The following is a 56,619-nucleotide window of genomic DNA, read 5'->3' as shown; positions in this document are numbered from 1 at the left end:
GAGCGCCACCCTACTGCCCAGCTGTATTGTCGGCACCGTCGCCGGCGACCCCACCAATCTGGGGGGGACGCTGAATTTTGGCTCAGCCAGCATATTGAATAGCCAAATCGCCGTGACTGGGCAGGTCGGCAGTGGTGCCATCTCGATCCAATGTAGCAAAAGTACCCAATTCACCGTGTTACTCAGTGCCGGACAAAGCGGCAACGTCAACAGCCGTTATCTGACCGGAGGGCCTGCCAGCCAGCATGTGAATTACAACCTGTATACCGACGCTGCCCATAGCCAGATTTGGAATAACACGGTGGGGGTTTCGCAAGTGGCCACCGGGCAAGCTGTCACCCTCATTGTCTATGGGCTGATCCCCATACAGAGCACCCCTGCGGTCGGCATTTACACCGATACCATCCAAGTCACCGTCAATTGGTAGGGAGGAAGAGATATGGCACACCACTGCTTCAACCCTACTCTGATGAAATTCCTCGCGCTCACTCTATTCAGCCTATCAATGGCAAGCAGTTATGGCGAGGTTTTGAGCAAAAACTTCTCGGTAAAAGCCACGATACTACCGGGCTGCATTCTGGGGAGCGGAAATGCCGATAGTAGCAGTTTTGGCACCCTAAACTTTGGCAATATCTCTTCGCTATCCGCCCCGGTGAGTGTGGTCTCCAGCCAGAATGCCGGTTCGATAATCATTCAGTGCAGCGGCACCCCCAGCATCACCCTGGCACTCGACAGCGGCGTCAATACCACTGGCAGCATCTCAACCGGCCGGCGGCTGCTAAATAGCCTCACCGGCGAATACCTTTTTTATCAGATATTTCAGGATAGCGCCCACAGCATCATCTGGGGCAATGGCAGCAACGGCGGCGTGACAAAAGTGGTTACCGTGAACAGCAACAGCTCACCACTCGAAATCATGTTATATGCGCAACTGTTTGCCAGCAGCACACTGCCAACGGCGGGAACCTATAGCGATACCGTTTTAGTCACCGCCACTTATTAGTTTGTTATTTCTTAACTTTTTATTCCTGGCACGATGCCGACAAGGAGTTCACCATGACCCAATTAACATTGCTCTCATCAATGGTCGTACTTGCCACTGCTTTAGCCAGCAACCCGCTGTATGCCGCCTCTTCAGTGCTGATCTGGCCAGTTGATCCGGTGATCGCCAGCAGTGAAAAAGCCACGGCGTTATGGCTGGAGAACAAAGATAGCCAACCCGTCTATTTACAGATCCGCGTCTTAAGCTGGCAGCAAAAGGCGGGCAAGGACGATTACCACAGCCAATCGGCCATTATCGCCAGCCCACCGGTGGCGACGATTTTACCCGGAAAGCGCCAACTGATTCGCCTGATTAAAAACACCCAGGTCCCGGCGGGTCAAGAGCAAGCCTTCCGCATACTGGTAGATGAGATCCCCCGCAAAGATCCCAATGAGGACGCCCCCAGCCCGTCGCTAAATATGGGGCTGAAATTTCAAATGCGCTACTCCATCCCACTATTTATCTATGGCGACGGCTTGAAACCTGAAGATGCCAGCAACCCTGTGACATTTTTCCCGCTCAATCTCAGCCACGCATTCGTCAAACAGCAAGGTGAACAGTGGCTAGCGATTCGCAATCAGGGGCAAACCCATGCTCGAATTTCTCAAGTCAGCATACAAAATAAGAGCATCAATAATGGGTTGATGGGCTATGTGCTACCGGGCAATGAGATGCGTTTTCCTGCGCCGGGATCCGCCACTGCGGGCCAGTTAACCGCATTGGTGAATAGCAATACCAAACCTATTGTTATTCCACATCAATAGCGGCCCTGAGCAGAGGGCCGCCATTGCTTTATGCACCACTAATGCATTGAAAAATAGGAATAACTGTATATACCTTAGGGTTTGGGATGACTATCAGATTTAGGCTATCGCCATTTTTGACATTGATGTATGGCTCAATGATATTCCCCGCATTAATACCACCAACGGTAAGGGGGATGATTTGCCGCCGCCGCCATCTGCCGCAGTGATGCCTGACACCACGCTATATCTTGAGCTAGTGGTGAATGGCCGCAACTTCGGTGAAGCCGTGCCTGTCGTGTATCGCGACGGGCGCTACTATCTGACGCCTGAACAATTGAAAGCCGTGGGCTTCCCCCTTGCCGAATCAAACACCGCTGAAGTGGCTATTGATGGCATGGATAAAGTGAAGGTCAAATATCAGGGTGATAAGCAGCAGCTACTGATTGATATTCCCAGCGGATGGCTACCTCAACAGCAGGTAAAGGCTAAACTCATCGATGACTATAATTTAGCGAGAAGTAGCCTCGGCTTGCTATTTAACTACGATCTCTACGCCAGTCAGGGAAGCAGCCAGGGTCAAGCCAGCACTCTCTCGGCCTGGACGGAGCAACGCCTATTTAATCAGTTTGGCGTGCTCAGTAATACCGGGGTTTACCGCTCGACTTTGACGGATACCGATGACATCACCGTCGATAAAGGCTATGTCCGCTACGACACCCAGTGGCGCTTTAATGATGAGAGCCATTTGCTCAGCTACACCGCCGGAGATTTGATCACCGGCGCCCTCGCCTGGAGCAGTGCTGTGCGCATTGGCGGGCTGCAACTATCGCGCAATTTCGCTATCCGCCCAGATCTGGTGACTTACCCACTGCCGCAGTTCGCCGGCCAAGCGGCCATTCCCAGCACCGTCGACCTCTATATAGATAACTTTAGGACGCAATCTGCCACCGTTAACCCCGGCCCTTTTGTTATCGATAATGGGCCAAGAATCAATGGTGCCGGCCAGGCCACGATTGTCACCACCGATGCCTTAGGCCGACAAGTCAGCACCTCAATTCCATTCTATGTCGCCAGCGAGCTATTAAAACCCGGCTTATGGGATTTCAGTATTTCCAGTGGCATATTGCGGCAAAATTACGGTATTCGCTCGAACGACTATGCTGATCCGGTCGCCAGCGCCGTAGTCCGTTATGGTGCCACCACCTGGATGACGTTGGAGGGCAGAACAGATATCGCGAAACAGCTCAATGTCGCGGGCGGTGGCATCGGCTTAGGTGTCGGGAATTATGGTGTGCTCAACGGCTCCTACAGCATCAGTCAGGCGGGTAATGATGTGTTTGGCAGTGGTATCGCGCCGACTGAATTTAATACTGATAATGCACCATCCACCACGACAAACCGTTACGGTGGACAGGGTAATCAGCAGTCAGTCGGCTACAGCTATAGCAATTCAACTTTCAGTTTGAATGCCCAGCGCATTATACGCAGCGCCAATTATGGTGACCTGGCAAATTATAAAAGTGAATACCGGCTCAGTCGTCGTACCGATCAAATCACCGGCAGCCTAGGACTGGGGGCCTATGGCTCGATCGGCACTGGCTATTTTGATGTCCGTGACGCCTTAGGTGAGCGAACACGGTTAGTTAACCTGAGCTATAGCACCACTCTATTCGGCAATACCAGTTTCTATCTCTCGGTAAACCGTGAACTGGGCAGCCAAGGCTATAATGCACAGATGGTCTTTAGCTTGCCACTCGGTGAGTGGGGAGCCGGTAGCATCAGTAGTGTCCGTGATACCAATAACAGCTGGAGCCAAAGGGTCAACTACAGTCGTGCTACCCCCACAGACGGCGGGGTTGGCTGGAATATGGCCTATGCCAATGGTTCGGGTGCAAACAGCAGCTATCAACAAGCGGACTTGATCTGGCGAGCTCGCGCGATGGAGAGCCGAATTGGGGTGTATGGCGGTGAAGGTGATTATCGAGCCTGGGGTGAGGTTAGCGGTTCGCTGGTCATGATGAACCATGGCATCTATGCCAGTAATACCATTAATGACGCATTCGCCCTGGTATCAACCCATGGCTTTGGGCAAATTCCGGTGAGTTATGAAAACCAGCGCATCGGGATAACCAATGACAAAGGCTACTTATTAATTCCGAATGTCACCTCTTATTATCAGGCCAAATTCCAGATTGACCCAATGAGCCTACCCGCAGACGTCTCTATGCCAGAAGTTGAACGTCGTTTGGCGATTAGCGAACGTAGTGGCTATTTAATCGACTTCCCCATGCAACAAATCACTGCCGCGACACTGCATATTACCGATGCATCGGGTGCAGATTTACCGAAAGGCAGCCCGGTATATACCACGGATGTTAAACCCGTCAGTTATGTCGGCTGGGAGGGAATTACCTATATCGAGCAGGTTAATTCACAAAACAGATTGAAAATAACTCGCGCTGATAACGGAGCGAATTGCTATGTGCAATTCACCTTGAAAGCCAATACGGGAATACAGGATATCGGCACAGTGACGTGTAAATAAGCGCAAACAAGGAGACAAAATGATCAATAGCAATATCAGAACTGACCACTCCCACCGAGTATCGATCATTATCACATTGCTGATACTGCTGACATCGCTTATCGCCCCTGTTGCGTGGGCGGACTCCTGCACCTTTGCACCGGGGGCCGTTAATTTACCCGACAGCTCTTCTGTTGCCGCCAATACCACAGTAGTCAATGCTCAGGGTAATACCGCCATGGCCTGTGCGGGTCTTGGGGTCAGCTTATTATCCTCTTACTCACTCTCCGCCAAAATAGCCAGTACCAGCAATAATTTGAATCTTAAAAACGCCGCCGGAGATCTTATCCCCTACTCTATTTACCGCACTGGATCTTTTAACCCAGCCCTGGGTATCAATGGCGTATTGGATTATAGCAGCGCAAATCTTCTGGTCGTTGGCCTGACAGGAATTACTGCTAATCTGCCCATCTATATTCGTACCGGAAACAATGGCGCAATCAACGTTAATATCAGTGCCGGTACCTATACCGATGTGATCAATTTGGCCTGGAGTTATAATATTTGTAAAGTCGCGGCGCTAGGGGCTTGTATTGGTGGTTATTGGACCGGCACTGGCACCGGGCCGGATGTATCATCAATCACGGTAACATTGGTGGTTAGCAAAAATTGCGCCATTAACATTGCTAATGATGTTAATTTCGGCGGCTTCGCCTTAGTGGGCCAATTCAACCCCATCAGCCAAACAATTACCCTCACCTGCACCAAAGGGTCAACCTTCAATACCTATGTCATTCCCGGTAATACCGCACAAAATAACTGGCAACGAATGAAGCAGGTGACGACCTCAAGCACGCCTGATTATTTACAATATCAGCTATATCAAGGGGTTTCTGGCACCACCCTGTGGAATGCAAGCTCAATGCAGACGGGAGCCGGCACCGGCACTCAGCAGCAAGTGCCATTTCGTGCCGTGATTAACCCCAATCAAATACAACGCACACCCGGTGACTATCAAGATGACGTTAGCCTGGTACTCATGTATTGATTTGATCACTCAATATACTTATCAATAGATTAGCGTTGAATTCAACTATTTTTCCCTATTTTTATTGATGAAGATAACTGGAAAAATAATTTGTAGATAAGAATATTCCGATTGAGCTGTACTAAATCTGTCCCTGTTATACAATCTGCGGGCTTAAATAGTAGCCGACAGATCTCTACCTAAGGAAAGCCGCGATTAAACAGGAGTGGGCATCATGACTGATTACGATAATCGGGAAAATTCAGCTGACATTAGCCTGTTAAACGAAATGAACAGCTTACGGGACATCATCGAAAATAACTCAGACTGGATCTGGGAAGTTGATGCTGCCGGCCGTTATACGTTTTCGTCAGCGAAATCTATTGAGCTTCTGGGTCGCCTTCCCCATGAAGTCATCGGCAAAACCCCATTCGATTTTATGCCAAAAGAGGAGGCGAGTCGGGTGGGCAAAATATTTGCTGAAATTGCGGCGGCCCGCATCCCTTTTGCCGGTTTACAGAACCGCAATATTCGCGCAGATGGCAGCGAAGTTCTGGTGGAAACCAGTGGTATCCCACTCTTTGACGACAACGGCGAATTCAAAGGTTACCGGGGTATTGATCGTTGTCTGAGCAATTTGCCTTATGACGCCGGTCAACGCTTATTTGAACTGGAATCTATCTATTCCAATGCCCCTGCGGGCCTCTGCTTTATCGATACCACACTGCGCTACCTGACGGTAAATCACTATCTTGCTGAATTATTAGGTAAAAACACGATAGAGGTAAATGGCGGCAAAGTCGCCGACTTCCTGCCCAGTATTGTCCCTATTCTGCAAAGCGCCCTGCTAAAAGCCTATTGCAATGACACCATCCCCGATGCTGAATTTCAGATGCTGGATAAGAAACGGGTATTTTTCATGCGGATCAAGGCCGCCCGCTACCCCAGTGGTCAAGTCAGTGGTCTTTCCGTCGCCATGATCGATATTTCGCCGTTGAAAGAGATGGAAGAAAAACTGCGCAGCAGCAAGCAACATTATCGCAACATGGTAGAACTGAACCCGCAAATTCCCTGGACCGCCTCCCCTGACGGTATGATTACCGATGTCAGCTCTCGCTTTGAGAAGATAACCGGCTTGACCCGCGATGAAGCGCTGGCCGACAAATGGCTGCGAACCATTCATATGGATGACCGTCACCCTACATTGATAAGTTGGGAGCACTCCCTACAAACACAAGATCCCCTGGACGTTGAGATTCGCTTCTGTCATGTGGAGAAAGGCTGGAACTGGATGCGCATTCGCGCAGTACCTAGTGTTGATGATAACGGCAAAGTGCAGTGTTGGTACGGCACGGCAGAAGATATCCATGAACGAAAATTGCTGGAGTTGAAGCTGATTAAGGCCAATCGCCGTCTGGAGATTCAAGCCAGAACAGATTCACTCACCAAATTACCTAATCGCCGAGAGTTCAAAAAAGTGCTGGCCCATGAGTTTATGCGGGCAAGGCGTTCAGACTCCCCATTAGCGATTTTAATGATTGATATCGATTACTTTAAAAACTTCAATGATTACTATGGTCATATCTCCGGTGATGCCTGCCTGCGGTTGGTGGCCAGAACATTACGTAAATCATTGAAACGCAATACCGATATCGTCGCTCGCTATGGCGGAGAAGAGTTTGCGGCGATTCTGCCTGACACCGATCAGGAGGGGGCCAGTCTGGTTGCCGAGCATATTTTACAATCCATCCGCGCGATGGGCATTAAACACAGTGACAGCAAATTCAGGAAAGTGACCATTAGCCTCGGGGTGACGGTCTATCAAGCCCACCAACATGCGGGAATTACCGATCAGGCTGACTTGATGCTAACCGCAGATCAAGCGCTCTACTACTCCAAAAAGAATGGCCGTAATCAATTTAATCTGGCCGAACTCCCTTGTTAATGAAATGCTACATTTTTTAACCCGCCCCTCTGGCGCTTTTTTTTAGCTCAGCTATTCTCATTAGGGTGACCAATCTGGTCATACCTCATACCACTGAATGGGAAAGGAGTCTTTATGGTAAAAACTGTGGTGAAAATCAGAGATTTCGAAGTGGATGACGCAGTGTTATCTGCACCACTGGAGAAGGGTGAACATACCCTCAGTATCCCCTGTAAATCGGATCCTGATTTGTGTATGCAGCTTGATGGGTGGGATGAGCATACCAGTATTCCTGCAACGCTAGATGGTAAAGACCGACAGCTATACAAAAAACATTATGACCAAAACCAGGATGCCTGGGTAATGAAGGTAACTTGATTACTGCAATATGAAGAACCGTCACCCCATAGTTAAAACATATGAGTGGCGGTATCTTCTCTGGTCATTTGATAGTACTGGCAGGCCAATGATTATCAGTAAAAGCAGCTATCAGAACTTTTCCAGCACTTTGAACTGCATACAAATCAGCATCATATCCGGGGAAAACATCTCGTACTCCTCAAAAAAACGCTGCTGTGTCTTACGCCAATAAGTCAGCGTCCCATCGCCCTCACCTTCAGCCAAAGCATGAGCTTCATCCACCTGATCAAAGGTTTTCAATTCAACCTCGGTCAGTTCCACCGCACATACCGGTTCATTACGGCCATTAACGACCACAAACAGATCGCCCGCCTGCGGGACACCATCTTCATCTAATGCCGCGCAGGTCGCTGTTTTACTGCCGTTCAGTACTAACGCCAATAAATCATCTGCTACTTGCTCAGTATCACCGAAAGCCCAACGCTCAGCATCTTCATATTTTTGTGGGATTGTAGCCATAGTTTCATTATTCCTATTCGTAATATCATTGATGCAACGCATATTACACTTTATCGGCATCAACTAACGCTCGCATCAACATAATTTTTCGCTACTATAACTCAGTTGCGGCTGACCAACAGATCCCGCAGCGCCTTGCCAAACAATAATAGTGAAACCAGCTAAGGACTCTATGGTGACCAAACGCTTACAGACAAAACATTGGAAAATGTTTGTGGTACTACTGTGTATCTGCGGTGCACTCATGCTGCTACGGTGGGCATCGATGATCTTTGGCTGATTTCATCGCCATTAATGTTTGTCTTTAGGTAAAAATAGGCAGCCACACTTCGGGCAGACCAGCGCCGTATTTTTCTGTACTTTTTCTGAGCTCTGCTCAGAAGTTGCGTCGCAGTCTGGGCACTTAATTTTGACTTTAGCACTGCTCACCAGCTTTTTAACGCTATCAAAAAATGACATATGATCGCCTCTCTGTTGTACAACCTCGTTAGATTACGTTAACCAACGGCAATAAACCGTGGGGTAGTCAGCGTTTACTTAGATTACCTGTACCGGGCCCGTTTTTTATGACTGGAAGTCGCCGGTTTACGAAATACCACGGAAAGAGACAAGCAGGAGATGGAAAGAGACGGGGAGAACACATTCACCACGCAGCATGGCGGGCATGCTCGACGTAGTGAAGTGGTAGGCAGGTTATTGGAAACCGTTGGGTTGAGATCAGTGATTCCATAATTCTTGGATCAATCCTCTGACCCGAACCTTGGAAGCACCGGCAACCAGGCTGATAATACGGTTAGCGCTCAAAGTAGAAACGTCAGTATTCCATTCATCAAAAGAATGATCTGCGTAACTATCGTTGAAAACTTTCTTTATCGAGGATTCAGCTTCGGACATCTCACTGAAACTCTTAGCGTTTATTAAGCACTGAGCAATGATTGAGACTTTTTTCATGTTTTATCCTTGATTATCGGTCGCATAGTGTAGCACAATTACGCTCCCTCTGCTCATATGCTGCTTAAATTGTTCTCATTTGAAGCTAACAGTTTGATAAAAAAGCAGATTCAATAGAATTCACTCCTTATTATCTATATCACTGCTGCACTCTTTGATGGCACACTGACACAACTCGACTTCATGTCATATAAACCGCGGCATCAAAGCCGATACGGCTCTATTTCTGCGACAATGCTTGCCACTGCTGCACTGATGGCCGCCGCCACTGGTAACTCGCATACTGACGAAGATACTCTGGCAACGGGTCACCATTCAGGGCCAGACGATTCAGCATCAATGCCAGATCGGTATCTGCAATACACCACTCATTGAATAGATATTTTCGGCCATCCGATAATAAAGGCTCTAACCCTGAAATAAGCTTATTCACTGCTTGTTGACCGCTCTCAGATAAAGGCGGCAACCTTAAACCGCCAAAAACGACCTCTGTCGAGCGCTCAGTTCGGATTGGCATAAAATCACTCCGTAACCATGCTTGTATTTCACGTGATCGAGCACGTTCTTGCCTATCTTGCGGATAAATTCGCGCATAATCTGGCGTGGGGAAACGCTCCTCCAAATATTCTGATATTGCCGAAGATTCAGATAACTGAAAATCGTCAATAACCAGCGTCGGCACCCGGCGTGTTATAGAGAGCCGGGTATAGCCTTCCTGCAAATTCTCCCCAGCGGACAGGTCAATCGCGCTTAATGTAAAAGGGAGCGCTTTTTCTGTCAGTGAGACAAATACTGACATCACATAAGGGCTGAAAAAATTGGCATCAGTGTACAAGGTAATAGTTTGCTGATTCATTGAGACTCCGGCGGGTCATCACTAAGAAGATTTACGTTAATCGGTTTTATGCTAACTGAATAGCAGCTTCCGTAAAAAAATCATCACCAGGAATAGCGCGATATTTTCATTGGAAAGCTGCGTTGTACTCTGGTATCGCAACTTTCTACGACCGAACCCCCATGAATAACGAAGATTAATCCTCAGGTTGCTGATCATCTAAAATCGTCAACAGGATATCAGCATCTGGTGTTGTTATATGCTTCCCTTCAAGGAAACCAGCGAGTTTTGCCGCTGCATTATGTTCATATACTTCATAACCATCAATTCGGTAGCCCGGCACGCCATCCAGACCTCGAATATACTCATCACCATCGATATAGAACTCAATGACGCCGTTGGCATCTTCAATCTCATAACGTTTATCAAAAGGAAACTGTTTCATTGTTTATCCTAAAAACCTAATCCATACCTACATAATGCCAATTTATCACTATTTTAGGAAGCAACTGCCGTAGCTGCAATCAAGCCTGATTGATATTTAACCAAATAATAGAGTGCCTATTTCTTCAATATCAAACGAGAAGGCAATCTCTGCGATAAACACGCTATACTCATATAAATCCTATAAATAAGGAGAATATATGCTCATAGGATTTGTTTTACTGGTTAGTACCTGCGGGATGGATGCTTGCGAGGCTCTGCCTGTGACAGATGATATCTATACAACCCGCCACGAATGTATGGCTGTCGCTCTACGCCTCCATGAAAGAAGGCCAGATGTCGTATTAATCTGTGGTGAAGTATACCGCCAAGCGGGCAATGATGAGTCTCATTGATGCATGACAGGTTGCCACAGTCACTCCATTGGGCAAACAGTCAGATTCGCCAGTCGGCTGAAAATTCGTTATTATCCGCTCCCACTCTCCATCCGGGCAGCCTGATGTCTACAATTATTGATACCTTTATTGCCCCGCCGTGCCATGACAAAATAGAGACTCTCTATCAGGACGATCACCTGGTACTTATCAATAAACCCGCCGGGCTGCTCAGCCTCTCGGGAAAAAATCCGCAAAATATCGATTCGGTGCATCATCGGCTGGTACAGATATTCCCCGGCTGCACCCTGGTCCACCGCCTTGATTTCGGTACTTCCGGGCTGATGGTGATTGCGCGCAATAAGGCTATCAATGCCGCCCTGTGCCAACAGTTCAGTCAGCGCACAGTGACCAAGGTATACAGCGCACTGCTTTGCGGACATCTGGACGACAACCAAGGGGTGATAGATGCTGCGATTGCCAAAGACCCGGCGCTATTCCCACTGATGTCGATTTGCTCAATCCACGGCAAGCCCGCTCGTTCCCGCTATCGGGTCGTTGAGCGCTTCTATCACGAGCTGGAAGACCGGACGTTACTGCCGTTGACGCGAGTACAACTAACCCCGGAGACCGGGCGCACCCATCAACTACGCATCCACTGCCAGCAGTTGGGCCACCCTATTTGGGGCTGCGACCTGTATGGCGGCCGCCTGCTGCCAGGCACTGAGCGGACGCCACGGCTAATGCTGCACGCCAGTGAGTTGCATTTTGTTCATCCCATCAGCGAAGAGTGGATCAAAGCCCGTAATACCTGCCCGTTCTAAAAAGGTTAATTACCACATCAAATCATCGGGTACTTTAAAATCGGCATACGGATCTTCCCCATCTTGCTCTTCCTGACTAAGCGCACTATTTAATACAATACTGTTCGCATCTCGCTGCGCAATTTTATCGGCCACGCTCGCGGGGATAATAGCGTATTGACTCTCGCCACTGTTATCAACAACCAAGCGAGCAATGGCGAGTCGCCCACTAATCAACTGAGCTTGAGTAAGCTTATCCACAACTATTTTTTTAATTAAATTATTATCTGTGAAGTTAAAACCAATATCGCCTTTTGAAATGCTGATTCTATTCATTTCAATCAACTGCTTCACCTGAGCTTTATATTCTTTAGATAAAGCAGCTTGTTTTTGTTGTTCGCTTAGCTGTTTATCACGCTCAAGTTGCGCTTTTTTATTTTCTTCCACAGTCTCTCTTGCCTCACGAGCTTGCACTCGTGATTTTTTAGCCGTTCTTTGGACTTTGGCCATTTTTTTGCTGGTCACTAATCCCGCTTTTAGCATCTGCTCTTGTAAGGTGAGTTTTGTCATCTTCGTTTCTAACCCAGTTGAAAAATTTGTGGGATTATACCTGTAATTTTTAAGACTATACCAGATTGCAGGACCTGATCACTGTGTGGCTTGAGTTTGGAGGGGTCGTTCAGGGGCACTCCAGCGAGAAAGGAACAGATTTTCGTTTTGATGAGCGTCCACCTAACCCGCTCCCCATTAATTAACTTAACATGATGTTAGCAACGCCCGCTAAGAGCGAGGAGCGGGAGTTTGTAATTGTTCTCACAACGGGTTAAGGCATTATTAACATCACGATGTATTAATTAACGGGGTTAAGGTCATTTTTCCCTCATGAGTGAGGGGCAGACGGATCAGCAAAGAAGAGGACGGATTAGAGATGAGATAAATCTTCCAGAGACAAATCGCGCCTTAATGGATTGTGATACTGTTATTATTACGTGGAAGGAGACAGATTACCTTCATGTATGCAAATATCCCTTGTAAATTTTTATGATGGTACTGTGGCTATGTTTTCTGTTCCCTTTCCTGTTATTACTTTGTTTGCGCTATTGGTTTTAATAGTAATGGCGCTATTTCCTGAAAAAAATCGCCACAGCGGTACACTGCGTTTTCTTATCGCCTGCACAGTCCTTCTTTCTGTAAGCACTCTGCGCTGGGAATACCAGTCAGCCATGCTTAGGAACATTCAATCCGTCTTGGCAATACTTCTGCCCCCTCTCGCATGGCACAGTTTCATCTCAATGACTGAAACCAGTAAGCAGCGTCGCTGGGTATTGCTGCTTTTACCCCCAACCATTGCCTTATTGCTCAGGATGGTTTGGCCGGCGGCGACTGATTTCATCCTATTTATCATTTTTACAGGATACGGATGTGGCCTCTTTCGTATTGCATGGCAGGGGGAGCGTAACTTCACGCTGAACCGACTGACGGAGTCAACACAGACGGTAAAGATGGCTTTTTTCGCAGGCTGTTTTCTGTGTATATCTGCACTGACAGATCTTGCGGTTACATTGGACTTCAGCATCACCGGTGGAAAACAGGCTCCAGGTATGATTGTCATTTTCCAAATGACACTGCTTCCTCTCATCGCCGCGGCTATTGTCAGTGCGGGAAGGACAGCTATATCAGGAAATGATAAGCGGGAAGAAACGTCCCCCGAAAGTATTTTGGTACCCGCGGGAGAGTTTGAGGAGATTTATAGTAGACTCGAAAAACACGTTCGTGAAACAAAAATTTATCTTAATCCCGACCTAACACTGAGTATTCTGGCCAGAAAAACAGGTATACCAGCACGACATCTTTCAAGTGCAGTCAATTCTGTAAGTCAGTGCAATGTATCGCAGTGGATCAATGGCTTCAGGATTGAATGGGCAAAGGAACTGCTGTTAAGCACCCTGTTGCCCGTGACGGATATCATGCTGGAGTCTGGATTCACTACTAAATCAAATTTTAATCGTGAATTTCTGCGAGTTTCTGGTGTGTCACCTACCTTGTTCCGACAGAAGATGCAGCGTAATCAAGCGTAGAATTCAGGAATGCACTGATCTTACCAACCAGATTTTGATGAATATTCGATCTCTTGGCATTGAGGCCATCTTGGCAAACAACATCGTCACCAGGTGATTCTTCGTTTAGGATATTTTCAGCGCCGGGTTTACAAAGCTGCATGAAACTGAAATGTGTCGCGCCTTCAACGATCTCATATTGCCTCCTGTTTGGATTTATTTCGGAAGCGAGGTATCCAGACTCCTGTCCTGCGGGTAATTCTGCTAATCTGTCCGCCTGCGCAGCTAAAATCAGGACGGGAATATTAATAGCATTCAGGCTTTTAGGGGTAAAACCAGGTGCTAATCCTAGATCAAGAGAGACGACAGCCCGGATCCTTGCATCCCTGTTATTTGCGGATATTTTTTCCAGGGAAAGCGTTTCATTGATGCCAAGTTTTTCTGTTAACCGGCAATCGCCCCGTTTGGGATGGTTTTGACAATCGTGGATAAACAGGGAGGGCTTAAATCGCGCACCCGCTAGCGACATTACTGTCCATCCGCCAAGAGAATGCCCTAAAGCAGCAATACGTCCCTTGTCCGTTGCCCCGAAAAGTGCGGGAGAATCTATGACGAAATCAATAACCCGAGAAATATCGTGCGGACGTCGCCACAACTTTTTAGCATCTATCGGATTCTGATCAAAAGTAGTAGTGCCTGGATGATCCGGGGCGGCAACAATATATCCCTCTGCAGCCATCGCCGCAGCAATCCAGGACAGATTCCGCCAGTTTCCGTTATATCCGTGTGAAATAACCAAGAGAGGATGTACTCCAGGTAATGGTGGTGCATCGGGGTTCACCATAACGCCAACGAAAGCGGGATTACTTCCTATATTAACTGTTCTTCCCTCAGAAGAAGCTGGATACCACACAGTCAAATTTAGAGTTTCGGACTTTGGGTCGGATAGCGTTATCTGACGAAAGCCCGGAGATGCCTGCACTTGTATGCAGTAAAGGAATACAGACAATAAACAAAAAGCTCGTATGCACATCATAAATAATCCTGTAGCGATGAATTGTGCAACTTGTATATATCAGATTCGGTATCCAGGCGTCCTGGAACACGATTGAGGTCGTGAATTGGGTTTTTTCCGTCATTTTTCATGTACATCTCTGACATCAGGGTGCCTGAGTATTACTCCTATTGCGAATGACATGCTTACATATGGTGGCGGTGATAATGTCCGCTTTTGGCACCCAGTTGCCGTAGGTAAGGAATAAAGAGCAGCTTCGAGCGAAGAACGGACTTACTGACCATAAAGTATGTAGAGGCCACCATGCCACTATGAAAGTATGATTAAAATCAAATTGTGTCTGCCCAGATGGCCAGACCATAGGTACAAAATTATCTTTATAAAACCATCCTGCTAAGCAAAATACAGGCATTAATATGATTGAAGAAAAGTCAAATACAGCCGATAACGCATCTGTCTACTAATTATTGTATTTAACATGGGCAACGAACTTACACACAATAAAGGACGATATGAAATTAAATAAAACCGTCATCGTAGCTGTAATCTCTCTGGGGCTTACAGGGTGCGCTAATGTATTACCTCTTGATTACAAAGACTACACAGGAAGCGATGCTGCGACCTTGTATGTACTTAACCGTGAGGGAAATGTAGGCACCATCTATCTAGGTTCTTACACCTTCAACAGCAAAGATAATTGCTACGATATGTCTGATCGCTATGAACTTGACTCAAATATCTTTCAAGCTAAAGGTAATGTAGTGGTTAGTAAGATAAAACCCAATGTCCTATACTCTGTTTCACAGATCAAAAATGAAGGAGGGGGATATATTCGAAACTCTCATTCATCACTAATTCCGGAAGCAGGGAAGTACTATTATATAGCCTCGGGCAGCAAAGCCATTCAAGTCCCCGCAAACTTCACCCCGAACGCATCAGTAAACTCCGATGACGTAATCAAAAATCATGCTAAGAACCCAGTTAAGTATTGGAATGTAAAAAATATTTGCACCCGTCCATTCTGGAAAATTGGTTGATTCATAGAGTTATGACTCCCAGATGAGACTACTTTTGCGTTGGCAATTCAAGCCATCTATACCGTGGCCAGGATGAAAACAACACAGGGGTCAGAAGAGCCAAATGAGAAAATTTCATTTTTTATTCTTTCGCATCAAGCTGAAGACTGTTGCGCACCACCTTATCCAGAAATGATGCAGGTGCGAATCTGAGAATAAAATTCAATTTACCAGCCAGCGTTCCCGCCGTGTAGCGCACCTTCGGGCGTAAAGTCTGAGCAGCTTTAACCACCACGTCAGCCACGACCTCCGGACTTTCCGCTTCGGCCATTGCTTTGCTAACCACTTTCTCCAGCTTAGCCCGGATAAGGTCATATTCTTTAAGCCTGGCATCCGGCTCTAAATTATTGTTTTCAAACTGTGTTTTCATGTAGGCGGGTTCGATGACGGAAACTCTGATGCCCTGCGTACGCAGTTCATGATCCAGTGCTCCCGTATACCCTTCGACCGCATGCTTACTGGCAGCATAAAGTGCCACATACGGCAACGGAACGATCCCCAGTATCGAACCGATGTTAATGATGCGCCCACTGCCCTGACGGCGCATATGAGGGACAACTGCCCGCGTCAATCTGACTATGCCCAGAAAGTTTGTGTCGAAAATGCGCCTGGCCTGCTCGATAGAACTCTCTTCTGCAGCCGCCGGAGCAACCCCAAAGCCCGCATTATTCACCAGAATATCGATCCGCCCCTCTAGGCGCAGCAACTCATTAATGGCGGCCTCTACAGAGGCGTCGTCCGTCACATCAAGGGTTAATAATGGAAACGGATGTGTCCCCGCCAGAGATCCACGGCGGCTTGTGCCATATACCGTATAGCCCGCCGCTAAAAGTTTATGAGCAGACGCTTCGCCGATACCTGAGGAAGCGCCGGTAACCAGTGCTACACGTTTTTTTGTCATGCTGAATAAGACCTTCATGATTTGTTTGAGGTTTCACATCGCTGATGAGACGACATGCTGTAAGGAATTTATGTCGGATTGCCTCTCTGCAGAACCGCGGAAGATGGTTTTGCAGAGTGCACCTCATTAACTAAAGCGCTTTATATCGCTCTGCGGCTTCAGCTTGTTTGATGTCCGAAAGCAGAGCCTGACGCGCTGTATCCAGGGCATCCCAGCGGTCAGCATTATGTAAAGGTGGGATGGTGACGAGTTCACGGCGATCAAAACCAACCAGCGCTGCGTCAACTAATTCACCCACTGCCATCATTTTGGACGAGTTACTGATGTCGATACCCGCACGATCCCAAATTTCCGTGTAAGTACCGGCAGGGAGCACCGCCTGGATATAAATACCCTTAGGCGACAGCTCCAGATCCATTCCCTGAGACAAGAAAAGGACAAAAGCTTTGGTTGCACCGTAAACCGTCATTGCAAATTCCGGTGCGAGTCCGACGATGGAACTGATATTGACGATCGAACCATCTCCGGCCTTTACAAATCGTGGTGCCACGGCGCTGGCAAGTCTCGTCAGGGCGGTGACGTTAAGCGCGATAAGACGTTCTATCGACTCAGGCGTCTGCTCTGTAAAACTGCCGGACTGCGCGATACCCGCGTTATTGATAAGAATGCCTATCCGCGCGTCTTCACGCAGGCGAGCTTCGACCGTCGTTAAATCCGCCGCTTGCGTGAGGTCAGCAGGCAGAACATCGACAAAAATACCATTTTCCTGTCGCAGACGATCGGCAAGTGTCTCTAACTTTGTTTTATCGCGGGCGACCAGAACAAGGTCGTGTCCCCGGCGGGCGAACCGTTCAGCGTAAACAGCACCAATACCCGTTGATGCGCCTGTAATGAGAACTGAAGCTTTGCTCATAAGTTGATCTTCTTTATTAATGTGTAAACAGAATCCGCAATGTGCGATGCAGCTAGAACCGTGACATTCACCGATCTACTTGCTGACCGCGGTAAGCGACGGGTTATAGGGTTGAAATAGTGGTCGGTGCGTCATGTTTATTCGCCTGCTAATTGGTTGGCTAAGGTGCCAATGTAATGATGATGATCATAATCTATAAAGTCAACCGCTTTGATTATGGTCATCATCAATGTATACTTAGCCCTATATTTTGAGAGGGGCAGGAAAGCATGAAAGTGTCAAAAGAGCAGGTTCGGGAAAACCGAATGCGCATTGTTAAAACGGCCTCAGAACTTTTTCGTGAGCGCGGTTACGATGGCGTGGGAGTTGCGGAGCTCATGTCAGCGGCAGGTTTAACTCACGGAGGTTTCTACAAGCACTTTGGTTCCAAGGCTGATTTGATGTCAGAGGCGATGAGCTGCGGTTTTTCACAATCCGCAGAAAGTACTAAGGGTGTGGACCGGGAAAAATTTGTTGAATACTACCTCTCCCGCCAGCATCGCGACTCTATGGGAAAGGGGTGCGTGATGTCGGCACTCGGCACCGATACAGCACGTCTGTCTGAATCCATTAAGGCAACATTTGAGGCCGGAATTGAAACTCAGCTGGCCCTGTTAGCGAATGAAAATGCAGCGAAAGGCGGGACACGTGCCGACCTAATTGACACCCTTGCACATCTTGTCGGCGCCCTGGTGCTGTCCCGCGCCTGCCCAGATAACTCCGCGCTGGCAGATGAGATTTTGGATGTTTGCCGCTCTCGTATTCTCAGTCAGGAAGTCCTTGAGGATTGAACTTCCCAGGCATCAGGGATTCATTAAATTCTTTCACAAATTTTTATGTCACGTCTTAATAGCATGCTTTATAGGGCAGTATTCCGCCTTCATACCATTTATCAAACCCACGAATTTGACTCTTATGTGGCCCCATCAATCAAGAAAATCTGAGAAATCGATTTGCCCCACTTTAATAAGTCCAAGGTAAGATCTGTGATGTCCGCTGCTGGCCAAAGCAGACAGGCTGAAAAGCTGTCTTTATCTTGCTAAAAAGATCATTGAGGATCGCTTTAAGTGCTACCGCAAGGACCTGCCGCGCCCGGTTCCGCCGGGCTTGTCGAAGCCAAAGAATGCAGAACAAAACCAGCCTTTTCCGGGTTCCGGTATTAGCGTTTGTTTTCAACATGTTCTAGCAGAAGATGGATAATCTCATCCTCCAAAGCAGGAGGAATTTCATGACCCATTCCCTCGATCAGCTCCAGCCTGGCGCTCGGAATAGTCACGCTGATATCGACCCCCGCCTCGGGCGGAAACAGCGGATCGGCAGTACCGTGGATCACAAGCGTTGGGACAGTGATGCTTCCTGTGTCGCCACGAATATCCCCGGTAGCCGCCACAGCCGCAATCTGGCGAATCGTGCCGGACGGTGTGTACGCACGCTCAAGCGAGCTTTTTAACAATGTTGTGTAGTAGTCTTCGTCAAAAGGCAGATGTGTTGAGGCAATGCGCCGAAAAAAGGCCAGTTGTTGCTGTAACCAGTCGCTGTGATGCGTAGTAGGATCGGGCCTGGGACTCAGCATCGCCGCGATGACATCTTCTGCCGGAGGGGGAAGTTCGGGATTACCGGTGCTGGACATGATGGCGCACAGTGAAAGCGTCTTTTGCGGATACTTTGCCGCAAACAGCTGAGCAATCATCCCCCCCATAGAACGCCCAACAATATGTGCCCGCTGAATGCCAGCCTTCTCCAGGGTCAGTGCCACATCAGCCGCCATTTCCCTTAGCGTATAAGGTATCGCTGTCATTTGCCCCTGCGACAGTGCGTAAAAATCGGGAATACCGGCATCAGCTAGTATTGGTGATAATCCGCTATCCCGGTTATCAACACGCAAAAGGTAAAAATTGGCATCGGCCAGTTTCTGGCAAAAAACCGCTGACCAGCTGATGCTTTGACTGCCAAGGCCTGGGAGTAACACTATGGGCGGGTTGGTCTTCTCACCGAAGGTATCAAAGTAGAGCGCGAGCGGCTGGTCAGTAGCGCTGTTCATCACTAATCCTCACTTTTTGCTGCCATTCATTCAGGAGTTTTTCTAAGGCCGCGTTGATGTTCTTTTCATCCGGTTGGACGCAGGCGAGCAACGTAAACTCAAATGCCGTTTCACCATATAGATCCCACTCCTGTTGCAATATCTTGTTGCGGTGCTGGCCAAATTTCAGTTCAAACCGATATCGATTTAACGTGCCCTGCGCATTAGTAGCACTCGCCAGCAACTTTTTATCGGTGTGCTTATTGCTAATGAGGTAGATGCCCGCTGTTGTATGATCCTCTTTATAGCTCCGCTTGAGGGTCTTTTTGTCTGTTTTTTCAATCATTTTTTTCATTATCCTGGCTAAAAGCTAACTGCAGTGCGTACATGCGAATATCCTGCGGCCAGGTTGCGATGCAGGTGATAAAGCCTTGCTCATCATCGGCAAACAGGGCGCGCAGGCTTGCTTCATAATCCGTAAAGTCACCGGCGATCTCTTGTAAAAAGTTATAAGCCCGCTCATGGCGATTTCGCCTAATGTCATCCTTATTATGGGTTTTCATGGCTTGTTCGATAAGGCGGCGTATCGCGGCGGAAGCTCCGCTAGGCTGCGTTGCAAGCCAATCCCAATGGCGTGGTAGCAATGTAACTTCTTTTGGTAAAACGCCCAGCTTGGGTCTGCCGCGAGATTTCACTACCGGAGTTTCTCTCAGTTCCGGGTATGCGTTCAGGGCGGTGATTTCGTCGCCGTTGATGTCAATATCAAGGCGTTTTCCGTTCTGATCGTTAAAAATAAAAACGGGCTCATTACCTCTGTTCATGGCCTTTATCTGATGCAGAAGCTCACTCAGATTGCCATGGGCAATCCGGCGTTGTTGCTGAAAAGCGGTAAGACTATATGCAGGCATAGTACGATCTTTTTATCCGGGTAAAAATGGCATGATACACTGCTTTTAGATGTTTTTGAATTTTATCCGGGTAAAAAAATAAGTGCTACCTATGCGCCGTTACATCATCGTACAGCGAGTTCAGTCCGCCAGAAAAGATGCGTTAACGTTAGCCACTATTTTTCCCAGATTATGCAATGAGTTAACAAAGTCAGACGTTACTTGCCGACTCGCTCACCAAAGCATTTGTTAAAGCATTGAAGGCAACCGATCTGGTTTATGAAATATCTCCTCCCAGCTTTCACGAGATCCGCAGCCTGGCATCGCGGTTGTATGAAGCAGAATACGGCAAAGAATTTGCGCAGAAATTACTCGGTCACAAATCGATGAAAATGACTAATGTGTACCTGGATTCTCGCAAAAATGAGTGGGTAGAAATTTAGGCCGAGTATAGGATTTCGGGGAAATTTCGGGGGATTTCGGACGGAGAGGAAAAAATCAACAAAATCAATAAGATAAAAAAAGACCGAATACGATTCCTATATTCGGTCTAGGGAAATGGCTCTTGGGAGAGAGCCGTGCGCTAAAAGTTGGCATTAACGTAGGCTTATTCAGCCGTACTCCTTAAGCGTAGTCGAGTACATGTATTTAGCCAACTTGACAGCAGAAGTGATTAATTGCGATTGTAAATTAATTTTGGTGATAAAAGCTCAACCTCAAGGCAACAGAAGTAATCGTTTGTTAATTATAGATTAATACTTGTCAGCACCAAAAGAGCCAAGCTTACTTTTGACATAATGTCATGGCGCGCTGCTGGAAGGGTTCTAAACTCATTTTGTGCCCCGGATTTGCATCGTCATCCAGCAGCAAAACATCTAGCGGTTTCGCCAATACATGTCCGGATCTCATCTGTTCGGTCGCAATATCGTTTAGCGGGTATTGCGCTAAGGTGCTCGGATTAATCACAAACAGAGCATTACCTGTACGACATTCCAGCATCACCTCTTCCCGGGTAAATGCCCACTGCTTGCCAAACTCAAACTTACTGACAGTGATGATCTTCCCGGCAGCCATAGCATTAACTGATAGCATCAGTAACGATAACGTCAGCACAAAACCCTTCATCTTAATTATCCTCAATTAATTCATTGTGTTGATTTTCTCGCATACCGAGGCGTTGATGCAAGCTTAGTAATAATATCTGTTGCCTATAATCTCACGCTATACCGGTGCCATGGTCGCAAAAGCACTGACCAATAGTAGCACCGCCGCACCCAGCAGAATTTCAGCACAACTATTGACCACCAGCCAATAGTTGGCTTTAGTAGGAAGTTGCCTGAGCATAGGCACAATCCGATAGCGGTTAACCAGCGCGATGACGATCATCAGCACCACCAAGGCCACTTTACTCAGCAATAGCACCTGATAACTTGATGTCAGAGCCAATGTCGTATCACGCAGCATAATCAAGCTGTTAATGACACCGGTCACCAATACCAATGCAACCGATAAATGGCCCCAACTGGAGAATCGAATCAGGGTAGTTATGGCTTCACGTTTAACATTACTATTACGAGTATATGCAAGGCAGATCACTAAAGGCGGTAGGCAGCCGAACCAGTAGCCGGCACTGAGCAGATGTATGATTTGATTAGTTTGGTGAATCCATCCCAGCGCACCATCGTGCATAGCAGCATGCCCGGTGAAAGCCAAACTTGCCAGCAGCAGTGTTGAACAAACCACCATCAGTCGGTAGCTGTTACGGAGGGAGCCCAGCAAGATTACCCACAGGCTCAAGATAGATAGGCCAAGGTGCCATTGCCATACCTGCCCGAAGCGCGTGCCAAAAACGGCCCACCAGACGGTCAGCCGATAGGTATCGGCCCAGCCATCCCCCATTATGCCAGCTTGAATCGCTAACAGCCCAACAGCAGAGATAAATGCGAGAGTGGTGCTGAAGATCAGTAGAGGTAACAGGCGCTTTTTGAGTATCGCGGAGAATGGGTCTGGCGCTAATGCAGCGGTGAATATACTGATGCCAAACATCAGCATCACCGCCAGAAAATGCAGGAAGCGACATAGAATAAATAAGGTCGCTAAAGACATACTATTTCACAGTGAAGCTGTATGTGCCTTTGGTTTTATGACCATCAACAGACACCACATGCCACGAAACATTATATTTACCTGCAGTTAAAGCATGATCAATCGGCAAAATCAATTGTGTGTTATTGACCGGGTCCAATTTTAGTTCACCCGTTTTTACCACACTGTTATCTGGGCCAGTCACCTTCACGCCACTGAAATTCAATTCAATACCTTCAGAGAAGCCCAATGTCAGTGCTTCTGGTGCTGAACCTATGGTGGTATCGGCGGCTGGGGATTCGATTTTCAGATGTGCGTGAGCAAGGGCTTGCTGACTGGATAGCCCAACAAATAACACGATAAGCGCCGAAAGCATACGGCAAGAAGAACGTACTTTTCGAATAAACATAGTATCCCTTTATCGATGGGGAGAAGAATCAGTCTGCTACCAACCATATCCTATATTGGCAGCGCGAACCCCTATCACATCCAGTCAATTGCACTACCTGTGAGGTAGGGCACAAAATAAAACGCCAATTTCCGCGTGGTGATTGAAATATCACCAATAGTTGAACGATAGATCAACTCATTGTCTTATCGTTAATGCAAATGATAACGATTTAGTTATGGCAAGTCGAGAAACCAAAGATAAACAATATGTAATTAGCACAGAAACAATAAGATAAAGGGGATACCGATAAGCACTGCGGGGGCAATGAAGAACCGCAGTTTCTGGTTACCTTTGGGCTAGCAGAAACTGCGATGAATATTCTATCCGGAGCTATCAGGCTAAAAATTAAGCTTGAGTATGGCTTTGAGCGGCCATTGTTTTCAGATCTTTATCAACGAAGAAGAGTGAATTACCGCTATTACCCACCAGTGCCAGTTTATCCAGGATGGATTTGAACAGTTTTTCTTCTTCATGCTGTTCAGCAACATACCATTGCAGGAAATTGAATGTGGAGTAGTCGTGGGTAGTCATTGCAACATGGGCAAGCTCATTAATTTGAGTGGTAATCAGTTGCTCATGCTCGTAAGTCAGTTTGAACACATCGGCCAATGATGCAAAATCGATTGGTGGCGCACCGATGGTGCCCAAAACTGGCATTGAGCCTGTTCCACTGAGGTATTCAAATAGGCGCTGCATGTGCTGCATCTCTTCTTGAGAATGCTCTTTTAAAAATGCGGCTGCACCTTCAAAACCTTTATCGCTGCACCAGGCACTCATTTGTAGATATAGGTTTGCAGAGTAAAATTCCAGATTCAGCTGCTCATTGAGCTTTTGTGCCATTTCTGTTTTCAACATAATAATTCCCTTATTTTTATAATGCAGGTAAGCAACGATTAACTTTTTGTATTATGCCAAGATAAAAACAAAATAAGAACACCCTATTCACATTAATATTAGTGAAAAACAATAAATAATTTAATCTGTTGTTTTAAAAAGATAATTTAAACAGGGAAACTAGGGTGAATTATTATAAGAATCATTAACATTATCACGAGAACAGTAAAAAGAATGATTCTTATTTAAGTGTGCGAGTAATAATTAATAAATGACTTATTTGAAAAATAATATTATTGCCACGCGAAACACTCTAAATACCCATCATTTTGAGACATTAGCTGCTTGCCAATATCTACCGCCTGCATTACCTTTTGCGCCATAGTCGCCACGAGCAAGAAGGAGAAGACAATGGGATATAATCTGACCGCGCTTTCTGACGAAGAAACAGCCAAAATGAATGTGGATTTGGCGGCATCTGGTGTGGCATTTAAAGAGCGCTACAACATGCCCGTCATTCCTGAAATGGTCGTACGAGAGCAGCCCGAGGAGCTGCGTGAATACTTTTCGCAGCGGCTCGCTTATTACCGTATCGAGTCGAATAAATTCTCTCGTTTGCCGTATGAACCTAAGATGAAATAATCAGTAAGCTACTCCCGCAGAGCTGAATCTGCGGGAGTGCGTCGAGCAGATAATTAGAGTTTGCGGGCAAACTTGTCTGTTGCCAGAATCAACTGATGCAAAATCCCCGGTTCATCAAAGGAGTGCCCGGCACCTTCAACAATATGCAGTTCAGCTTCTGGCCAGGCTTGCGCTAAGTCCCACGCATTCTGTGGCTGGCAAGCCATATCATATCGGCCATGAATAATAACAGCAGGGATATGGCGAATACGCGTCACGTTATCCAGCAGTTGGTTATCATCGTCTAAAAAACCTAAGTGGGTGAAATAGTGATTTTCAATGCGGGCAAAGGCCAAAGCAAAATCATCTTCACCAAAGGAGGCGGAACTTTTGGTCGGCAATAATGTGACCGTTTCACCCTCCCAGAGGCTCCAGATTTTTGCCGCCTCCAACTGTACCGCCTTATCAGTGGATGTCAGCCGTTTGCGGTAAGCCGCGGTCACATCGCCCTGCTCTTCTGGCGATAAAATTGACAATATGCGTTGCCACTTATCAGGGAAGAAACGCGAAGCTCCCTCCTGATAGTACCAATGCAGCTCTTTTTTCCGCAGGGTGAAAATCCCACGTAAAACCATCTCACTGACCCGATCAGGATGCGTTTCACCATAAGCTAGCGCGAGTGTTGAGCCCCACGAACCGCCAAATAGCAGCCATTTATCAACACCCGCCATTTTACGTAGCCGTTCGATATCTTCGACTAAGTGCCAGGTCGTGTTGTTCTCCAGACTGGCATGGGGTTTTGAGCGCCCACATCCACGTTGATCAAACAGCAGAACTTTATATTTCGTCGGATTAAAAAGTTGCCGATGGTAAGGGGCAATGCCCCCACCTGGACCGCCATGGATAAATACCGCCGGTTTGCCATCGGGGTTACCACAGAGTTCCCAGTAAATCTGATGCCCATCGCCGGTGTCTAATAAACCACTGTCGTAGGGTTCATACGCTGGATAAAGCCCACGTAATTGTTCCATTATTTTTCCATGTTTGTTATTAGACATTAAAGTTATCAAAGCCTATACCGCACGCAGGGTCAACGATAAAACATCACATTTACGCCAATCAGCCCATTAATTCTGTCAACTGGCGATAATTACGCCATATCTCAGCAAATTATGCGGTGTAAAATCACAATCGGGCGCGTATTAAACAGTAACAAGAGAGATTAAGATTTAATAATGTTCTTGTTAAACAATGTATTAATCTCGGTGATGCTTTATCCCCTTGCAACTGCTCCTCATAAGGTGGTTAATAGGTGGGCGTACCAACCTAACCGAAGGTAAAGAGAGGCAAGCCATGAGTAAGGGAATGGACAGCAAAAAGAACGCGAAGAAAAAGCCACTAAAAACGCCAGCTGAGAAAAAAGCTGACAAACGCGCTAAGAAGTCATCTTCTTCCAGCGCAGAATAACGGACTTTTCGTCTCGTTAGTCAACCCGCCCCGAAAGGCGGGTTTTTTGTTGCTAATCATCATGAATAAACATGGGAGGGCAGGCATCTATTTTCGTGTGATCGATACTGAAACTTGCGGCTTAGAAGGCGGTATTGCCGAGGTCGCCTCTATTGATTTGGTTGATGATAGCCCGACAAGATCCCGACTATCTGCGCTGGATGTTAGCCTCAATCAGTGATCTTACGCCAGATATGCGCCATACCCTGACGCATTACCTGACGTAATACTCATAGCAATATTAAGCCAGGGCTAGAATGAATGCGTACTCCAAAGCGATATCCTCATAAGCTTTGAAACGCCCTGATTTGCCGCCATGGCCGGAATCCATATCAGTGTGCAGCAGCAATAGGTGATCATCCGTCTTCATTTCACGCAGTTTGGCGACCCATTTTGCCGGTTCCCAATATTGAACCTGTGAATCATGCAGACCGGTTGTGACCAACATGTGCGGGTAAGCTTGGGCTTTAACCTGATCGTATGGGCTATATTGCTTGATGTAGTCGTAATACGCCTTATCGTTTGGATTGCCCCACTCATCATATTCGCCGGTGGTCAGCGGAATTGATTCATCCAACATGGTGGTGACCACATCCACAAAGGGCACCTGCGCTACGACACCTTTATATAATTCAGGCGCTTGATTGATTACCGCCCCCATCAGCAAACCACCGGCACTGCCCCCCATGGCAAAGACACGATTGGCATCGCCATAACCTTCAGCAACCAACGTTTTAGTGACATCAATAAAATCGTTAAATGTATTTAACTTATTGAGTAACTTGCCATCTTCATACCATTGTTGGCCCAACTCGCCACCACCACGAATATGCGCCAGTGCGAAGACAAAACCACGGTCCAACAAACTTAAACGGCTGCCACTGAATGCAGGATCCATGCTGCTACCATATGAGCCGTAGCCATAGACCAACAGCGGGTTAGCGCCCGACACAAAATGGTCGCGGTGATAAACCAGCGAGACCGGGATTTTGACGCCGTCGGCTGCTGTGACCCAAATTCGCTCACTGCGATACTTTTCTGGCGTGAAATTCTTCACTTCCTGCTGTTTGAGCAACTGACGTGCACCGGTATCCATATTCAGCTCAAACATGGAGCTTGGCGTGGTCATGGATGAATAACCATAGCGCAGCAGTTCCGTTTCTGGTTCAGGGTTATACGCCAGCCAGGTAACATAGGTAGGGTCATCAAAAGTAATGGCTTTCTCTTCACCAGTTACCCAGTGGATTTGCCGCAGATGTGTTAACCCTTCACTACGCTCCTCCACCACCAGCCAGTCGCGGAATAAGCTGAACCCCTCCAGCATGACCTCCATTCTTGGCGCAATAAGTGGCTGCCACTGGGATTCATCAGCAAGATCACTCGGCGTTTTCCCTGCTTCGGCAATTTTGTACAGCCCAAAATTCTTGCCGTCTTTGCTTGAATACATCTCTTTATTTGAGCGGATGTAGAAATGCTGCTTATAGTGATCCAAACCATATTCATGGTCTTTACGACGCGGAGCAAACAGCTGCGGCACCGGCTCAGACTGATCGGCATCCAGCAGTAGAATTTCAGAGGTTGTAGTGCTGCTTAGGTGAATAACGATATAGCGCTCAGAGGTGGTTTTTTCCAGACCGACATAGAAGGTGTCGTCAGCCTCCTGATAAATCAGTTGATCCTCTTTAGGGTCAGTGCCCACCACATGGCGGTAGACCTGATAGGGCAATAACGTTTTTTCATGTTTGCGCACGTAATAGAGCGTTTTTGAGTCATTGGCCCACTCAAAACTCCCCGAGGTATTGCTAATAACCTCCTCGTGCCAGAGATCCGTTTGTAACTGCTTTACCCGGATATCATATTGCCGACGCGATAAGAAATCCTCGGCAACCGCCAGTCGTTGATTATCTGGACTGACATCCAACCCGCCTAAAGTATAAAACTCACGCTCCGCAGCACGCTGGTTGCCATCCAATAAGGTTTCCCAAGTGCTATCAGCCCAGACCGGTTGACGCACATAAATTGCGTACTCATTTCCCGGCTCAAAACGGGTCTGATAACGATAGCCGTTACGAATATAGGGGACAGACTCTTCTTGCGGCGGAATACGGGAGACCATCTCTTGATACAAGGCTTCGCGCAGCGGTTGCTGCGGTTTCAACACTGCCTCAGTGAAGGCATTTTCAGCTTGCAGATAGTTCAGAACATCAGCATCTGTGCGCTCATCATCACGTAGCCAATAGTAATCATCTACACGGGTATCGCCGTGCATAGTGATCGGATAAGGGCGTTTATCTGCCTTTGGAGGTGTGGTCATTAGTTGAGTTATCCATCTGTGTTCGTTAACACGAGAGTGACACGATTACCTGCGGCTGCCAAGCAGCAGCAGTTGCAGATAATTCAGTCAGAATGGGCTAATGCAATGATTAACAAGGTGATAAGCAGGTGCTGGTATATTAGCACCAGCACCTGCTTGGGCATGATTAGCTTAATTTTGGTATTGCGGCTTCAAGGACGCAGGGTATAGGTTATGCTGCCTGCCTTACAGTCCAACACCACTTGATAGGTTTTATCGCCCTTATTACCACGTGCGACCAATGGAACTAGCCAGACATCATCCTTACCGCTGATATCGACGGCACTGATCCAAACGACTGGTTTATCTGTGCCCAACAGCTTTTTGTCTCTCTCCCAGCGAGTGATTCGATTTTGCAGAAAATCTCGTTTGACCTGAGTTGCGACTTGAGATTGATTTAAACCGATACAAGTAGGCACTTTCGCTACTCGCGGCTCTTGGGCCTGCACACTACCAGTGATAGCTGCCGATATGGCAACCAATATCAAGGAGAGTCCTCTCTTTCTCATCGTTCCTCCGCATATTATTATTGCCATCCGCTGGCCGGAACGATGATTGAGATGTAGGTTACAGAGTGAACAATATTGCAGCATCAACGTGTTAGCGTTGCGTAATTAACAGCGAGTAAACTCAATCAGGTAAAACTGTTCCAGGCCCGGATAGATCGCCTTAATCACCTTTTTCAGCTCATCTAATGACATATTTTCTTGCTCAGCATGGCGTTCTGTCAGGGCATCCAGTGTGACTGGCGTGACCGACTTTACCTTGATGTGGCAGAAAAAAACGCCATCTTCATTACGACATACGCGCAGGGTCTCCCCTGGGCGAAAATCGGATTCACTGCTATCCCGGATAGTGATCGTTTTGCGATCCGCCAGAATATCCGCCTCAAAGCGACCAAAGAAGGTGATTTCACGATTCATTTTAGATCCCTTTTCCACTTTCTGCCGGTAGTTAGCAGATTAAGCAGCTTGATTTTCTTCAGGTTTGGCTTTTTTCTCGGTCACACTTTTTTCAGACTTGGCTTTTGGTTGCCCATCGGCAGGGGCCGCAGGGCTGATACCGCGGAGAATTTGCCCCAATGCATCTTTATTTTCTGCCAGGAAGAAACTCAGCACTTCGCGCTGCTCTTCTTCGAGCGATAGCGGCGCTTGTGACAACCATTCAGATAAGTTGTCCGCCAAATCCAGCATTTTATCGTAGGCATCGGCTTCTTTTTTGGTTGTGAAAGTCATTTTTTCCTCACCCTGTCTTACCACGACGAATTTTATTTCAACGGCCATGAATAAATGTCCTTTTTGCTTACAGATAACTGTACATAAACACAGTATAATGTGATTTATCGGGGGGATGCAACCTCCATCGCCCCACTGTGATTATTTTAATAACCGGGCTTTGCAGTTTTTGCCTTTAATCTTGCCCTGTTGCAGCTGCTGTAAGGCGCGTTTAGCGCTGGCCTTGCGGATGGCAACATAAGCATGAACAGGGAACATGTCGATTTTACCCACATCCGCCGCAGTTAAACCGGCATCACCGGTTAATGCACCCAGAATGTCGCCGGGCCGAATTTTTGCTTTGCGCCCACCGTCGATGCATAAGGTCACCATTTCTGGCTCCAGCATGGTGTTAGCACTGCGGCTCAACTGATCTGCTGGCGTCCATTTCAGCTTAATTTGCAGATAATCCTCAATCGCGTGGGCGCGGGTCATCTCTTGCGGCGTACACAGGCTGACGGCAAGACCACTCATCCCTGCCCGCCCGGTACGACCAATGCGGTGTACGTGAACTTCGGGATCAAACGCCAGTTCAAAGTTAACCACCAGCTCCAGGTCTTTAATATCCAGACCCCGGGCGGCAACATCTGTTGCCACCAGTACGCGGCAGCTACGATTAGCAAAGCGGACCAACACCTGATCACGGTCACGTTGCTCTAAGTCACCGTGCAACGCCAGCACACTGATGCCACGGGACTCCAAGGCCTCATAGACGCTTTGGCAATCTTTTTTGGTGTTACAAAATACCACCGCAGATGCCGGCTGATAGTGGCTAAGTACCGAGATCAGCAGCGGTAACCGTTTTTCGCGAGTGGTTTCAAAGAACAGCTGCTCGATGGCGGGCGCCTCATCCCCATCATCCACTTCAACATTGACCGGCTGGCGCTGCACCCGCGCACTAATTTGTTCAATTCCAGCCGGATAAGTGGCGGAGAACAGCAGTGTTTGGCGCTGTGGCGGGGTGTAAGCAATCACATCGTCAATGGCATCGGTGAAACCCATATCCAACATGCGATCAGCTTCATCCAAAACTAGAATTTTGAGATCATCAAGAACCAGCGTTTTTTTGCGTAAATGTTCCTGAATGCGCCCCGGCGTACCCACCACGATATGTGGCGCATGTACCAGAGAATCCAGTTGATGGCCCATTGGCTGACCACCACACAAGGTCAGGATTTTGATGTTCTGAGTGAAACGGGCCAGGCGGCGCAGCTCTTTGCTGACCTGATCGGCCAATTCGCGGGTCGGACACAGCACCAGTGCTTGAGTCACAAACTCACCCACCGCAATTTTGTCTAGCAAACCAATGCCGAATGCCGCGGTTTTACCGCTACCGGTTTTGGCCTTCGCCCGGACATCCTGCCCGTTGAGGATTGCCGGCAGCGCTGCGGCTTGTACCGGTGTCATTTCGGTATAGCCAAGTTCATTAAGATTGGACAACTGCTCAGCAGGCAGTGTCAGGGAAGAGAAGGAAGTTGTGCTCACGGCAATAACTCTTATAACTGGATGGAATGGCAGCGATGGCCTGAAGGCAAGCGCAATATTTTGGCGCGATAATACCAGAAATGGGGCCATCGCCGGAACAATAGTGTAAAGCTGGCGCAAAATAGCCCTGCTGCAGCCCCACAAGCCGCACATTCATCCTGCCAGGACTCATTAGTGGGATATTATTTCCGCAAAAATTCACGGAATAAATGCGCCAACACCCGCTGTTCGGCTGGATACGCAATCGTTTTCGTTGCTGTTTTACTCTATACTGACGCCCATAAAATTAATTGCACGTCGAATGAATGTGTCATCTCACACAGATTAGGTATCTCACTATGCTAACAATTGGAACCGCACTGCGCCCAGGCGCTACCCGTGTCATGCTGCTAGGCTCTGGCGAGTTGGGCAAAGAGGTGGCGATTGAGTGCCAGCGACTGGGGCTGGAAGTGATTGCTGTTGATCGCTACGCAGATGCGCCTGCGATGCATGTCGCCCATCGTAGCCATGTGATTAACATGCTGGATGGTGCGGCGCTAAAGCAGTTAGTTGAGCAGGAAAAACCTCACTATATCGTGCCGGAGATTGAAGCTATCGCCACCGATATGCTGGTTGAATTAGAGAAGATGGGGCAACGGGTGGTGCCCTGTGCCGAAGCGACCCGCCTAACGATGAACCGTGAAGGGATTCGCCGTCTGGCAGCTGAAACGTTACAATTACCCACCTCCAGCTACCGTTTCGCTGATACCGAGAGCGCATTTCGCCAGGCGGTGAGTGACATTGGCTATCCGTGCATTGTGAAGCCGGTGATGAGTTCTTCCGGTAAAGGGCAGAGTCTGATCCGCCATGAAGAGCAGCTTAAGGCGGCGTGGGATTACGCCCAACTGGGTGGCCGTGCGGGCGGCGGGCGGGTGATTGTCGAGGGGCTGGTAAACTTTGATTTTGAAATTACCCTGCTGACCATCAGCGCTGTTGATGGCACTCATTTCTGCGCACCTATTGGTCACCGTCAGGAAGATGGCGATTACCGTGAATCCTGGCAACCACAGGCGATGAGCGCGGTGGCATTAGCGCGGGCGCAAGAGATAGCCTCGCAGGTGGTCACGGCATTGAGCGGTCACGGGCTATTTGGTGTCGAGTTGTTTGTGTGTGGCGATGAGGTTATTTTCAGCGAAGTCTCACCACGCCCACATGATACCGGTATGGTGACCCTGATTTCGCAAAATATGTCTGAATTCGCGTTACATGTTCGCGCATTTCTTGGGCTGCCAATTGGCACTATCCGCCAATATGGCGCGGCTGCATCAGCCGTTATTTTGCCTGAATTAACCAGCCAAAATATCCATTACCACGGGCTGGAAACCGCGCTGACGGGTGATACGCAAATTCGCTTATTCGGTAAGCCGGAAATTGCCGGTAAGCGGCGCTTAGGCGTGGCGCTGGCAGTTGCTGATGATATTAGCACCGCCATTGCGGTGGCGAAGCGGGCGGCGGCAGCTGTCGTGGTAAGTGGGCAGTAACCATTATCCCAATAAAAACCCGCCATTAATGGCGGGTTTTGCGGCTTAATCGGCAACTACCCCTCATAGTGATCTTCGATCTCATCCGCATCTGGCTCATTATCACGGCGATAATCAGACTCCTCGTGCTCATCGAAGTCAGTGTCTTCAAAGATAGCCATGGCCTGTGGATCATCCTGATGCCGCTCACGGATCTCTGCGGCGACCAACGCAATCGCCTCACCACTGCTCATACCTTCCGACATGAATTGATGAATACGTTCAACAGCTTCTTGCTGCTCCTCATGGGAGAGTGAAGGCATACCCGCTAGCATTGATTTATCTCCTGGATATAATTGTTCAAGTATACCTGTTTATTCTACTCTACGGTGAATTGGCTGCTCTATGCAGAAGTGACGCCAACCCGCCGGTGATTTATGCTAATCTCCTCCACGGCCCAATGTTCACCAGCCCCCTCTCCAGCCGAAAGAAAAGAGTCGCGACACATGAGTGTAAAACCCCTGACCTTCACAGCATTGCCCTATCAGCCTAACGCCCTGCTCCAGCAATTTACGCCACTTGCCCATCAGGCCTGGGCCATGCTGTTGCACTCCGGATTCGCCGAGCACGCCCATAATCGTTTTGATATTTTGGTCGCCGACCCATTGGTCACGCTCACGACACGAGGGGAACAGACTGAAATTGCCCGTGCTCAGGGGTCAATAGTCTCATCCGCAGACCCATTCTCTTTATTGCAGCAAGAGTTGGATAAATTCGCGCCACCCATATCACCACATCCCGACCTGCCATTTTTGGGCGGCGCATTGGGGCTATTTGGTTATGATCTGGGCCGCCGAATTGAGAAAATCCCCACACTGGCCGAGCCAGATATCACCTTACCCGATATGGCCGTTGGCTTGTATGACTGGGCACTGATTGCCGATCACCAGTTGCAGCAGCTGACTCTGATTTGCCATGGTGATGCCGGGCCGCGCCTACAGTGGCTGCAACAGCAAAAGACGCGTGACACTGTCACACCATTTGCACTCACCAGCCCATGGCAGGCCAATATGTCGCGCCAACAGTATGGCGAAAAGTTCCGCCAGATTCAGGCCTATCTACACAGCGGCGACTGCTATCAGATCAATCTGGCGCAAAGATTTAGCGCTGACTATCAGGGCGATGAGTGGCAGGCCTTTCTCGCTTTAAGCCGCAGTAATCGCGCGCCTTTTTCCGCCTTTATACGTCTGCCCGGCAACGCGATACTGAGCGTCTCACCTGAGCGCTTCATATGGCTGGAAAACCAGCAGATCCAGACGCGCCCAATCAAGGGCACACTGCCACGGCTGGCAGACCCCGAACAGGACAGCTTACAAGCGGCACGGCTGGCGAACTCCAGCAAAGATCAGGCGGAAAATCTGATGATTGTCGATCTGCTACGCAACGATATCGGCCGAGTGGCTCAACCGGGCAGCGTGCGGGTGCCTGAATTATTCGTGGTTGAACCCTTTCCGGCGGTGCACCATTTGGTCAGCACCATTACCGCCACCCTACCCGCAGAGTGCCCAGCGACGGCACTGCTCCGCGCCTGTTTCCCCGGTGGTTCGATAACCGGCGCCCCCAAAATCCGGGCGATGGAAATTATCGAGCAGTTGGAGCCGCATCGGCGCAATGCTTACTGCGGTAACATTGGCTATATTAGTTGCTGTGGCACAATGGACACCAACATCACTATCCGCACCCTATTGACTGAAAACGGCAAAATTTACTGCTCTGCTGGCGGTGGTATTGTGGCCGATAGTCAGGAGCAGGCTGAATATCAGGAGACATTTGATAAAATCGCCCGCATTTTGCCACAACTTGAAAATGTCTCGTTTTTAAGCAGGGATAACTGATGAGTGAGAGACTCCGTGAGTGACTTGTGGGTGAATGGTGTAAATAGATCGCTGATCGGAAAAACACTGCCTGAATTTATCAGCCGCTTCCAATTACAGCTGCCGCAGCCGGGCTGTTTCTCTGCTAATAGTCGCCATGCGGCGGTATTAATTCCGATAATTTGTCGGCCAGAACCTACGTTGCTATTAACCCGGCGATCAACTCATTTGCGTAAGCATGCCGGTCAGGTCGCCTTCCCCGGCGGCAAAGCCGATCCAACAGATAGTTCACTGATTGAGACCGCCCTGCGGGAAGCTGAGGAGGAGGTCGCGATCCCTGCCAGCGCAGTGCATGTCCTAGGGCAACTGGCCCCACTGGATAGCTCCAGCGGCTATCAGGTCACGCCGATTGTCGGTTTAGTCCCCGACAATATTGCTTTTCATGGCAATGAAGATGAGGTCGCGGGGCTATTTGAAATGCCGTTACACGAGGCGCTGAGTCTCTCCCGCTACTATTCACTGGATATCCATCGCGGTGGAATCAATCACCGGGTCTATCTATCTTGGTATGAGCGCCAGTTTGTTTGGGGGCTGACAGCGGCGATTATCCGCCGATTGGCACAACAGGTGAGTATTTAATCTAATCCCATACTCCAGGCATGGATACTGGGTGATCCGCTTCACAACGTTTCCCTTTATAAAACTGAAATACAGCATAAAGCGATCCCTATCACCCCATCACATCGATTTTTACTCTATTTTCCCTGCACATCCTTTTTAAAAAAACTGTAAACTTGCCTGTCAGCGTTATGAAATATCTGTAAAATATCTTTCATCAAAATAAACCACTAAATATATAAGGTTAAAAGCTGAGAGTAAAAAAGCCGATATCACCCTACGCTGTTGCGAATAGTGATAGGTAACTGTTGCGGTATCAACTTGATACCGCCGACACCAGTAGTACCCAAATTAACAGCGCTCTGTGATGGCATGACTGATATCACCATGACCTCACCTCGGTATTTGATGCGAAGTTATCTGCCGCCAGCCACAGAACGTTTATACTTAATACAGATATTCTTAGCTGCCCTATGCGATAGAATAACAAGATGCGTTGTGAAGGAGTTTTAGCGTGATTAGCGTTTTTGATATGTTCAAGATTGGTATCGGTCCATCCAGCTCCCATACCGTTGGGCCAATGAAAGCTGGCAAGGAATTTGCTGATTTGCTGGTGACTCAAGGGCTGATGCCATCTGTCACGCGTGTCGCCGTGGATGTTTACGGCTCCTTGTCACTGACCGGTAAAGGTCACCACACTGATATCGCGATTATTATGGGGTTGGCGGGCAATATGCCTGACACCGTGGATATCGATGGTATTCCTGCCTTTATTCGTGATGTGGAATTACGCCAAAAACTGATGTTGGCCAATGGCTTGCATGAAGTGGACTTCCCTCGTGAGGGCGGAATGGTGTTCCGTAGTGATAATCTGCCGCTACACGAAAATGGGATGCAAATTCACGCCTTTGCCGGTGATGAGAAAATCCTGAGCAAAACCTACTACTCCATCGGCGGTGGTTTTATCGTTGATGAAGAGCACTTTGGTAAAGCGGTGGTCAATGCCGTTAGCGTGCCCTATCCGTTTAATTCTGCGGAAGAAATTCTGGCTAACTGCGAACAAACCGGCATGTCCATCTCCGGGATGGTGATGCAAAATGAGCTAGCGATGCACAGTAAAGAGGAGATTGACGCTTATTTCACCGCCATCTGGCAGACCATGCGGGCCTGTATCGATCGTGGCCTAAATACCGAGGGCGTGTTACCCGGCCCACTGCGTGTACCACGCCGTGCTGCTGCGTTGCGTCGCTTGCTAGTCTCCTCCGATAAACTCTCCCATGACCCAATGAACGTCATTGACTGGGTCAATATGTACGCACTGGCGGTTAACGAAGAGAATGCGGCCGGGGGTCGTGTCGTCACCGCCCCGACGAACGGCGCGTGTGGTATCGTCCCGGCAGTACTGGCCTATTACGATCACTTTATCGAGCCGGTTACCCCTGAAATCTTTATCCGCTACTTCCTCTCCTCTGGCGCTGTCGGGATTTTGTATAAGATGAACGCCTCTATTTCTGGGGCTGAAGTGGGTTGTCAGGGCGAAGTGGGGGTTGCCTGCTCCATGGCCGCCGCTGGTTTGGCCGAGTTACTGGGTGCCAGCCCGATTCAGGTCTGTATCGCCGCTGAGATTGGCATGGAGCACAATTTGGGGCTGACTTGTGATCCCGTGGCCGGGCAGGTACAAGTGCCTTGTATTGAACGTAATGCGATCGCCTCGGTAAAAGCGATTAACTCGGCACGTATGGCGATGCGCCGTACCAGTGAGCCGCGCGTCTCACTGGATAAAGTGATCGAAACCATGTTTGAGACCGGCAAAGATATGAATGCTAAATACCGCGAAACGTCCCGTGGTGGTTTGGCAATTAAAGTGCAGTGTAATTAATTTCGTTAATTGATAGCCTGCCAGATCAGTAAGGGGAGCCGAAGCTCCCCTGTTAGCATTTAACGCCGTCAGTCACTTTTACTCTTCCAACTCACTATTCAGCTTGGTAATGCGAACCAGTTCGATGCGGTAATCTGACACAGCCATAATCTCAAAGCGCAGATTATGCAGCTCAACCACATCGCCCACCGTTGGCATATGGCCTGAGTGAGAAAGCAGCATACCGGCAAGTGAAGCATAATCAGCGGTTGGGCTCACCAGCTCCTGGCAATCCAGCGCCTGCTCCAGAGAGTGCAAGTCTGCCCCCCCTTTCACCAGCCAGCTATCACCATCAGTTATAATGTCCGGCGTTTCATCTTCATCAGGGAATTCACCGGCAATGGCTTCCAGCACGTCCAACGGCGTAACCAGCCCCTGCACGACGCCAAATTCGTCATTCACCACCACTAAGCGGCCTTTTGCTTTGCGCAATACACCCAGCAGATTAATCACATCCATGGTATCAGGCACCACAATAGGTGGCGTTGCCGCAGCAAACTCACAAATTGAGTCGCCGCGCTCGATGGCGACTAACAGATCTTTGGCGCGCACTACGCCGATTATCTGATCGAGTGAGTCGCGGCACACAGGAAATAGGCTGTGTGGCGTATCGAGCAGTTGCTCACGGATCTCCGCTTGTGAACGATTACAGTCCACCCATGAGATCTCAGTGCGCGGTGTCATCACACTACGCATTGAACGGGAGGCCAGGGTTAACACGCCGCTTATCATGTAACGCTCCTCCTCAGCAAAGGCGGCCTCGGTCGGCATCGCCTGCTGCGAATCGCCATTTTGCGGCTCCTGCTGCTCACGACCGCCCATTAAGCGGATGATAGCTTCAGCGGTGCGCTGGCGTCTTGGTAAGCGGGACTCATGTTTGATGAAATTACGACGCGCAATCTGATTAAACAGCTCAATCAGGATAGAGAAGCCGATGGCCGCGTAGAGGTAACCTTTCGGAATGTGGAAACCAAAGCCTTCAGCAATCAGGCTCAGGCCAATCATCAGTAAGAAGCTGAGACAGAGCACCACCACCGTCGGGTGCGCGTTGACAAACTGGGTCAGTGTTTTTGATGCCAGTAGCATCACACCCATCGCAATCACGACCGCTGTCATCATGATGGCTAAGTCGTTAACCATCCCCACGGCCGTAATTACGGCGTCCAGTGAGAAGACGGCATCGAGCACCACAATCTGCGCGACGACCGCCCAAAAGCTGGCATAACCGCGATTGGCACTGTCATCGTGCTGGTTACCCTCCAGCCGCTCATGTAGCTCGGTGGTGGCTTTAAATAGCAGGAATAGCCCCCCCACCAGCAAAATCAGGTCTCGCCCTGAGAAGTTAAAACTGCCGACACTAAAGAGCGGTGTGGTCAGCGTGACCATCCAGGAGATGACCGACAACAGCCCCAGGCGCATAATCAGCGCCAGAGACAGGCCGATGATTCTGGCCTTATCCCGTTGTTTAGGCGGAAGTTTATCGGCCAAAATGGCAATAAATACCAGGTTATCAATACCCAGAACAATTTCCAACACTACCAGCGTCAGTAACCCTGCCCAAATTGAGGGGTCCATTAGAAATTCCATGTCAGACTCCGAAAATAAGAACAAGATCCAGATGATGTGCGCCCGGCAACAGACGCAGCAAAACGCCGCGGTACGGTTGTCAGTATAGATACGCAGAAGGATCGGGTGAAATTATACGCAGCAAGGGTGCGTGATGGGATAACCAGATTTAGACCCACTGGCTGGGTATTAACGCTAATAAAACAGTAACTTCGGTGACAGTCCATAGGGAGAGCTGAGGCCCTTAACTCCTGACAATTAAAAGAGCCGTTAACTTTATCAGGATTCTTTTTATCAGCATAGGGGGATTTATTCTCTAACCCGCTATATTCCCCCATTTTATGCCCCGCTCTTTTTCGTCTCGGCGATTTCCCCGCAACCCAATGTGGCTTATCTGCCAATATTCATACAAATCGCATAAATTTTAAACATCAGCCCCCTACTGTGATGAATGTTTTACAGATCAAACACATCAAGAGTGCTCATGTATGTGTCTAATAATCATCCAAGTAAGCTAAATCATTCATAACATGTCCCAATAACTGAGCACCGTCACATAATTTATTTTTTCACTGACTAAAATAAATCACATCCAACAACATTGTGGTATCAACCTGAATCGATTCATTGCCGTAACGTATAAATCGCCAGCAGTGAATAGATATTGTGACTATCATAATAGATTCAATGTGTACCGAAGTGGCGTTGGTGAATACAGGTTTTTCTGTTACGTGCGAGAACTCAATTCTGAGTTAACAGAGGGGGTAGCGAGTGAGTATAGCTATTATCATTGGCACACATGGGGCTGCGGCAGAACAACTGCTGAAAACAGCTGAAATGCTTATAGGCGAACAGAGTAATGTCGCTTATATCGATTTCGTCCCCGGTGAGAATGCCGAAACGTTGATTGAGAAATACAACGGTAAATTAACCGGGCTAGATACCAGCAAAGGTGTGGTATTCCTGGTTGATACTTGGGGTGGCAGTCCGTTTAATGCCGCCAGCCGCATTGCTACCGATAAAGAGAACTATGAGGTCGTCGCCGGGATTAATATTCCGATGCTGGTTGAAACCTTTATGGCTCGTGATGATAACCCATCATTTTCCGAATTGATTGCAATTGCAGTGGAGACCGGGCGTGAGGGTGTTAGAGCGCTAAAAGCGCAGCCTAAAGAGCCGGAGAAACCACAAACTACTCCTGCGCCAAAAGCCAAGGCTCCGGCCGTCGCTTTAGGTCCGAACGATCATATGAAGTTCGGGCTGGTGCGTATTGATGATCGCTTAATCCATGGTCAGGTCGCCACACGCTGGACCAAAGAAACTAACGTAAGCCGCATTATTGTGGTCAGTGACGAAGTGGCTGCTGACAAAATGCGTAGCACCTTGCTCAAGCAGGTTGCCCCTCCGGGTGTCACTGCGCACGTGGTTGATGTCGAAAAAGCTATCCGCGTCTACAACAACCCGAAATATGCCAAAGATCGGGTCATGCTGTTATTTACCAACCCAACTGACGTGGTGCGTTTAGTTGAGGCTGGCGTGGACATTAAGTCAGTTAATATCGGTGGTATGGCATTCCGTCAGGGTAAAACCCAGGTGAACAATGCGGTCTCCGTCGATGAAAAAGATATTGAAGCCTTTAATAAATTAAATGCGCGCGGTATTGAACTGGAAGTTCGGAAAGTCTCTTCGGATAGCCGGCTCAAAATGATGGATTTAATTAGCAAACTTAATAAATAGCTTTACTAAAAACGACGTAGCAAGGTTATGCCCTGTTCTGTTTTGGAGCACGGTTATTTTTACTCAGCTTTTTTGGTCATAGGAGAAGTACAATGGAGATCACAACTCTTCAGATTGTGCTGATATTCATAGTTGCCTGTATCGCCGGGATGGGTTCCATTCTGGATGAGTTCCAATTCCACCGTCCCCTTGTCGCTTGTACCTTAGTCGGTCTGGTGCTGGGTGACATGAAAACCGGTATTATTATCGGTGGTACTTTGGAGATGATCGCCCTCGGCTGGATGAACATCGGGGCCGCAGTGGCACCTGATGCAGCTTTGGCATCAATCATTTCCACCATTCTGGTTATTGCCGGCGGTCAAGACATCGGTGCGGGTATCGCACTGGCTATTCCACTGGCCGCCGCCGGTCAGGTATTAACCATTATCGTTCGTACCATTACGGTGGCCTTCCAGCACGCCGCCGATGGTGCCGCCGAACGTGGCAGCCTACGCGCAATCACCTGGATTCACATTTCTGCCCTGTTCTTGCAGGCGATGCGTATCGCTATCCCTGCCCTGATCGTCGCCCTGTCTGTTGGAACATCTGAAGTTCAGATGCTGCTCAGCTCGATTCCTGATGTGGTTACCAGTGGTCTGAATATCGCCGGTGGTATGATAGTCGTAGTAGGTTACGCCATGGTTATCAACATGATGCGTGCCGGCTACCTGATGCCATTCTTCTACTTAGGTTTCGTTACTGCGGCATTTACCAACTTCAACCTGGTGGCTCTGGGTGTTATTGGTGTGGTTATGGCCCTGCTTTATATCCAGCTCAGCCCGAAATACAACAAGTCTCAGGTTGTACAGTCTGGCCCGGCCAATAACGATCTTGATAACGAATTAGACTAGGAATAGGTGAGAGAAATGGTTGATACAACAACTGTGCTTGATAAAACCAGTGTTGATAAAACAACAACTGGCGAAAAGAAACTCACGCCCGCCGACATCCGCGGTGTGTTTATCCGCTCTAACCTCTTCCAAGGGTCGTGGAACTTCGAACGTATGCAGGCGCTAGGCTTCTGCTTCTCCATGGTGCCAGCGATCCGTCGCCTGTATCCAGAGAACTCGGAAGAGCGTAAGCAGGCAATCAAACGCCACCTGGAGTTCTTCAACACCCAACCCTTCGTTGCAGCCCCGATTCTGGGTGTTACGCTGGCGATGGAAGAGCAGAAAGCCAATGGTGCGGAGATTGACGACGCGGCCATTAACGGTATCAAAGTTGGTCTGATGGGGCCTCTGGCCGGTGTGGGTGACCCAATATTCTGGGGTACTGTACGTCCGGTATTGGCGGCTCTCGGTGCGGGTATCGCGATGAGCGGAAGCTTACTTGGTCCGCTACTGTTCTTTGTGCTGTTTAACCTGGTCCGCTTACTGACCCGTTACTATGGTGTGGCCTACGGCTATAAAAAAGGCGTCAATATCGTCAGCGATATGGATGGTGGCCTGCTACAAAAACTGACGGAAGGGGCGTCTATCCTCGGCCTGTTTGTGATGGGGGCCTTGGTTAACAAGTGGACGCACGTCAACATACCGGTGGTGGTCTCCAAGATAACCAACCAGAATGGCGAGACCACCGTCACCACGGTGCAAACCATCTTGGATCAGTTGATGCCGGGCCTGGTGCCGCTACTGTTAACCTTCGGTTGTATGTGGCTGTTACGCCGCAAAGTTAACGCACTGTGGATTATTATGGGCTTCTTCGCTATCGGTATCTTCGGCTACTGGATTGGCTTCCTGGCACCATAATTGCGTCGTTAGATTGAGCTAAAACCGGGGGGATACCTCCCGGTTTTTTATTTCAGGAGTTGTTGCATGTCGGTTACCGATATCATTTTAGTTGTCTTTATTGCCCTACTTCTTGCTTATGCCATCTATGATGAATTCATCATGAATATGATGAAAGGCAAAACCCGGCTACAAGTTCACCTCAAACGTAAAAGCAAAATCGACTGCGCCATCTTTGTCGGACTGATTGCTATCCTCATTTACAACAATGTCATGGCAAATGGGGCACCGTTAACCACCTATTTATTAGTGGGATTAGCATTAATTGCGGTTTATATCTCTTATATCCGCTGGCCCAAGTTGTTGTTTAAAAATACAGGTTTCTTCTACGCTAATGCTTTTATTGAATATAGCCGGATAAAAAGTATGAATTTATCTGAAGATGGGATCTTAGTCATTGAGTTAGAGCAGCGCCGATTACTAATCCAGGTCAGTCAATTAGATGACTTAGAAAAGATCTATAATTTTTTCATTGAAAATCAATCATAAAGCCAATTCTACTGGGAAGTGAGTCTATTTCACTGTTGCTCAACAGATTAATTTCCCAGCAATAGCCAATCCCCTCCAGACTTATTTCCACATCAACATTGATGCTTATATAGACTATTTTCCAATAAAACTCCGATAATGAAAATCATTATCAATTCCAGTGGTTTGCCATATTATTTTTAGGGTTGTCGATATAATAATTTATATGTTAAGGTTGCGCCGTTCATGGGGAGTAGCCGGTTTCTATTCGTTCTATTTTTATAGCTCGATACACAGAAACGCTCGTATCAACATACTCGTTTCATCTATTGAAACGTGGTGCGGGCAGCCAGATAAGGTTGGCGAGACCATAGACACGTAGCTCCGTCGTTAGGTTGGGGGTGGGTTACGTGTATATGGAGCCGCCCGGCCGAGTCTATTTCTATGAATCTATCTGCAACACTTATTCTTGCTTTTGCTATGTCGATGGATGCATTTGCTGCATCTATTGGTAAAGGCGCCAGTCTGCACAAACCCCGTTTTAGAGAAGCACTGCGTACCGGCCTAATATTTGGCGTGATCGAAGCTATTACCCCGCTGATTGGTTGGTGCATCGGCCTGTTCGCCAGTCAATATATCCTCGAGTGGGATCACTGGATTGCTTTCAGCCTGCTGTTTATTCTCGGCTCTCGCATGATATTTGAAGGCGCGAAACAGCAAGTTGAAGAGACCGAAAAGATGCGCAGCCACAGCTTTTGGGTGCTGGTGATGACCGCCATTGCCACCAGCCTTGATGCCATGGCAATTGGTGTCGGCCTGGCACTCTTGCAAGTGAACATTGTTCACACCGCCATGGCGATTGGGTTAGCCACCATGATCATGGCCACCCTCGGTATGCTGATTGGCCGCTACATTGGCCCACTATTGGGTAAACGTGCTGAAATCATGGGTGGGATAGTGCTAATTGGTATCGGCTTTAATATTCTGTATGAGCATATTTACGCGCTAGCTTAACCGGGTTCGCCCTTTTATTCTCAGCCTAAAATAAAGCTGGCAGCAAAAAAAGACCCCGCACTGAACTGACCTGATAAAGGAAAGGGTGCGGGGTTTTTATTTCACCAACGCCAGTCAACTAAACGGGCATCAACTCAGGTCAGAAGTCCATTGAGACGGAGAGTTTCAATGCGCGCGGATCACCCTGATAGATGTAAGTGCCGCTATCTTCAACCGATTCCCAGTAGCGCTCGTTGGTCACGTTCTCAACATTGGCACGCCAGGTCAGGTTGGTGTCCTTCATTGGCATAGTGTAACGCACACCCAGATCCAGGCGGGTCCATGGTTTCAGTTTTAAGGTGTTGGCTTCGTTAGCATACTGAGAACCTGACCGCACCACTGTACCGGTAGCAGTCAGCCCTTCAACTGCCGGAATATCATACTCACCGCCAAACACTAACTGATAACGGGCCACACCCACGGCATCATTACCATTGTTTGCTCCGTTTTGTGTTTTAGTCAGCTTAGGATCCAACCAAGTGGCACTCCCTAGCAGACGAGTACCAAACACCGGCTCGCCAAAGACATTCAGTTCAACACCACGGTTACGTTGTTCGCCATAGAAACCATATACATTGGTTGCAGGATCAACATTGCCCGTTGGGCGGGTGATCTCAAACAGGGCCAAAGTGCCGCCGTAGCGCTGGTTATCAAATTTCACCCCGATTTCATTCTGTTTTGAATGAATAATGCCCGGAATTTGACCTTTATTAGCCACAGGCGTCGTAACACCACTCGCATTACTATAGGTCGACGGTGCAGCTTTGCCCGGCCCTAATGCTTCAATGTGGTTAGCATACAGGGATACTTTTTCCCAAGGCTTCACCATGATGCCGTAAATAGGCGTGACCTTCATTTCATCCAGTGATCCCGCACTATTAGGCACACCACTGTCAAAGTTACGGATGGTCACTTCCTGACGACGTACCCCCAGCATCACCAATACTTTGTCATCCATCATCGATAAGGTATCAGATAATGAAAGCCCCGAGGCCCGTACCTGGCTATTTAGGGTTGGATCCTGATTAGTACTGCCCATAGTCGTTGGAGGGAAGCCAATCACACCGGGATTGTAAATATTAGTATTTTCTGAGTTCGACATATTCCAAGCTGACTTAGCGGTACGATAGTTAGCCGCATAACCCAGGTTCACTTTATGAGTGATAAAACCGGTATCAAAGTGGCCGCGTATTCCGCCCAGACCCGCCACAGAATCGGCCACATAAGGGACATACAAACGAGAAATTTTGGCATCGCCATTATTGGCACTAGTTAGGGCTGGCGAACCGTATTGTCCAGTTTCTTCATTACGGCTGGCACCGATAGAACCGTAAACCGTCCAGTCTTGGCTGACGTCATACTCGCTACGCAGCATACCGAAGGTGGTTTCCATATCGGTATAAACCCAAGACTGCCCATAGTTCAGTGTCGTTGATGGTGGTTCTGGGATCACCGTTGCACCACCAATGGCAACATCGGTACGCATATGATGAATAGTTTGCTTTTGGTAACCCACATCCAATGAGGTACGAGCGCGGTCGCCGCGATAATCAAGGCCGGTAGACACTGCGGTCAACCGATTTTTTTCATCTTTAATGGCGGTTTCGCCTTCACGGTGCAATACATTCACCCGAACACCAAATTGATCATCATCACCGTAACGACGGCCCACATCCAAGGCCCCCCCACTTGTGACGAGGAACCATAATCCACAGTGACGCGAGTCAATGGGGTATCACCGGCACGTTTAGGTTCCAGATTAATCATCCCACCAACACCACTACCACTGGGTGAAATACCATTAATAAAGGCATTCGCCCCTTTAAATACTTCTACCCGCTCAACCATGCTGGTAGAGACAATCTGACGTGGTAACACACCGAATAAGCCGCCAAATGAGATATCATCACCATCGAGGTTGTAACCACGAATGCGGTAATTTTGTGATGGGTTGCCATAACCGCGCACGTTCTGCACCGAAGCATCATTTCTAACCACGTCCGCAACTGTCGCCGCCTGCTGATCTTCGATCATTTTCGAGGTGTAACCGATGACGTTAAATGGCACATTGCGGGCATCTTGCTGCCCGAGGAAGCCAATACGGCCACCATTCGCCACCTGACCATCCAGATAGGTTGGGATTAAATCATTACCGCCAGCGCGGAATGTATCCTGCGTCCCGACGACCGTGATGGTGTCAGTTTTTTTGCTCTCATCACTCTTAGCCGTATCCGCCGCTGCGGCACTGGTATTCTTAACGCTGTCAGCCGCGCTGTCTGTGGTTGCCGCCCATGTAGATGCCGATAACGTGCCAAGTGCTGCCCCGATCATCACGCACAAAAGACGCGGTGCCAGCCGTTTCTGATGCGCGCGGGTGGAGATTGATTCATTCATTGTGTTGATGCCCCTGAAGTTTGCAAATCCGTTAGCAATGCGAATGCTTATTATAAGGATTCAGGATTATCCTGATAACACTTGTCGATGCAAGCATTTCTGCGCTTCATGGCGGATATTTTTTGGGTCGTAAAAAAATCAGAGTAACTATGTGAAATAGATGATCGCGCTTAGTCACGCCATTGCTTGCTGATATGGAAAGAAATTAAAGTAAAATGACGTCTAAAATCTAATTATTCAGAACTGAAATTAATTAACCCTCCCCACTTAAGTCATTATTTGTATACTTTCAATTTGAACTTACCCCTATTATCTCTAGGGTGAACATTATTATTCACGCCATCTCAATTTAATAGAGAGTCGCCTGAAGCCTTACTGCCAAAGGCTTCACGCCGCAACCCCGCGGACTGAGATGATATATCAGCCCTCACTATTGCCTTATTAAATATTTCTGGTCATAAAAATCTTATTACCTACTTTCGCCAGTTGGCGATAAACTGGCGCATCATTTTTATCGCGGTAACAGATTAAAGCTTCTGGCTATAGTTCTGTTCAGCCCCCCTGTGCTGAGTAAAAATTCAAGGAAATACCGATATGGCTCTGCATCCAGCATCATTTGACGATCACATTTTCCGGCTATTAATTGAAGCCGTAGATGACTACGCCATATACATTATTGATGCCCAAGGACATATTCTGACCTGGAACAGTGGCGCAGAACGCAATACCGGTTATGACGCTGAAGAGATCATTGGTCAATCTTTCGAACTGTTTTATACCCCAGAAGATTTGGCTGGGCAGTTACCAACCAAAGGGCTACAGCACGCCAATCAGTTTGGTCACTATGAAACTCAGGGCTGGCGAGTCCGTAAAAATGGCAAACGCTTTTGGGGTAATCTCACCCTCAACGCACTGCATGATGCAGATAATAATCTGCAAGGTTTTGTGCATGTGACCCGTGATCTAACCGATAAGTGGCAGCGGGAAAACGCCCTGCGTAAAAGTGAAGAGCTGTTTCGCCACCTGATCAGTGAAGTCGAAGATTATGCTATCTACATGATAGATACCCATGGGCGTATTCTTACCTGGAATAAAGGCGGGGAGCGCAACGAGGGTTATACCAGCGATGAGATCATTGGTGAGCACTTTGCGCTACTGTTTACTCAGGAAGATATCTCTGCTGGCCTGCCGGAGAAATCTCTCGCCAAAGCCACCGCTGAGGGTAATTTCCAGACCGAAAGTTGGCATGTGCGCAAAAATGGTATCCGCTACTGGGCAAGTGTGGCGATTAACCCGATGCATGATGACAGCGGAAAGCTATTGGGCTTTACCAAAATTGTCCGCGACCTGACAGAGCGCCGCCAGCGGGAAGAGGCCTTGCGCATCAGTGAAGAACGTTTTCGCTTAATGGTTGATACCGTTGAGGATTACGCAATTTTAATGCTTGACCCATGGGGGCGAGTCAACACCTGGAACCACGGCGCAGAGCGCAATATCGGCTATGCCAGCAATGAGATCATCGCCCAACATTTTGGCTGTTTCTTCCTACCTGAGGATATCGCGGCTGGTCTGCCGGAAAAACTGCTGAAAACCGCCGCATCCACTGGCCGAATGGAGCGTGAAGGCTGGTTAGTTCGCAAAGATATGACCCGCTTTTGGGCGGTGACCGTCATTACCGTGGTCCATGATCATAGTGGCAAACTACTGGGTTATGCCAAAATCATTCGTGACATGAGTGAACGAAAACAGCGCGAAGATGCGCTACGTGCCAGTGAAGTGGCCCGCTATGAGGAGCGTGAGCAGCTGCATCGGGTGCTGTCATCCATTCAGGAGGGAATTATTTCCCTCGATTGTGAGGGCCGCGTCGTATTAATGAATCCTAAAGCAGAAGAGATGACCGGACGTAGCCAGAATGAGTCCTGCGGCCTGCCGATTGAAGATGTCTTTATTTTATGGTCCCCGCTACAGGATAAAAATCATCTACTGGCCTTTAACCAGTGCTTGAATGAGGGGCGTCATACCTTATTGCCGGAGGGGAGTCAGCTACTTTCGAGTCAGGGCGAACGACAAGAGATTCGCTGTTCAGCCTCACCAATTCGCGATCGTGACAACCAACTCACCGGTGCCGTGGTGGTATTCCAGGATGTGACCCGCGCACGCCATGAACAGCGCGAACTGCAATATCAGGCCAACCATGACATGCTGACAGGCCTAATTAATCGGCGACGATTAGAAGAGCGGCTAACCCATGCCATCAGCCAATTGGGCGAGAGTGAACAGCATATTCTCTGTTATGTCGATTTAGATTATTTCAAAGAAGTGAATGATACCGCAGGTCATGAAGCGGGCGATATGGTGCTGCGCATGGTAGCCCAAACCATGCAGCAAGCAGTACGTGAAAATGACATCGTCGCCCGCTTAGGTGGCGATGAATTTGCTATCGTACTATTTAATTGCAAAAACAAACCCGCAACAGACATTCTGGAGCAGGTCGTCGCCGATATTGCTGCCATTCAGTTCCATTGGCGCGGTCAATCCTATGCCTTCACTGCAAGTTTGGGCGCTGTCCCCTTGATCCGACAAGTTGAAACCGCCGCGCAAGCCATGCGTCAGGCCGATATCGCCTGCTACGCGGCAAAACACGCGGGTCGCAACCGGTTATCGTTCGCACTCTAAGCGCCCGCAACCCTTGGGGGCATAAACCGCCCCCTAACACCTGAACCCGCACGAAAGGCATATTTTGTGCAAGGTTATTTTCATCCTCCTGCCAGCAATTAGACGCCGGTCAAAATATGCATTCCTCCAGTGTGATATATAAGCAATATCTTTTGATCAATTGGAAAAATAGCTATGCCGTACTTCACGGTCAGTGTTGTTTTGCATAATGCAGTGGAAGGTGATTATGAGGTTCTGAATAAGAAAATGAGTGATGCGGGATTTACCCGTCTCATTGGCAGGGAGAAGATATATAAATTACCTGAAGGAGAGTTCAATTACGGAAGTGGCACATTAAACAAGCAAGAAGTGGCTGATTTAGCACTAAAAATTGCTGAAGAGATAAGGTTTATCCCCTCAATATTAGTGACTGAATCTGGTGGGCGAACCTGGCGAAACCTGGATCTAAAATAGCCCCACGATATTTTAAATATAAAAGACCACAAATTTGACTTAAGTTAATTTCTGACGCTACACCAGGGTATTTCTCTACTGTTATATATTATAAAAACAATATCATTTTTATAAGTGAGATGGCATTAGGCTATATTGCGCCTTTAACTAGTCAACATGAATGGCGATACGTTAAATATAATTTTCGGCCCAAACGCGCTCAGGCCGAGCTGCAATAGCCTATTTACTCGCCATCACTCGTAACGACTGGCATTTCTGCGGCAGACACTTCCGCTTTGCGGCGATGTAGCGCGATAACAAAATCTGTTTCGCAGATAAATGTGCGACGTGCGGCCAGCTCCTGCCCAGTTTCAATGGCGGCGCGCCAGGCAAATGGTGTCATCTGCAATAAGTTAAAACCCTGCTTACCACTTAGCTTCATTTCATAGCTCAGCGTTTCACGGCTGACCAATTCAAAACCCTCCAGGGACTCTTCAGTATCATCATGCAGTTGCACTTCAGCATAAATCAGCGCTTTTAACTGATAGAGATGGCGCGGCCCAGGTGCAACTGTGACCACAATACCGCCGGGTTTCACGGTGCGCGCCAACTCGCTCGCTTTGCAGGGGGCATAAATACGCAATACCGCATCAAGAGAGTGGCTGGCAAAGGGTAATCTGTGGCTCGAGGCCACACAGAAATTCACTTGTTGATAGCGTTTAGCGCCATACCTAATGGCCACTTTTGCCACGTCTAATCCAAAAACAGAGATCTGGCGCTGTCGATTTAACTGATCGGCCACCGCCGCGGTGTAATAGCCTTCACCACAACCAATATCAAGTAACATGATCGCATCCAGCGGTAATGCCGAATCCAGAATTTCACACACCCGCTGCTGCAAAGGCTGATAATAGCCCGCATCAAGAAATGCCCGCCGCGCCTGCATCATCTCTGGGCTATCGCCCGGTTGCTTCGAACCTTTATGCTGCACCGGCATTAAATTGACGTAACCCTCTTTGGCGCAATCAAACTGATGGTTATTGCTGCAACGCCACTGTTGTAGGCTTGGTAGCAAGGCTTGATGACAAAGGGGGCACTGATAAGACATGGTTGAGTTCCAGATAACAGATGATTAACCGCCAGCATCACCGGCGGAGGCGTCGTTAGTCTAAAGAAGCCGTTCTACGGTTGCAAGCCACTGTTTCGCCCGTGGAACCACAACCTTAATAAGAAAAGGCGACTAGTCATTCAATTCAAAAGCGGTTTACACTGTGTGGCGTACTTTTTCCTTATTAGGTAAGCCCATGATCGATTTTTCACCCCAGTTGAGTCGAATCCCCACCATCTGCCACGGGTTTGGCAATAAATTAGCGCTATTACCTGACAGCCTCCAACCTTATCGGGCATCACAACCCAATAAAAAACAGGTACATGGCACCAGAATTGTCGATGTAACAGAGCCTGGGCAAGAGTGTGGCGAAGCTGATGGCCTCTATACCACCCACGCGGGCATTTTGTTAACGGTATTGACGGCGGATTGCCTGCCGGTCATTTTCAGTCATCGACAGGGGAGAGGCATTGCGGTGGTCCATGCTGGCTGGCGTGGGCTGTTAGATGGCATTATCTTAAAGATGGTGGAACGTATTGCCCGCGATGACGATCCGGCTAATTGGCTGGCCGCCATTGGCCCCGCGGCGCGCTCCTGCTGTTATGAGGTCAATGAAGAGCTAGTTGAGCAATTTGTTAACCGATTACCGCTGGCAAAAAATATTATTTCTCCCCGCTTTCGTCACCTCAATTTGGCGGCCATCGCTGAGCACCAATTGCGTGGCGCGGGCATTCATCAGGTTGACCGGGTCGGCGGTTGTACTATATGCACCACAGTGCCTGACGAATCGGATGCCAATAAGCATCATTTCAAGTACACCAGTTTTCGCCGCACCAGCCAGCAGCAGGCTATTGACCCTACCCACCCCGGCATTAAAGGCCGTAATCACTATTCCGGCTTAATCATCCTGGCTAAATAAGCTGATTCGAGTTGTGGTGCCAACAAATCGGGATAGGGGCTGATCTCACAACCAGCCTCCTCCCACACCACCGTACATACGGGGCCGTATACGGCGGTTCGGTTATGTTGATCGTCGCCTTCCTATAACTCTGGCAGGCCCAGTCTGACGAACAGGTTATTGGGAAGTGCTATGTTCAGCGCCGGGCTACAGCTCACCCGCCACTGTTTATGGCAACTTCCCACCGTCTGCGCCGAGAGGTCTTTGCTAACCCCGCGATTGTGCAGCTCTTTATAACGCTTGCCGCCCGTTTTCCACTGTTTCCAGAGGACACTCCGCAGCCTGCGCCTTATCCACCCGTTCAGCTCTCTTATCAGCGATGGCCACTCGTTCAGCCTGTAGTAGCTTTTCCAGCCCGTCATATATCGCTTTAACGGCTCGATTAGCTGCTCCAGGCTTCTGCCCGTGTTACGTCCCGTCAGTTCCCTTATCCGCGTTTTGAACCGCTTCACCGATCCCGGCGACACCACGCACCACACTTTCCTGCCCCTTATGAAGCTGTAACCCAGGAACTTACGCGACTCCGGATGCGCCACTGCGCTCTTCTTCGCATTCACCTTCAGCTTCAGTTTACGGCTCAGCCAGTGCGTCAGCCCCGCCATCACACGATTGCCTGCACGTTCGCTTTTCACATACACATTACAGTCGTCTGCATAACGGGCGAACTTCAGGCCGCGTTTCTCCAGTTCCTTATCGAAGTCATCCAGCAGCAGATTCGATAACAACGGCGACAGCGGGCCGCCCTGCGGCGTCCCTTCTGTCACCGGCCTTACCAGACCGGCTTCCATCACGCCTGCATTCAGGAACCTGCGGATAAGTGACAGCACCCGTTTATCCGACACCCGTTTCGCTATCCGGCTCATCAGTACATCGTGGTTCACCCGGTCGAAGAACTTCTCCAGATCGAGATCGACCACCCAGTGATACCCGGACCCAATATATTCATGAGCCTGTTTCACAGCCTGATGGGCAGAGCGCCCGGGGCGGAACCCGTAGCTGCTGTCGCTGAACGACGCATCCCACTGCATCTGCAACACCTGCATCATCGCCTGCTGGATAAAACGATCCACCACCGTCGGGATACCCAGCAGACGTTCGCCGCCGCAGGGTTTCGGGATGGTCACTCTTCTTACAGGGGATGGGCGATAGCTGCCGGACAGCAGTTGCGCTTTCAGTTCGGGCCAGTGGTGTTTCAGGTACTCCGGCAGTTCGCTTACGCTCATGCCGTCGGCTCCCGCCGCACCTTTATTGGCCTTCACTCTTTTCAGGGCTTGCCTGAGATTGACGGGTTCACAGATGGCTTCCATCAGCCACGCTGTTGACGACGGACTTTCTCTGGTCGTCGGTGCCTGCCCGGTTTCAGCCCCCCGGGAACCGGCGTCCGGGGCTTCACCCCTTCTTCGGGCTTCAGGGCCGCGATGCGTTTTCTGCTGCATGACCGTTCAGAACCTCCGCTGATACTCGTCACTCATTACCGTTCGGGCCTTCAGACGTCACGTCCTACTATGCCCTCTGCTGACTCCTGTCCACCGGTCAGCGCACCTTACGATGCACTCAGTTCTGAATACAGAACGCCGGACAGGCCTCCCGGGGTAAGCTCAGCCGCTTTCACCACACACCTGCCCAATCTACCACCCCGGCTCTTGATGGTTATGGCCTTCGCAATCACATGCTTGCTCCGCCAGTCGGGTAGGCCTTATATCGGGTTTCTGTCCGTCAGGTCATGGTTTTGCTCCACGCTTCCTTCAGACCCCGCCTCACGACGACGCCCTTGCGCTTCACTAGTCCTTCGCCACCATCAGGCTGGACAGGGGACTTTCACCCCCGAGCTGCTGAGCATGCCCGGCACACACGAAAAAACCCGCACAAAGGCGGGTTTTTAACAGCAAAAGAGCTGATTAGATTGCAGTAACGTTTACTGCAGACGGACCTTTCTGACCGTCTTGGATTTCGAACTCTACGTTCTGGCCTTCAGCCAGGGTTTTGAAGCCATTACCCTGGATTGCAGAGAAGTGTACGAACACATCTTTGCTGCCGTCAGCTGGAGTGATGAAACCGAAACCTTTAGACTCGTTGAACCACTTAACTTGACCTTTGATCTTTGCCATCTTGAGTATTTCCTTTGGATTGTTTAACTCGCCCGTAGGCGTTTACATAGACAAACTAGAGTCGTTACTGCTTGAGGCACTAAGATAAGGATCGGCAGAGAAGCGGTATTCAACGCTAACGTCTTTACTCAGAACTTCTTTACTGAAAATGCCACACATATACAGAACTGTACCTCGTTTTACCCATATGCGTTATCACATACTCTGTATTCGATGGCAAGCCATTTTTAATCAAGGGTGAACCTGTCGCACATATTTGAATCTGTTGTTCAGAAAGAGTGCTTAAATATGCTAAATTTTGTTGAAGGTCATCGTATTTTCTGCTCTATTTTTTTATACTGTCTTATCCCGCTCTCTTGCTGGTTTTTAACATTTAAGCTAACAATTTTTATAATATTGCTTACCTAGATGCCTCATGATTTGCCATGTTATGCAAATGACCAAAAGTGTGTTGGTATAAAATTTATTAGCATTAAATATATAATAATTGAATATATGAACTCTTTGCTCTAGCCACTGGCTCTCCCCTGCTCACGACCATTCCCACCTCATACGACATAACTAACCCCTTACTTAACCTCAGGTTATATCATCGACCCTGCCTCCCGCATGAAGAGCTAACTATCTTATTTCTCGACATGACATAAAAGGTTGTGCGGCAACTATCACAAACTGAAAAAAATAGAGCCTGCCATAGGCAAATAGAGGTAAAAATATAACCAACAATGAGAATAACTTAATGACTCAAAGTTTTTCTTATTGAGTCATCAGAGTGCAGTTATTCATTAATGATGAACCGGAACGCACCAGAAAGGTGCGCACCCACTTTATATTAGCTGTATAAATATATAAAAAAACACGCTACTTTAGTCAACTTAATCTGACGAATTTTGATAGCTTCTGCTGGCAATTTGTGCTGGAAACAATAATTTAAGATATTTCTTGATGCCTCTAAATTAAAACGCAATTACTCTAGCGCATAAGCTAAGATTGTATTTCATCTTTTCGTTATAGAACCATTTAAGTTTGGGGCTATAACCTCTGTTTAATTAAAACCAACTTATAAGTCATCATTACTTTTGATAGGCATATAGATTATCTGATGCATTGATGTCTTATTTCGCCTTATCAGCATCAGAGATCTAAATTATGAATTACACGTATATTATCAGCAGCTGCTTTCTGAGTAGTTTGTGGTGGGGCCAAGTTTCAATTGCGCTGGCGGGGGATATCAATCCTCCGGCTCAGACATCGATAGATCAGCAGCTTAAACCACAGGCGAACAACAGCAACCTGTGGCAGCGCCTGATAAACAACATCACACTCGCCTGGGACTCTCCTGAGCAAGAGCTCTATATCCCACTCAATACGTGGCATAACCGCAGGACTTACGATGCTGACAAGATAGCATCATACAATGAGCGTCCATGGGGTATCGGCTATGGTAAATATCGCTATGATGAAGATAACAACTGGCACTCGGTGTATGCCATGGTGTTTATGGATTCGCATAATGAAGTTGAACCCATAATAGGTTATGGCTATCAAAAAATGTGGATCCCTGGGGAGATGAGTGGCTGGCGTTTCGGAGCGGGCTTTACTGCCAGTATTACCGCACGTCATGAATATCTTTACATTCCTATACCATTACCCTTGCCACTTCTTTCTATTGAATATAATAAGTTTTCGCTACAAACCACCTATATCCCCGGCACTTATAATAATGGAAATGTGCTTTTTACCTGGATGCGCTGGCAATTCTAATTAGATACATTATTTAATCAATTAAGCCATATAATAAAAGTGGTTATATGCTGCAATTAAGAATTAATCTCAATTAACCTTAAGCGCACCAGAAAGGGGCAACCACATTGCGTATTAAAGCCCGCCACATAACAGATAATTGACTTAATTGAGTGCTGATAATCTAAACACTGCGAATCAGTTGTCGAGCGAAATAGCCGGGCTTTCACTATCACTTATTGCCCGGCTATTTTAACTGCGCCGTAGTCCCATCAGGCGATGTTTGAATCATCAGTTTTTATCTGACAGCGCTTATGTTTACGCCGTGTCAGCATGAAACCACACCACAATAGCGCGATCCACACCGGCATCATCAAGACTGAAATCTGAATGCCATCAGTGAGGTACATGATGACCAGAATCAGCGACAAGAACAGCAGACAGAGGTAATTACCGTAAGGATACCATAGCGCCTTAAAGCGTGGTTCCGTGCCCTCCTGCACTTTAGCGGCACGAAACTTTAAGTGAGCCAGGCAAATCATCACCCAGTTAATCACCAGTGTTGAGACCACCAGCGCCATAAGCAGCTCAAAGGCTTTACCAGGCATCACATAGTTGATCACCACGCCCGCAGAGGTCGCCAGCGCCGAGAGCGCGATAGACAAGATAGGCACCCCACGCCGATTAACTTTGGTCAATAACTTAGGTGCATTTCCCTGTGAGGCCAGACCAAACAGCATTCGGCTATTGCAATACACACCGCTGTTGTAGACTGATAATGCCGCGGTCAAGACCACCACATTCAGGATAGTCGCCACCAGTTGGCTATCCAGCGCATGGAAAATCATCACAAAAGGACTCCCCCCCTCAACAACCTTACCCCATGGGTAAAGGGAGAGCAGAACCGCTAATGAACCGATATAAAAAATAAGGATACGATAGACCACTTGATTGGTCGCTTTAGGGATGCTGTGGTGTGGATCTTCCGCTTCTGCAGCAGTGATGCCCACCATCTCCAAGCCACCGAAAGAGAACATAATCACCGCCATCGCCATCACCAAACCGCTAATACCGTGGGGCATAAAACCGCCCTGCGCCCAGAGGTTAGTAACAGAGGCATCCGGGCCACCGGTTCCAGAGGCCAGAAGATAGGCCCCGAACACTATCATACCGATAATGGCGACAACTTTGATGATAGCGAACCAGAATTCCGTTTCACCATACAGCCGGACATTCACTAAATTGATAGCATTTATCAGGACAAAGAATATTGCCGCAGAAACCCATGTTGGAATTTCCGGCCACCAATATTGAATATAGATACCTACCGCAGTCAACTCCGCCATACCGACGAGAATAAACATCGCCCAGTAGTTCCAGCCAGATAAGAACCCAGCGAAATCGCCCCAATATTTATAAGCAAAGTGACTAAATGAGCCGGCAACCGGCTCCTCAACCACCATCTCGCCCAGTTGTCGCATAATAAGAAATGCAATAAAGCCGCCGATGGCATAGCCCAATATCACCGAGGGGCCGGCCATCTTAATGGTCTGAGCGATCCCCAGAAACAGCCCG

Annotated in this window: 56 protein-coding genes, 4 pseudogenes and 1 riboswitch (2 of these 61 running past the window's edge); of the genes and pseudogenes, 30 read left to right on the top strand and 30 right to left on the bottom strand. The window is 48.4% G+C overall.

What is annotated here, in order from left to right; all coding sequences use genetic code 11:
* From HRK25_RS14850 to HRK25_RS14820, 7 genes and pseudogenes are all read left to right on the top strand, one after another.
* Nucleotides 1-427, top strand: partial view of a Csu type fimbrial protein gene (locus HRK25_RS14850; protein ID WP_032897057.1) — the 3' portion only. It extends 128 nt beyond the left edge of the window; the window shows 427 of its 555 coding nt (coding positions 129-555); the start codon falls outside the window, past its left edge; its stop codon occupies nucleotides 425-427.
* Nucleotides 428-439: 12 nt separating this feature from the next.
* Nucleotides 440-1,003 carry a Csu type fimbrial protein gene (locus tag HRK25_RS14845; protein WP_032897021.1) on the top strand — a complete coding sequence of 188 codons (564 nt, stop codon included), beginning with the start codon at nucleotides 440-442 and terminating at the stop codon, nucleotides 1,001-1,003.
* Nucleotides 1,004-1,056: 53 nt separating this feature from the next.
* Nucleotides 1,057-1,806 carry a fimbrial biogenesis chaperone gene (locus HRK25_RS14840; protein ID WP_005272423.1) on the top strand — a complete coding sequence of 250 codons (750 nt, stop codon included), beginning with the start codon at nucleotides 1,057-1,059 and terminating at the stop codon, nucleotides 1,804-1,806.
* An 86-nt stretch (nucleotides 1,807-1,892) separates the two neighbouring features.
* A pseudogene (locus HRK25_RS14835) lies at nucleotides 1,893-4,333 on the top strand (fimbria/pilus outer membrane usher protein).
* A 19-nt stretch (nucleotides 4,334-4,352) separates the two neighbouring features.
* Entirely contained in the window at nucleotides 4,353-5,360 is a 1,008-nt protein-coding gene (locus tag HRK25_RS14830; RefSeq protein WP_005272426.1) for a Csu type fimbrial protein, read from the top strand.
* Nucleotides 5,361-5,574: 214 nt separating this feature from the next.
* Entirely contained in the window at nucleotides 5,575-7,284 is a 1,710-nt protein-coding gene (locus HRK25_RS14825; RefSeq protein WP_032897025.1) for a diguanylate cyclase, read from the top strand.
* A gap of 114 nt (nucleotides 7,285-7,398) precedes the next feature.
* Nucleotides 7,399-7,641 carry a DUF1480 family protein gene (locus HRK25_RS14820; RefSeq protein ID WP_005272435.1) on the top strand — a complete coding sequence of 81 codons (243 nt, stop codon included), beginning with the start codon at nucleotides 7,399-7,401 and terminating at the stop codon, nucleotides 7,639-7,641.
* 111 nt (nucleotides 7,642-7,752) lie between these two features.
* Here HRK25_RS14820 and HRK25_RS14815 read toward each other — a convergent pair whose 3' ends face one another.
* Nucleotides 7,753-8,142, bottom strand: a complete 390-nt coding sequence (locus tag HRK25_RS14815; RefSeq protein WP_005272437.1) for an ASCH domain-containing protein — start codon at nucleotides 8,140-8,142, stop codon at nucleotides 7,753-7,755.
* A 172-nt stretch (nucleotides 8,143-8,314) separates the two neighbouring features.
* Between HRK25_RS14815 and yniD the strand changes: the two genes are divergently transcribed.
* Nucleotides 8,315-8,422 carry a small membrane protein YniD gene (yniD, locus tag HRK25_RS20225; RefSeq protein ID WP_086018772.1) on the top strand — a complete coding sequence of 36 codons (108 nt, stop codon included), beginning with the start codon at nucleotides 8,315-8,317 and terminating at the stop codon, nucleotides 8,420-8,422.
* Between the two features lie 11 nt (nucleotides 8,423-8,433).
* Here the strand turns inward: yniD and HRK25_RS20090 are convergent, their stop codons facing one another.
* The 4 genes from HRK25_RS20090 to HRK25_RS14800 form a co-directional block, all read right to left on the bottom strand.
* Complete coding sequence (locus HRK25_RS20090) at nucleotides 8,434-8,601, bottom strand: YnfU family zinc-binding protein (protein WP_005272439.1); 168 nt, start codon at nucleotides 8,599-8,601, stop codon at nucleotides 8,434-8,436.
* A 258-nt stretch (nucleotides 8,602-8,859) separates the two neighbouring features.
* Nucleotides 8,860-9,093, bottom strand: a complete 234-nt coding sequence (locus tag HRK25_RS14810) for a hypothetical protein (protein ID WP_005272441.1) — start codon at nucleotides 9,091-9,093, stop codon at nucleotides 8,860-8,862.
* Between the two features lie 220 nt (nucleotides 9,094-9,313).
* Nucleotides 9,314-9,949, bottom strand: coding sequence for a glutathione transferase (yfcF, locus tag HRK25_RS14805; protein WP_005272442.1), 636 nt, complete (start codon nucleotides 9,947-9,949; stop codon nucleotides 9,314-9,316).
* 175 nt (nucleotides 9,950-10,124) lie between these two features.
* Nucleotides 10,125-10,373, bottom strand: coding sequence for a hypothetical protein (locus tag HRK25_RS14800; protein WP_005272443.1), 249 nt, complete (start codon nucleotides 10,371-10,373; stop codon nucleotides 10,125-10,127).
* 199 nt (nucleotides 10,374-10,572) lie between these two features.
* On the opposite strand from HRK25_RS14800, the gene HRK25_RS14795 reads away from it, so the two are divergent.
* Nucleotides 10,573-10,767, top strand: a complete 195-nt coding sequence (locus HRK25_RS14795; RefSeq protein ID WP_032897026.1) for a hypothetical protein — start codon at nucleotides 10,573-10,575, stop codon at nucleotides 10,765-10,767.
* A 104-nt stretch (nucleotides 10,768-10,871) separates the two neighbouring features.
* Complete coding sequence (locus HRK25_RS14790; protein WP_032897059.1) at nucleotides 10,872-11,570, top strand: RluA family pseudouridine synthase; 699 nt, start codon at nucleotides 10,872-10,874, stop codon at nucleotides 11,568-11,570.
* A 9-nt stretch (nucleotides 11,571-11,579) separates the two neighbouring features.
* Here HRK25_RS14790 and HRK25_RS14785 read toward each other — a convergent pair whose 3' ends face one another.
* Nucleotides 11,580-12,119, bottom strand: coding sequence for a DUF2058 domain-containing protein (locus tag HRK25_RS14785; protein WP_005272448.1), 540 nt, complete (start codon nucleotides 12,117-12,119; stop codon nucleotides 11,580-11,582).
* 488 nt (nucleotides 12,120-12,607) lie between these two features.
* On the opposite strand from HRK25_RS14785, the gene HRK25_RS14780 reads away from it, so the two are divergent.
* On the top strand, nucleotides 12,608-13,627 hold the full coding sequence (locus tag HRK25_RS14780) for a helix-turn-helix domain-containing protein (RefSeq protein WP_032897061.1): 1,020 nt from the start codon (nucleotides 12,608-12,610) through the stop codon (nucleotides 13,625-13,627).
* On the opposite strand, the gene HRK25_RS14775 is transcribed toward HRK25_RS14780, so the two are convergent.
* On the bottom strand, nucleotides 13,587-14,642 hold the full coding sequence (locus HRK25_RS14775; RefSeq protein WP_005272455.1) for an alpha/beta hydrolase family protein: 1,056 nt from the start codon (nucleotides 14,640-14,642) through the stop codon (nucleotides 13,587-13,589). The genes HRK25_RS14780 and HRK25_RS14775 overlap by 41 nt on opposite strands.
* A 491-nt stretch (nucleotides 14,643-15,133) precedes the next feature.
* Between HRK25_RS14775 and HRK25_RS14770 the strand changes: the two genes are divergently transcribed.
* Nucleotides 15,134-15,658, top strand: coding sequence for a hypothetical protein (locus HRK25_RS14770; RefSeq protein ID WP_032897027.1), 525 nt, complete (start codon nucleotides 15,134-15,136; stop codon nucleotides 15,656-15,658).
* A 121-nt stretch (nucleotides 15,659-15,779) separates the two neighbouring features.
* Here the strand turns inward: HRK25_RS14770 and HRK25_RS14765 are convergent, their stop codons facing one another.
* Nucleotides 15,780-16,598, bottom strand: a complete 819-nt coding sequence (locus HRK25_RS14765; RefSeq protein ID WP_032897029.1) for an oxidoreductase — start codon at nucleotides 16,596-16,598, stop codon at nucleotides 15,780-15,782.
* A gap of 130 nt (nucleotides 16,599-16,728) precedes the next feature.
* On the bottom strand, nucleotides 16,729-17,511 hold the full coding sequence (locus HRK25_RS14760) for an SDR family NAD(P)-dependent oxidoreductase (RefSeq protein ID WP_005272459.1): 783 nt from the start codon (nucleotides 17,509-17,511) through the stop codon (nucleotides 16,729-16,731).
* Between the two features lie 269 nt (nucleotides 17,512-17,780).
* Between HRK25_RS14760 and HRK25_RS14755 the strand changes: the two genes are divergently transcribed.
* Complete coding sequence (locus tag HRK25_RS14755) at nucleotides 17,781-18,341, top strand: TetR/AcrR family transcriptional regulator (protein WP_005272461.1); 561 nt, start codon at nucleotides 17,781-17,783, stop codon at nucleotides 18,339-18,341.
* Between the two features lie 368 nt (nucleotides 18,342-18,709).
* On the opposite strand, the gene HRK25_RS14750 is transcribed toward HRK25_RS14755, so the two are convergent.
* Genes HRK25_RS14750 through HRK25_RS14740 form a run of 3 tightly spaced genes read right to left on the bottom strand, consistent with a single transcriptional unit; the run spans nucleotide 18,710 to nucleotide 20,478 of the window.
* Nucleotides 18,710-19,591 (bottom strand): alpha/beta fold hydrolase, encoded by an 882-nt coding sequence (locus HRK25_RS14750; RefSeq protein ID WP_032897031.1) that lies wholly within the window; start codon nucleotides 19,589-19,591, stop codon nucleotides 18,710-18,712.
* Complete coding sequence (locus tag HRK25_RS14745) at nucleotides 19,575-19,916, bottom strand: GIY-YIG nuclease family protein (protein WP_032897034.1); 342 nt, start codon at nucleotides 19,914-19,916, stop codon at nucleotides 19,575-19,577. Before HRK25_RS14745 ends, HRK25_RS14750 begins: the two co-directional genes overlap by 17 nt.
* Nucleotides 19,909-20,478 carry a DUF2239 family protein gene (locus tag HRK25_RS14740; protein ID WP_005272469.1) on the bottom strand — a complete coding sequence of 190 codons (570 nt, stop codon included), beginning with the start codon at nucleotides 20,476-20,478 and terminating at the stop codon, nucleotides 19,909-19,911. Before HRK25_RS14740 ends, HRK25_RS14745 begins: the two co-directional genes overlap by 8 nt.
* A 236-nt stretch (nucleotides 20,479-20,714) precedes the next feature.
* Here HRK25_RS14740 and HRK25_RS14735 point away from each other — a divergent pair, with 236 nt between their 5' ends.
* Entirely contained in the window at nucleotides 20,715-20,900 is a 186-nt protein-coding gene (locus HRK25_RS14735) for a tyrosine-type recombinase/integrase (RefSeq protein WP_226713261.1), read from the top strand.
* Between the two features lie 340 nt (nucleotides 20,901-21,240).
* Here the strand turns inward: HRK25_RS14735 and HRK25_RS14730 are convergent, their stop codons facing one another.
* The 4 genes from HRK25_RS14730 to ftnA all read right to left on the bottom strand — a co-directional run bounded on the left by HRK25_RS14730 (nucleotide 21,241) and on the right by ftnA (nucleotide 23,848).
* Nucleotides 21,241-21,582, bottom strand: a complete 342-nt coding sequence (locus HRK25_RS14730; protein WP_005272472.1) for a YebY family protein — start codon at nucleotides 21,580-21,582, stop codon at nucleotides 21,241-21,243.
* A gap of 96 nt (nucleotides 21,583-21,678) precedes the next feature.
* The gene (gene copD, locus HRK25_RS14725) at nucleotides 21,679-22,563 is read right to left on the bottom strand and encodes a copper homeostasis membrane protein CopD (protein ID WP_005272473.1); all 885 of its coding nucleotides are present in this window, start codon (nucleotides 22,561-22,563) and stop codon (nucleotides 21,679-21,681) included.
* Nucleotide 22,564: 1 nt separating this feature from the next.
* Nucleotides 22,565-22,951 (bottom strand): CopC domain-containing protein YobA, encoded by a 387-nt coding sequence (gene yobA / locus HRK25_RS14720; protein WP_032814982.1) that lies wholly within the window; start codon nucleotides 22,949-22,951, stop codon nucleotides 22,565-22,567.
* A gap of 387 nt (nucleotides 22,952-23,338) precedes the next feature.
* Nucleotides 23,339-23,848 carry a non-heme ferritin gene (gene ftnA / locus HRK25_RS14715; protein WP_005272474.1) on the bottom strand — a complete coding sequence of 170 codons (510 nt, stop codon included), beginning with the start codon at nucleotides 23,846-23,848 and terminating at the stop codon, nucleotides 23,339-23,341.
* A 390-nt stretch (nucleotides 23,849-24,238) separates the two neighbouring features.
* On the opposite strand from ftnA, the gene HRK25_RS14710 reads away from it, so the two are divergent.
* Nucleotides 24,239-24,469, top strand: coding sequence for a DNA polymerase III subunit theta (locus tag HRK25_RS14710; RefSeq protein ID WP_005272478.1), 231 nt, complete (start codon nucleotides 24,239-24,241; stop codon nucleotides 24,467-24,469).
* Between the two features lie 53 nt (nucleotides 24,470-24,522).
* Here HRK25_RS14710 and pip read toward each other — a convergent pair whose 3' ends face one another.
* On the bottom strand, nucleotides 24,523-25,479 hold the full coding sequence (pip, locus tag HRK25_RS14705; protein WP_032897036.1) for a prolyl aminopeptidase: 957 nt from the start codon (nucleotides 25,477-25,479) through the stop codon (nucleotides 24,523-24,525).
* A gap of 521 nt (nucleotides 25,480-26,000) precedes the next feature.
* Here pip and HRK25_RS20465 point away from each other — a divergent pair.
* Both HRK25_RS20465 and HRK25_RS14700 read left to right on the top strand, forming a co-directional pair.
* A pseudogene (locus tag HRK25_RS20465) lies at nucleotides 26,001-26,081 on the top strand (exodeoxyribonuclease X); the annotation flags it as partial.
* Between the two features lies 1 nt (nucleotide 26,082).
* Nucleotides 26,083-26,181 (top strand): annotated as a pseudogene (locus HRK25_RS14700) (exodeoxyribonuclease X); the annotation flags it as partial.
* 14 nt (nucleotides 26,182-26,195) lie between these two features.
* On the opposite strand, the gene HRK25_RS14695 reads toward HRK25_RS14700, so the two are convergent.
* The 5 genes from HRK25_RS14695 to dbpA all read right to left on the bottom strand — a co-directional run bounded on the left by HRK25_RS14695 (nucleotide 26,196) and on the right by dbpA (nucleotide 31,066).
* Nucleotides 26,196-28,268, bottom strand: coding sequence for a S9 family peptidase (locus HRK25_RS14695; protein ID WP_032897038.1), 2,073 nt, complete (start codon nucleotides 28,266-28,268; stop codon nucleotides 26,196-26,198).
* Nucleotides 28,269-28,459: 191 nt separating this feature from the next.
* Entirely contained in the window at nucleotides 28,460-28,816 is a 357-nt protein-coding gene (yebF, locus tag HRK25_RS14690) for a protein YebF (protein WP_032897040.1), read from the bottom strand.
* A 105-nt stretch (nucleotides 28,817-28,921) separates the two neighbouring features.
* The gene (yqfB, locus tag HRK25_RS14685; RefSeq protein ID WP_005272488.1) at nucleotides 28,922-29,230 is read right to left on the bottom strand and encodes a N(4)-acetylcytidine aminohydrolase; all 309 of its coding nucleotides are present in this window, start codon (nucleotides 29,228-29,230) and stop codon (nucleotides 28,922-28,924) included.
* 39 nt (nucleotides 29,231-29,269) lie between these two features.
* Nucleotides 29,270-29,590, bottom strand: coding sequence for a YebG family protein (locus HRK25_RS14680; protein WP_005272491.1), 321 nt, complete (start codon nucleotides 29,588-29,590; stop codon nucleotides 29,270-29,272).
* Between the two features lie 93 nt (nucleotides 29,591-29,683).
* Nucleotides 29,684-31,066, bottom strand: a complete 1,383-nt coding sequence (dbpA, locus tag HRK25_RS14675; protein WP_032897065.1) for an ATP-dependent RNA helicase DbpA — start codon at nucleotides 31,064-31,066, stop codon at nucleotides 29,684-29,686.
* A gap of 338 nt (nucleotides 31,067-31,404) precedes the next feature.
* Here dbpA and purT point away from each other — a divergent pair, with 338 nt between their 5' ends.
* On the top strand, nucleotides 31,405-32,586 hold the full coding sequence (gene purT, locus HRK25_RS14670; RefSeq protein WP_005272496.1) for a formate-dependent phosphoribosylglycinamide formyltransferase: 1,182 nt from the start codon (nucleotides 31,405-31,407) through the stop codon (nucleotides 32,584-32,586).
* A gap of 56 nt (nucleotides 32,587-32,642) precedes the next feature.
* Here the strand turns inward: purT and HRK25_RS14665 are convergent, their stop codons facing one another.
* Nucleotides 32,643-32,900 (bottom strand): YoaH family protein, encoded by a 258-nt coding sequence (locus HRK25_RS14665; RefSeq protein WP_005272498.1) that lies wholly within the window; start codon nucleotides 32,898-32,900, stop codon nucleotides 32,643-32,645.
* A 171-nt stretch (nucleotides 32,901-33,071) separates the two neighbouring features.
* Here HRK25_RS14665 and pabB point away from each other — a divergent pair, with 171 nt between their 5' ends.
* The 3 genes from pabB (at nucleotide 33,072) to HRK25_RS14650 (ending at nucleotide 36,936) form a co-directional block, all read left to right on the top strand.
* Complete coding sequence (pabB, locus tag HRK25_RS14660; RefSeq protein ID WP_005272499.1) at nucleotides 33,072-34,460, top strand: aminodeoxychorismate synthase component 1; 1,389 nt, start codon at nucleotides 33,072-33,074, stop codon at nucleotides 34,458-34,460.
* Nucleotides 34,461-34,463: 3 nt separating this feature from the next.
* Nucleotides 34,464-35,078, top strand: coding sequence for a CoA pyrophosphatase (locus HRK25_RS14655; RefSeq protein ID WP_050413678.1), 615 nt, complete (start codon nucleotides 34,464-34,466; stop codon nucleotides 35,076-35,078).
* Between the two features lie 493 nt (nucleotides 35,079-35,571).
* Nucleotides 35,572-36,936, top strand: coding sequence for an L-serine ammonia-lyase (locus tag HRK25_RS14650; RefSeq protein ID WP_005272507.1), 1,365 nt, complete (start codon nucleotides 35,572-35,574; stop codon nucleotides 36,934-36,936).
* Between the two features lie 78 nt (nucleotides 36,937-37,014).
* On the opposite strand, the gene HRK25_RS14645 is transcribed toward HRK25_RS14650, so the two are convergent.
* Nucleotides 37,015-38,562, bottom strand: coding sequence for a TerC family protein (locus HRK25_RS14645; protein WP_032897043.1), 1,548 nt, complete (start codon nucleotides 38,560-38,562; stop codon nucleotides 37,015-37,017).
* Nucleotides 38,563-39,312: 750 nt separating this feature from the next.
* On the opposite strand from HRK25_RS14645, the gene manX reads away from it, so the two are divergent.
* The 5 genes from manX (at nucleotide 39,313) to mntP (ending at nucleotide 43,586) form a co-directional block, all read left to right on the top strand.
* Nucleotides 39,313-40,278, top strand: coding sequence for a PTS mannose transporter subunit IIAB (gene manX, locus HRK25_RS14640; protein WP_005272510.1), 966 nt, complete (start codon nucleotides 39,313-39,315; stop codon nucleotides 40,276-40,278).
* A 92-nt stretch (nucleotides 40,279-40,370) separates the two neighbouring features.
* Nucleotides 40,371-41,168, top strand: a complete 798-nt coding sequence (locus tag HRK25_RS14635) for a PTS mannose/fructose/sorbose transporter subunit IIC (RefSeq protein WP_032814988.1) — start codon at nucleotides 40,371-40,373, stop codon at nucleotides 41,166-41,168.
* 15 nt (nucleotides 41,169-41,183) lie between these two features.
* Nucleotides 41,184-42,065, top strand: coding sequence for a PTS mannose transporter subunit IID (locus HRK25_RS14630; protein ID WP_005272512.1), 882 nt, complete (start codon nucleotides 41,184-41,186; stop codon nucleotides 42,063-42,065).
* A 66-nt stretch (nucleotides 42,066-42,131) separates the two neighbouring features.
* On the top strand, nucleotides 42,132-42,593 hold the full coding sequence (locus tag HRK25_RS14625; protein ID WP_005272513.1) for a DUF986 family protein: 462 nt from the start codon (nucleotides 42,132-42,134) through the stop codon (nucleotides 42,591-42,593).
* Nucleotides 42,594-42,808: 215 nt separating this feature from the next.
* A riboswitch (yybP-ykoY riboswitch) is annotated at nucleotides 42,809-43,010 on the top strand.
* Nucleotides 43,011-43,016: 6 nt separating this feature from the next.
* Entirely contained in the window at nucleotides 43,017-43,586 is a 570-nt protein-coding gene (gene mntP, locus HRK25_RS14620; protein WP_005272514.1) for a manganese efflux pump MntP, read from the top strand.
* 139 nt (nucleotides 43,587-43,725) lie between these two features.
* Here mntP and HRK25_RS14615 read toward each other — a convergent pair.
* Nucleotides 43,726-46,019: pseudogene (locus HRK25_RS14615) on the bottom strand (TonB-dependent receptor).
* A gap of 594 nt (nucleotides 46,020-46,613) precedes the next feature.
* On the opposite strand from HRK25_RS14615, the gene HRK25_RS14610 reads away from it, so the two are divergent.
* Nucleotides 46,614-48,695, top strand: a complete 2,082-nt coding sequence (locus tag HRK25_RS14610; protein ID WP_005272516.1) for a PAS domain S-box protein — start codon at nucleotides 46,614-46,616, stop codon at nucleotides 48,693-48,695.
* Between the two features lie 174 nt (nucleotides 48,696-48,869).
* Nucleotides 48,870-49,148: a hypothetical protein gene (locus tag HRK25_RS14605; protein ID WP_032897046.1), complete on the top strand. Its 279-nt coding sequence runs from the start codon at nucleotides 48,870-48,872 to the stop codon at nucleotides 49,146-49,148.
* 223 nt (nucleotides 49,149-49,371) lie between these two features.
* Here the strand turns inward: HRK25_RS14605 and rlmA are convergent, their stop codons facing one another.
* The gene (rlmA, locus tag HRK25_RS14600; protein WP_032897048.1) at nucleotides 49,372-50,235 is read right to left on the bottom strand and encodes a 23S rRNA (guanine(745)-N(1))-methyltransferase; all 864 of its coding nucleotides are present in this window, start codon (nucleotides 50,233-50,235) and stop codon (nucleotides 49,372-49,374) included.
* Nucleotides 50,236-50,431: 196 nt separating this feature from the next.
* Between rlmA and pgeF the strand changes: the two genes are divergently transcribed.
* Nucleotides 50,432-51,154, top strand: a complete 723-nt coding sequence (pgeF, locus tag HRK25_RS14595; RefSeq protein ID WP_005272519.1) for a peptidoglycan editing factor PgeF — start codon at nucleotides 50,432-50,434, stop codon at nucleotides 51,152-51,154.
* 122 nt (nucleotides 51,155-51,276) lie between these two features.
* Here pgeF and ltrA read toward each other — a convergent pair whose 3' ends face one another.
* From ltrA to HRK25_RS14580, 3 genes are all read right to left on the bottom strand, one after another.
* Nucleotides 51,277-52,629, bottom strand: coding sequence for a group II intron reverse transcriptase/maturase (gene ltrA, locus HRK25_RS14590; protein ID WP_054872105.1), 1,353 nt, complete (start codon nucleotides 52,627-52,629; stop codon nucleotides 51,277-51,279).
* Between the two features lie 462 nt (nucleotides 52,630-53,091).
* Nucleotides 53,092-53,301: a transcription antiterminator/RNA stability regulator CspE gene (gene cspE / locus HRK25_RS14585; protein WP_002221949.1), complete on the bottom strand. Its 210-nt coding sequence runs from the start codon at nucleotides 53,299-53,301 to the stop codon at nucleotides 53,092-53,094.
* Nucleotides 53,302-53,343: 42 nt separating this feature from the next.
* Complete coding sequence (locus HRK25_RS14580; RefSeq protein ID WP_002211058.1) at nucleotides 53,344-53,460, bottom strand: DUF2627 domain-containing protein; 117 nt, start codon at nucleotides 53,458-53,460, stop codon at nucleotides 53,344-53,346.
* A gap of 990 nt (nucleotides 53,461-54,450) precedes the next feature.
* Between HRK25_RS14580 and pagP the strand changes: the two genes are divergently transcribed.
* Entirely contained in the window at nucleotides 54,451-55,065 is a 615-nt protein-coding gene (pagP, locus tag HRK25_RS14575; RefSeq protein WP_032898747.1) for a lipid IV(A) palmitoyltransferase PagP, read from the top strand.
* 251 nt (nucleotides 55,066-55,316) lie between these two features.
* Here pagP and HRK25_RS14570 read toward each other — a convergent pair whose 3' ends face one another.
* On the bottom strand, nucleotides 55,317-56,619 hold the 3' portion of the coding sequence (locus HRK25_RS14570) for an amino acid permease (protein WP_005278531.1). The gene runs 89 nt beyond the window's last position; only the last 1,303 of its 1,392 coding nucleotides appear in the window; its start codon lies beyond the right edge, outside the window; its stop codon occupies nucleotides 55,317-55,319.

It is taken from the genome of Yersinia bercovieri ATCC 43970 (assembly GCF_013282745.1).
Classification (GTDB): Bacteria; Pseudomonadota; Gammaproteobacteria; order Enterobacterales; family Enterobacteriaceae; genus Yersinia; species Yersinia bercovieri.
This window is presented reverse-complemented; position numbering and strand designations above follow the sequence as displayed.

What these genes read in the sequence shown, in the direction of transcription:
- pabB (WP_005272499.1), top strand. Translation starts at nt 33,072, where the DNA reads ATGAGTGTAAAACCCCTGACCTTCACAGCATTGCCCTATCAGCCTAAC.
- HRK25_RS14680 (WP_005272491.1), bottom strand. Translation starts at nt 29,590, where the DNA reads ATGGCCGTTGAAATAAAATTCGTCGTGGTAAGACAGGGTGAGGAAAAA.
- yqfB (WP_005272488.1), bottom strand. Translation starts at nt 29,230, where the DNA reads ATGAATCGTGAAATCACCTTCTTTGGTCGCTTTGAGGCGGATATTCTG.
- HRK25_RS20090 (WP_005272439.1), bottom strand. Translation starts at nt 8,601, where the DNA reads ATGTCATTTTTTGATAGCGTTAAAAAGCTGGTGAGCAGTGCTAAAGTC.
- HRK25_RS14775 (WP_005272455.1), bottom strand. Translation starts at nt 14,642, where the DNA reads ATGATGTGCATACGAGCTTTTTGTTTATTGTCTGTATTCCTTTACTGC.
- HRK25_RS14770 (WP_032897027.1), top strand. Translation starts at nt 15,134, where the DNA reads ATGAAATTAAATAAAACCGTCATCGTAGCTGTAATCTCTCTGGGGCTT.
- HRK25_RS14635 (WP_032814988.1), top strand. Translation starts at nt 40,371, where the DNA reads ATGGAGATCACAACTCTTCAGATTGTGCTGATATTCATAGTTGCCTGT.
- HRK25_RS14645 (WP_032897043.1), bottom strand. Translation starts at nt 38,562, where the DNA reads ATGGAATTTCTAATGGACCCCTCAATTTGGGCAGGGTTACTGACGCTG.
- yebF (WP_032897040.1), bottom strand. Translation starts at nt 28,816, where the DNA reads ATGAGAAAGAGAGGACTCTCCTTGATATTGGTTGCCATATCGGCAGCT.
- HRK25_RS14630 (WP_005272512.1), top strand. Translation starts at nt 41,184, where the DNA reads ATGGTTGATACAACAACTGTGCTTGATAAAACCAGTGTTGATAAAACA.
- yfcF (WP_005272442.1), bottom strand. Translation starts at nt 9,949, where the DNA reads ATGAATCAGCAAACTATTACCTTGTACACTGATGCCAATTTTTTCAGC.
- HRK25_RS14695 (WP_032897038.1), bottom strand. Translation starts at nt 28,268, where the DNA reads ATGACCACACCTCCAAAGGCAGATAAACGCCCTTATCCGATCACTATG.
- HRK25_RS14820 (WP_005272435.1), top strand. Translation starts at nt 7,399, where the DNA reads ATGGTAAAAACTGTGGTGAAAATCAGAGATTTCGAAGTGGATGACGCA.
- HRK25_RS14665 (WP_005272498.1), bottom strand. Translation starts at nt 32,900, where the DNA reads ATGCTAGCGGGTATGCCTTCACTCTCCCATGAGGAGCAGCAAGAAGCT.
- copD (WP_005272473.1), bottom strand. Translation starts at nt 22,563, where the DNA reads ATGTCTTTAGCGACCTTATTTATTCTATGTCGCTTCCTGCATTTTCTG.
- HRK25_RS14755 (WP_005272461.1), top strand. Translation starts at nt 17,781, where the DNA reads ATGAAAGTGTCAAAAGAGCAGGTTCGGGAAAACCGAATGCGCATTGTT.
- HRK25_RS14750 (WP_032897031.1), bottom strand. Translation starts at nt 19,591, where the DNA reads ATGAACAGCGCTACTGACCAGCCGCTCGCGCTCTACTTTGATACCTTC.
- HRK25_RS14710 (WP_005272478.1), top strand. Translation starts at nt 24,239, where the DNA reads ATGGGATATAATCTGACCGCGCTTTCTGACGAAGAAACAGCCAAAATG.
- HRK25_RS14765 (WP_032897029.1), bottom strand. Translation starts at nt 16,598, where the DNA reads ATGACAAAAAAACGTGTAGCACTGGTTACCGGCGCTTCCTCAGGTATC.
- mntP (WP_005272514.1), top strand. Translation starts at nt 43,017, where the DNA reads ATGAATCTATCTGCAACACTTATTCTTGCTTTTGCTATGTCGATGGAT.
- HRK25_RS14800 (WP_005272443.1), bottom strand. Translation starts at nt 10,373, where the DNA reads ATGAAACAGTTTCCTTTTGATAAACGTTATGAGATTGAAGATGCCAAC.
- pagP (WP_032898747.1), top strand. Translation starts at nt 54,451, where the DNA reads ATGAATTACACGTATATTATCAGCAGCTGCTTTCTGAGTAGTTTGTGG.
- HRK25_RS14625 (WP_005272513.1), top strand. Translation starts at nt 42,132, where the DNA reads ATGTCGGTTACCGATATCATTTTAGTTGTCTTTATTGCCCTACTTCTT.
- ltrA (WP_054872105.1), bottom strand. Translation starts at nt 52,629, where the DNA reads ATGCAGCAGAAAACGCATCGCGGCCCTGAAGCCCGAAGAAGGGGTGAA.
- HRK25_RS14825 (WP_032897025.1), top strand. Translation starts at nt 5,575, where the DNA reads ATGACTGATTACGATAATCGGGAAAATTCAGCTGACATTAGCCTGTTA.
- HRK25_RS14740 (WP_005272469.1), bottom strand. Translation starts at nt 20,478, where the DNA reads ATGCCTGCATATAGTCTTACCGCTTTTCAGCAACAACGCCGGATTGCC.
- HRK25_RS14840 (WP_005272423.1), top strand. Translation starts at nt 1,057, where the DNA reads ATGACCCAATTAACATTGCTCTCATCAATGGTCGTACTTGCCACTGCT.
- HRK25_RS14830 (WP_005272426.1), top strand. Translation starts at nt 4,353, where the DNA reads ATGATCAATAGCAATATCAGAACTGACCACTCCCACCGAGTATCGATC.
- HRK25_RS14730 (WP_005272472.1), bottom strand. Translation starts at nt 21,582, where the DNA reads ATGAAGGGTTTTGTGCTGACGTTATCGTTACTGATGCTATCAGTTAAT.
- pip (WP_032897036.1), bottom strand. Translation starts at nt 25,479, where the DNA reads ATGGAACAATTACGTGGGCTTTATCCAGCGTATGAACCCTACGACAGT.
- HRK25_RS14580 (WP_002211058.1), bottom strand. Translation starts at nt 53,460, where the DNA reads ATGTGTGGCATTTTCAGTAAAGAAGTTCTGAGTAAAGACGTTAGCGTT.
- HRK25_RS14760 (WP_005272459.1), bottom strand. Translation starts at nt 17,511, where the DNA reads ATGAGCAAAGCTTCAGTTCTCATTACAGGCGCATCAACGGGTATTGGT.
- HRK25_RS14795 (WP_032897026.1), top strand. Translation starts at nt 10,573, where the DNA reads ATGCTCATAGGATTTGTTTTACTGGTTAGTACCTGCGGGATGGATGCT.
- HRK25_RS14845 (WP_032897021.1), top strand. Translation starts at nt 440, where the DNA reads ATGGCACACCACTGCTTCAACCCTACTCTGATGAAATTCCTCGCGCTC.
- purT (WP_005272496.1), top strand. Translation starts at nt 31,405, where the DNA reads ATGCTAACAATTGGAACCGCACTGCGCCCAGGCGCTACCCGTGTCATG.
- ftnA (WP_005272474.1), bottom strand. Translation starts at nt 23,848, where the DNA reads ATGTTGAAAACAGAAATGGCACAAAAGCTCAATGAGCAGCTGAATCTG.
- cspE (WP_002221949.1), bottom strand. Translation starts at nt 53,301, where the DNA reads ATGGCAAAGATCAAAGGTCAAGTTAAGTGGTTCAACGAGTCTAAAGGT.
- HRK25_RS14745 (WP_032897034.1), bottom strand. Translation starts at nt 19,916, where the DNA reads ATGATTGAAAAAACAGACAAAAAGACCCTCAAGCGGAGCTATAAAGAG.
- HRK25_RS14785 (WP_005272448.1), bottom strand. Translation starts at nt 12,119, where the DNA reads ATGACAAAACTCACCTTACAAGAGCAGATGCTAAAAGCGGGATTAGTG.
- HRK25_RS14605 (WP_032897046.1), top strand. Translation starts at nt 48,870, where the DNA reads ATGCCGTACTTCACGGTCAGTGTTGTTTTGCATAATGCAGTGGAAGGT.
- HRK25_RS14810 (WP_005272441.1), bottom strand. Translation starts at nt 9,093, where the DNA reads ATGAAAAAAGTCTCAATCATTGCTCAGTGCTTAATAAACGCTAAGAGT.
- HRK25_RS14780 (WP_032897061.1), top strand. Translation starts at nt 12,608, where the DNA reads ATGTTTTCTGTTCCCTTTCCTGTTATTACTTTGTTTGCGCTATTGGTT.
- HRK25_RS14790 (WP_032897059.1), top strand. Translation starts at nt 10,872, where the DNA reads ATGTCTACAATTATTGATACCTTTATTGCCCCGCCGTGCCATGACAAA.
- pgeF (WP_005272519.1), top strand. Translation starts at nt 50,432, where the DNA reads ATGATCGATTTTTCACCCCAGTTGAGTCGAATCCCCACCATCTGCCAC.
- HRK25_RS14815 (WP_005272437.1), bottom strand. Translation starts at nt 8,142, where the DNA reads ATGGCTACAATCCCACAAAAATATGAAGATGCTGAGCGTTGGGCTTTC.
- yobA (WP_032814982.1), bottom strand. Translation starts at nt 22,951, where the DNA reads ATGTTTATTCGAAAAGTACGTTCTTCTTGCCGTATGCTTTCGGCGCTT.
- HRK25_RS14610 (WP_005272516.1), top strand. Translation starts at nt 46,614, where the DNA reads ATGGCTCTGCATCCAGCATCATTTGACGATCACATTTTCCGGCTATTA.
- rlmA (WP_032897048.1), bottom strand. Translation starts at nt 50,235, where the DNA reads ATGTCTTATCAGTGCCCCCTTTGTCATCAAGCCTTGCTACCAAGCCTA.
- yniD (WP_086018772.1), top strand. Translation starts at nt 8,315, where the DNA reads ATGGTGACCAAACGCTTACAGACAAAACATTGGAAAATGTTTGTGGTA.